Genomic DNA, 56,887 nt, shown 5'->3' with positions numbered 1-56,887 from the left:
GTCAGGTTAAACGTTTCTTGGAATTTTGCTTTGATCTTTTGAATATCTTGCCGTGACAAGGACTTGTCCACACGGAAGATGACAATCTCATTTTTCGTGCCACCTATACGGATGTTGGGATTATTGTAGCCCATATCCTCCAGCGCCTCGCGCGCTTTCTCGATCTTTGCATTGGGTGCCAGTGAAATATCCAGGCGGGTTCCGCTTTTAAAGTCGATTCCAAGGTTCAGCCCTTGCCATACAAGGGACACAACACACACCGCCATCACGGCTAGGGCGATGAGCAGATACGTTTTGCGGTGCTTGATGATATCGAACTTATAGGTCACTGATCTCATCCTCCCTTACGCCAAACAATCCTGGCCGCTTAAGCAAATTGGACCGAACCAAGAGCGTCATCATGATCCGCGACAGCGCCACAGCAGTGAGGAAGCTGACGATAATCCCCACAATCAGCGAAACCGAAAAGCCCTTGACTGCGGAGGTACCGAAGATGAACAGCACAACCGCGGCAATAACGGTCGTGATGTTGGCGTCGAAGATGGTCAGGAACGAACGCTTGGAACCCGCTTTGACCGCACCAGCGATGCTTCGTCCGATCCGGAGTTCGTCGCGAATCCGTTCGTTCATGATGATGTTGGCGTCGACCGCCATCCCGATCCCTAGGATAAACGCGGCGATTCCTGGCAACGTCAGGGTCACATCAAGCAACATGAATGTCAACAGCACGAGGTAAGAGTAAGCGATAAGCGTGATCACGGCGATAAAGCCGGGCAAGCGGTACACACCGATGACGAAAATAAAGATGGCGATAAGCGCGTACAATCCAGCAATCAAACTGTCGCGCAACGAATCAGCGCCAAGCGACGCGTCAACGGAGTAGCTTTGCACTTCTTTCAACTTCAGTGGAATGGCCCCAGCATTGAGCAAGTCGGCCAATTCCTGTGCCTCTTTCACATCTTTTTGCCCCGAGATCTGTGCCTCCCCACCCGCAATGACCGTTTGCACTTGCGGCGCGCTGAGCAGATTGTCATCCAAATAGATCGGAAGTTGTTGTCCTAGGTAGGTGCGCGTAATGTTTTCAAATTTCTTCGGGTCTTTCAACTTTAGCGTCACCACGGGACGGTTTAATTGGTCATAACCCACACCAGCCCCGTTTTCCTTGAGGTCTTTCCCTTCCATCAATATCTTTTTACCGGTAGGGTCACGAAAGGTCAGCTTCGCTTGTTTTCCAAGCATTTCACGCGCTTTGTTCTGGTCTTTGACCCCAGCCAGTTGCACGCGAATACGGTTGCCCCCTTCAACGGTGATCTCCGGTTCGCTCACCCCCAACACGTTGATCCGGTTGTTCAACGCAGCAGCGGTGTCCTTCAGGGCATCTAGGCTAACATTTTTTTGTTCCGTTTCATACAGCACTTCAAACCCGCCCTGGAGGTCAAGGCCTTTGGTTATGTTATTCCATACGTCGAGTGTGGTTGTGGCGACAGTGCCCAGTATCACCACCACCATCAGGCAAAAAGCCACCAGTTTGCCCTTGCGAATCTTCATGGTTGCTCCTCCTTTTATGTATCACACCAACATACTCATTATCCGGCGCATCTGAAGGAATGTCAATTTTCAAGGAGCTCACGATTAATGACAAATGGGTAAAGTTATTATTTATTTTCCTAATACTCTGTCTAACGTACGCCTAGTCTGATTGTAATGAATGCGTCCAACCCTGTCAAAAAAACGGGGCGAACATTCCCAACTCGATAGAAAATGTTCGCCCGTTTTTTATTTTTGCTCATCATCATCTTTATATACCGACAGCATCAGCCAGTTCATAAACCGATTCGCTTTTAGCGACATGATATCATTAACCAGGCGGTTTAACCGGGGCCAGCCGCGCCGGTAATTTTCGGAGACGCAGGCCCAAATCTGTTCACCCGTCACATTTTCATAACCATACATACGAAATTCGGCCGCTTTGCTGTTGCAGAGATCCTCGATGCATGTCATCAATTCCTGCTCGCTCATGAATTCGCGCTGTGATTGCTTCTGCCGACTGACTGACTTTAACGATCCTTGTCTTGCCATGGTGTTCCTCCTCGCTCTGCGTATCAAAAACCTGCCTTTTGTTCATATCCTCTTTCGGTTTTTAGAATACAAAATCCTACCCGTACATTCCACAATTTTTTTGGCATGAGTCGCACGGACAAGTCATACGTTTTAGTAAACTTTTGCGAAAGAGAGGCCGAACTATGAAAAGCAAGGGATTTTTATACGGGACGCTGATTTTAGTCGGCGCAGGCCTTATCACTAAAATCCTTGGTTTTGTTTATCGGATCGCTCTTTCCCGCATCATCGGGGACGAAGGCATGGGGCTGTTTCAAATGGCGTTTCCCATCCTGGTTTTCACCATTGTGGTCACCACCGCTGGATTGCCGGTGGCCATCTCCAAATTGGTCTCCGAAGCTGAGGCAAAAAACGAAACGGAACGGATTCGCTCCATTCTCATTGTATCGATCTTCATCGTCGTTATCACTAGTGTGTTGATTACCAGTTTTGTCCTGCTCTTCGCTCCATGGATTGCCAAAACGCTACTCACGGACCAACGGGCAGTTTATGCGTTGCTCGGCATCGCACCAATCATTCCTATCATTGCCATCTCTTCGATCTTCCGCGGATATTTTCAGGGGCGGCAAAACATGAGCCCTTACGCCATGTCCACCATCATTGAGCAAACCGTGCGCATTTTTACGGTGTTAATATTAGCCACCATCCTGCTCCCTTACGGTGTTGAATACGCGGCGGCGGGCGCCATGATCGGCATGGTAATCGGCGAATTTGCCGGGCTTTTGTATCTGCTTTATTCATTTAAACGAGATGCTGGGCGCCCCAAATTGCGTAAGCTCTCATTTGCCAAGAAACAACATTCGCAACAATGGCGCGAAAGTCTGCGCGATCTGTTGCGCTTGGCCATTCCTGTCACCACCAGCCGTTTGGTTGGTTCGTTTTCTTATGCGATCGAACCGATTGTCGTTTCGCAAAGTTTGGCTCTCGCCGGCATCGCCACGGCCGCGGCAACTGGGTTGTACGGCCAATTGGAAGGCATGGCGATCCCGCTCGTTTTTTTTCCTTCATTCATCACTTACGCGCTGTCCGTTTCGCTCGTACCGGCGATCAGTGAAGCGGCAGCGCAAAACAATACCCGCTTGGTTTCTCACCGCCTACAACAGGCTGTCCGCTTAAACCTGATTGTGGCATTGCCAAGCGCCTTGCTCATGTATATGCTGGCGGAACCGCTATCCATCCTGCTCTACCGCCAAACCGATGTAGCGCGGCTAATCCAAATCATGGCTCCCTTCACTGTGTTGCATGCCATGCAAGGCCCCTTCGCATCGGTATTGCAAGGATTGGATAACGCGAAAGCCCCCATGCGCAATTCCATCATCGGAGCGGTAGTTAAGACCATCTTGATTTTTGCCCTCGCTTCCCAGCCGGAATTGGGGATCGACGGGGTCGCCTTGGCCATCAATTGCGGCATTGTCATCGTCACGACCCTGCATTTCATCGATATATTAAAAGTCATTTCTTTCCGTCTTCCTTTGAAAGATCTGGGCAAACTGTGCGTCGCCACCGCAGCCACAGGCTTAGTCACCTATACCTGCATCCATATGGAACACTGGACCTTATTCGCCCAAACCGCGGCCGGCTTTTTCGGCAGTTTGTCCATCTACGCGCTGTGCCTAGTGTCGCTCTCACTGATCCGCAAAGATGACGTGCGGCGTATTCCCTATGTCGGCAAATGGATGGCCAAATGCCTGCCCCATTAACGCGTTGGGCGGTCCTTCCGATCAATGTACAACCGCCCTTCGTAGTTCACCGCCGCATAAAACACCTCTTTAAAATCTTTCAAACCCCGCTTTTGGATTTCCGCCTTGAGCCAAAAGCGGTTTTGCCCCAACTTTTTGAGTCCTTCTTCCTGCACCTTCCCGTCGATGATCACGGGGATAGGCATCCGAAACTGTTTGAGATCCCGTCTCACATCCTCCTTGAATGCAGGCCGTTTCTCCTCTTTAGGAAACACGCTCAGCTTCCCTGTCGTTTCCAACACCGCAAATTCCACATCGGAGACATCGGGAATGTTTTTTTCCCGCAACTGGGTGAGCAAATCATCCAGATTGTATCGCAACTTGGCCATATTCTTGTCGACGATTTTCCCATTTTCAATCAACGGAACCGGACTACCCTCCACCCAATTCCGAATCCGTTCGCTTTTAATCAAAATGAAGGATAACAAAATTTGCAAAGCAGCTAACAGGATGATCGGGGAAATCCAGGTGATCAGCGGTTCCTCTTTGTTTTCGATGGCCATGGACGAAATGTCGGCGATCATGAAAGAAACAACCAAATCAAAAATCGACAACTTACCGATCTCCCGTTTCCCCATGACACGCATGATGACTAGGAGAAACACATAAATGAATACGGTGCGCAAGAGGATAGACCCCATGTTTCGGCAACCTCCTTTCATCCAGACTTACAGGCTCCCCTGACATCGCTCCACGTGACGTAATTCACCGGTTAGTTTCCGCAGCGCGATCCATTTTTATGTCTGACCCGGACAGTGATATTTTGGACTCGCCTGTCATAACATGTACCAACTTGCCCAAAGGAGGTCAGAGGATGAAAGAAGCTTTGTTTGACACTGCAAAAAAGGGATGGCAATCCCCTTGGCTTGTGGGCCAATGTTGGATCTGGGGAATCATTTTGTTCTGCTCTTTCCTCGCCGCGTTGGGCCTCAGATATACGTCGTTGCCGTCAGACAATGTGACAGCCATTTCCTACATTGTGAACGCAGGCGCTCTCTTCGCCGGCGGACTGGCTTCCGGACGCCGCGCGGGGCGGAAAGGATGGATGATAGGCGGAATTCAAGGCGTGCTGTTCGTGTTATTGGTCTGGCTGCTGAGCTTCTTGGCGTTTGACGCGGCCCCTACCATCAACCCGTTGGCTTTTCTCTGCTTCGCCTTCGCCGTCGGTGGGTTGGGCGGCATGATCGGCGTAAACACTAAACCATGACCAAAACACAAACCGCCTTCCTCCGTCCAATTGGCGAGAGAAGGCGGTTTGTTGTGCTAGGTTACTGATCCCGTGGTGCGATACACATCTTGATACGGTTTTTTCGCCGACTGTTCATAAGCGGTGATGCGATCGGCGTGAAGTAGCGTGGCACCGATGTCATCCAAGCCTTTCAGCAGTCGCTCACGCCGGTAAGGGTCGACTTGGAATCTCCATGTCGTGCCTTCATCGTCCCGCACCACTTGCGCTTCCAAATCCACTTCCAAGCGGTACTGCCCCCGCCCCGCTTGTTGGAAAAGGTGCTCCACATCCTTTTCTGGCAACACGATGGGCAACATGCCATTCTTAAAACAGTTGTTGTGAAAAATGTCGGCAAACGAGGGGGCGATGATCACTTTAAAACCATAATCGGCCAGCGCCCAAGGTGCGTGCTCGCGCGATGATCCGCAACCGAAATTGTTGCGGGCGAGGAGGATGCTCGCTCCAGCATAACGTGGCTGATTCAGCACGAAAGACGGGTCAGGTTCCCCATTGGGCAAATAGCGCCAATCATAGAAGAGAAATTGTCCAAACCCAGATCGCTCCACCCGCTTCAAAAACTGTTTAGGAATGATTGCGTCCGTATCCACATTAGGCCGATCCAACGGTGCAACAATGCCTTGGTGACGAACAAATACCTCCATCAGTTAACCTCCTCCAGCTTCTGTAATTGCCCCGGCTCCACAAATCGACCAGCGATCGCCGCGGCGGCAGCTGTGACCGGAGACACGAGATGGGTGCGCGCTCCCCGCCCTTGCCTTCCTTCAAAGTTCCGATTTGAAGTGGAAGCACACCGTTCCCCCGCCGGTACCACATCGGGGTTCATCGCCAAACACATACTACAACCCGGCTCACGCCATTCAAAACCCGCTGTGATGAAAATCTCATGCAATCCTTCCTGTTCCGCTTGCCGTTTAACTTGTTTTGAACCGGGAACCACGATGGCCCGGACTTTTGGTGATACCTTATGTCCTCGTACCACTTGTGCTGCAAGACGCAGGTCTTCTATCCGCGAGTTGGTACAAGAGCCGATAAATACGTGCTGGATCGGGATGTCCGAAATCTTGGTGCCGGGTTCAAGCCCCATGTAAGCCAACGCTTGCCTTGCCGCAAGCCGTTCCATTTCTGTGGGGAAGGTATCAGGATCAGGTACGATACCATTGATACTAGTGCCCATGCCGGGATGGGTTCCCCATGTGACCTGGGGTTCCAAAGCAGAAACATCAAACTGGATCACCCGGTCGAAGACCGCATCGGGATCTGTAACCAATTCCCGCCACAACTTCACACAGGCGTCGAAATCCTCCCCCTTCGGCGCATAGGGACGGCCTTTTAAATAAGCAAACGTCGTCTCATCCGGTTCGATCAGACCTGCCCGGGCCCCGGCTTCAATCGACATGTTGCAGATGGTCATCCGTTCTTCCATCGACATGGCTCGAACTGCTTCACCTGCAAATTGGATCACATGGCCTGTGCCGAAATCAACCCCATATTGAGCGATCAAACCGAGGATCACATCTTTGGCGGTCACACCTGGGCGTGGTCGACCAGTTAATTCAACCAACAGCGTTCGAGGCTTTGTTTGCCACAAGCATTGAGTCGCCAGCACATGCTCCAGTTCACTAGTACCAATGCCGAACGCCAGTGCACCAAACGCGCCATGCGTCGATGTGTGGCTATCTCCGCATACAATCGTCTTGCCTGGTAGCGTCAACCCTAATTCCGGGCCGATGACGTGGACAATCCCTTGTTCTTCGCTATGCAAATCGGCCAAAGAAATCCCAAACGCCTCACAGTTCATTTGCAAGGTTTCAATCTGCTTGCCCGCTATCGGATCTGTCACTGTAAATGGATTGTCGGTCGGCACATTGTGATCCATGGTCGCGAACGTAAGTTCAGGCCGTCGCACTTTCCTACCAGCCATGCGCAACCCTTCAAACGCTTGCGGCGAGGTGACCTCATGCACTAAATGCAAATCAATGTACAGTAGATGCGGCTTGCCTTCTTCCGCGACAACCACATGTTGCTCCCAAATCTTATCAAACATTGTTTTACCCGCCACATCTGATCCCTCCCCTTTTTGCATATTGTGCCAATGCTTCGCGCACCTTGGCTCCCATCTCCGACGTGGTTAAGCGAGCCGTTCCCGGCTCACCCAAATCTTCCGTTCGCCATCCTTCAGCCAGTACCGACTCAATCGCGGATTGGATGGCATCCGCCTCTCTAGCCCAACCCGCCGTTTGGCGCAACATCATGGCGACGGACAAAAACATGGCCAATGGATTGGCTTTGTTTTGACCCGCGATATCAGGCGCAGAGCCATGAATCGGTTCATACAGCCCCGGACCCGTCTCACTGAGGCTGGCGGAAGGCAACATACCAATCGAACCAGTGATCATCGCGGCTTCGTCACTCAATATGTCCCCAAACATGTTTTCCGTCACGATCACATCAAAACGGCTTGGACATTTGATCAATTGCATCGCCGCATTATCCACCAACAAGTGGTTCAAAGTCACATCGGGATATTCAAGTGCCAACCGTTCCGCCGTTTCCCGCCATAACCGGCTAGTTTCTAGTACGTTAGCTTTATCCACCGATGTCAGGAGGCGGCGACGCTGGCGGGCCATCTCAAATCCGAGCCGCAAGATTCGCTCGATTTCCGCTTCTGTGTAGTGCAAGGTGTCAACTGCTTCCCATTCCTGCCCGCTCCGACGACGTTCCTTCGGGGTACCAAAATATAAGCCACCGGTCAACTCCCGCACGATCACCATGTCTACATCCTGCAACAGCTCCCCCTTCAACGGGGATGCTCCCTCCAAGCCAGCAAAGACGGTAATCGGACGCAGATTGGCGTAAAGCCCAAGTTCTTTGCGCAAAGCGAGTAAGCCCGCTTCTGGGCGCAAATGACCTGGTTGGCCATCCCACTTGGGGCCGCCAACCGCCCCTAACAAAACGGCATCGCTGGTGCGGCATAATTGAAGCGTCGCTTTTGGCAACGGCGTCCCCTCTTCATCAATGGCTGCCCCACCGATTTGCCCGTACTGAATTTCAATGTTCCGTTGAAAGAGGCGAACGATTTCTTCCAGCAAATTCACCGCCTCTCTCGTGATCTCGGGACCGATTCCGTCACCCGGTAACACGGCAACGCGCATACTTCCCACATCCTTTCTGTTAATGATGGTTCGTCGCTAATACAGCTCCTGCCCGCACTTTTACCATGATGCGGTTGATCGCATCCAACAACGCTTTGGCCGAAGCGCCAAGCACGTCATTGTCGATGCCACGCCCTGTTCCGACATGGCCTTGGTGCTTCACTTTGACATAGACTTCTGCCAGCGAATCGATGCCAGACGTAGTCGATTGGATGCGATAGTCCATCAGCTCGATCGGCTCGGGAAGCAAGCGCTGGATCGTCTGATAAATCGCTTCGACACTGCCGTTTCCTGTAGCCGCTTCTTGGACGAACTCCCCTTCTGGCGTCTTGATTCCAATCGTGGCCGTGGATACGCCTTGCGCGCCATAATGCACTTGCAGAAAAACGAGTTCGTACGCATCGGCCCCTTTCTCTTTGCCAGTCAAATCAGCTGCCAGGGCCATGATATCCTCATCTGTAACCTCTTTGCGCTTTTCCGTCAATTCTTTGAAGTGTTTGAACAGAAGATGGAACCGTTCATCGTCCAATTGAATCCCCAATTCTTCACACTTGTTTCGGAACGCGTGACGGCCTGAATGCTTACCGAGCACGATGGCATTGGAAGAAAGGCCGATCATTTCTGGGCGGATGATCTCATAGGTCAGCTTGTTTTTTAGTACTCCGTCTTGATGAATGCCCGATTCATGCGCAAACGCATTGGCTCCGACCACCGCTTTGTTGGGAGGGACAGCTAAGCCGGTGTACTTACTAACCAAACGGCTAGTACGTACTATTTGGTTTAGTTCCAGCCCTGTTTCGGCTTGGTACACTTGTTTGCGAATGGCCAGCGCAATGGCGATTTCTTCGAGTGAAGCGTTGCCGGCCCGCTCACCAATGCCATTAATTGTGCACTCGATCTGCTCCGCCCCTCCCTCGATTGATGCCAAGGAGTTGGCCACTGCCAAGCCCAGATCATCATGACAGTGGGCCGAAAGCTTGGCGCGGTGGATGTTGGGCACTCGCTCCCGCAAATAGCGGAACATCCCAGCATATTCTTGCGGCGTGGCGTAACCGACTGTATCGGGTAGATTGACCACTGTCGCACCCGCATCGATCACTTTCGTCACAATCTCGACGAGAAAATCCCAATCGCTTCGCGTCGCGTCTTCAGCCGACCATTCCACATTGCTAGTGAAGTTCGCGGCATATCGGACTGACTCGACCGCCTTTTGCACTACTTGTTCTGGCGTCATCCGCAACTTATGCTCCATATGGATCGGCGATGTTGCGATAAATACATGGATGCGGGGGTTACCCCCCTCTTTGATCGCCTCCCAGGCCGCATCGATGTCATTTTTCGTGGAGCGTGCCAAGGCGGCGACAGAACATTTTCGAATCGTACGGGCGATTCTTTGTACTGATAGGAAATCACCTCGTGAGGACGCCGGGAAGCCCGCCTCCATCACATCCACACCCAATCGCTCCAATTGGCAAGCGATCTCCAACTTTTCATCTGCGTGCAGATTGACTCCGGCTGATTGCTCCCCATCCCGCAACGTGGTATCAAAAATCTCGATTTTTCCCATTTTTCGCTCTCCTTTGCATCCTTAAATCTTGAAAGCTCCACCCTCGCCATCGCCAACTTTTCTAATCATGCTTCCCGCAGGTTCACACGCTTGTCGAAAACATCCCTGGCACTTTTGTGCCCCGCTGAACCGTAAGTTGGCGGAAAGCCTCTGTCAACTTCGCCGTAATGGGCCCCGGCTTCCCACTGCCGATGATGCGACCGTCCACATTCACGACCGGAATCATTTCTGCCGCTGTGCCCGTCAGGAAAACTTCATCGGCCACATAGACATCGTGCCGTGTAAACGGAACCTCCGCACAAGGAATTTGAAACGTCTCGCACAACTCCATCACCACATTGCGCGTAATCCCTTCCAGCGCGCCAACATAGGTCGGCGGTGTGCAGATTTTACCGTTTTTCACAATAAAGATATTATCGCCAGAACCTTCGCACACATATCCATCTTGATTGAGGGTCAACGCTTCATGCACTCCTGCCCGTGCTGCCTCTAGGCGCACCAGGACGTTGTTGAGGTAATTCAATGATTTGATTTTGGGGTTGAGCGCATCCGGGACATTGCGACGAGTCGGAACAGTGACAATTTCCAATCCCTCATCGTAATACCGCTGCGGAAACAAACTTAATTTTTCCGCAATGACAATCACGCTCGCCTGTTTACAATTGCGTGGGTCCAACCCCAGGTCACCCACACCGCGAGATACAACCAATCGAATATAAGCATCGGGCAGGCCATTCTTTTCAAGCGTTTCAACGACGACCGCTTCCATTTCCTCCGGTGTGAGCGGAATGTCGAGCATGATCGACTTGGCCGACTCATATAGCCGGACAATGTGTTCTTTCAGGCAAAAAACGTTGCCAGAATAACAGCGAATCCCCTCAAAGATCCCATCCCCGTATAAAAAGCCATGGTCAAACACGGAAACCACTGCCTCCGACTTGGGAACAAATTCACCATTCAAGTAAACCCATTTTTCCCGCATGTTAAGCTCCCCCTTGTGTTTTATTAATAAGGAAATGAAAAAACCCCCGACTCAACAATCAAATGGCGCGCATTCCTGTCAGGTGCGGCCGGTTTCGATTGCTGAGGCGAGGGTTTCGCGGTACCACTCAGCTTCTCCGCTTTCTCGCGAAAACGGACTCGGCGAGTCCAAACGACTCATGCCCGGTAACGGGGGCAACCGTCGCTTTTTACTTGGGGGCTGAGCCCTTTTCAAAAGCGCAACTCCAAGGTGAGATTCGAAGTGGGAGGGTGACCGTCTTTTCAGCCTAGAGACAGCTCTCTGTACACACTCTGCACTTCTACTAGTCCTCTTCATCGCTTTTTGGTCTGAGGTAATACCCACTATGTTATTTTTTAAGCAGGAACATTGCTACTTTTCTATCAATTTATTATGTGCATTATAAAACTTCACTTATCCTTTGTCAACAACCCCATCCGTATGGACAATACCAAGCGATTTAAGATTAAAAATCAAACAAATCGTGTTGAAAAATAGGATTTGTCAGATGATATGTTTTGTTAAATGGGATTGCCGCTTACTTATTAAAAACGATTATAAGAAGTCTTCTCTACCTTGTCAACAAGAATTTTTTAATCCGTATTCTCCGTTTTTTATGCCTGATGGCACAGGGCTGAAGCGACCTCCCCCGTATTTAAATAGGGGGATATTCATGATCAGGTCCCCTTTTACTAACATTTAACATTAACAATAGTTTGATGAAAACAATTTAAATCCAATCAGTTTTGTATGGATTGGTCATAAGAAAAAGCCCTTGGCCCGTTACCAAGGGTTTCCCGGATCATTATTCCGCTGATTTGGTAGCAGCCGCATCATCAGCGGTAGCCACACTGTTGATAGCCGAGCGTTCAAACACCAAGCGGGTGTTTTCGTTCACTTTCAGCGTAACTTTCTCTTCACTCAAATCCACAATGGTGCCGTGCAACCCACCAATGGTGACAACCTTGTCCCCTTTTTTCAGATTGCTCAGCATCTGGTTGCGCTCTTTCTGCCGTTTTTGTTGTGGACGGATCAAAAAGAAATAAAAAGCGACAAACACCAATAGCATAGGGAGTATTCCCATTAATTGTTGACCCATGATTTACCCTCCTGTTCAATTAAAAAGCAGCATTCGGACTTAACGATCCATAATACTTCATCATGAACTCATCGCGGAAATCAAGCAGGCGATCTTCGCGAATCGCTTGCCGCACTTGCTCCATCAGCTTAAGCAGGAAATACAGGTTGTGATAGGTCGTTAAGCGCAACCCGAACGTTTCATCCGCCTTGATCAGATGGCGCAAGTACGCACGTGTGTAATTGCGGCAGGTGTAACAATCACATGCCGGATCAAGTGGGGTGTAATCCCGCGCGAATTTGGCGTTGCGCACTACCAATCGGCCTTGGCTAGTCATGGTGGTTCCGTTGCGCGCAATACGCGTCGGCAATACGCAGTCAAACATGTCAATCCCCAAAATCGCCCCTTGGATGAGGGCATCCGGCGAGCCTACACCCATCAAGTAGCGTGGTTTGTGCACAGGCAGATGTGGTGTGGTATAAGATAACACTTCATACATGACCTCTTTGGGCTCGCCTACGCTCAAACCACCAACCGCATACCCCGGCAAGTCCAACTCCACCAATTGCTTGGCACTCTCTTCGCGCAGGTCTTGATGCATGCCTCCTTGCACAATCCCAAACAGCGCCTGGTCATGCGGTCGTGCGTGCGCTTTGATGCAACGCTTCAACCAGCGGTATGTACGTTCGGTGGAAGCTTTAACATACGCTTTTTCAGCCGGGTGTGGCGGACATTCATCAAAGGCCATGATGATATCCGCTCCGAGCGCGTTTTGGATTTCCATCGCCTTTTCCGGGCTGATGAACAGCTTTTCCCCGCTTAAATGCGAACGGAATGTTACCCCTTCTTCTGTGATGTTGCGCAGCTGGCTCAGGCTGAACACCTGAAATCCACCGCTATCGGTCAGGATGGGCCGATCCCAATTCATGAAGGAATGAAGGCCACCCGCTTCTTTGACAATGTCATGCCCCGGACGCAAAAAGAGATGATAAGTGTTGGACAAGATAATTTGCGCGTTCATCTCTTTCAATTCTTCCGGGCTCATTGTCTTAACGGTGGCTTGCGTTCCCACAGGCATGAAGATCGGCGTTTCGATCGTCCCGTGCGGTGTATGTAAACGGCCCAAGCGGGCACCAGACTGCTTGCATGTTTTAATCAGTTCATACCGAACAGCCAAGATGTTTCCTCCTACCAAATTTGCGTCGCTAATAACCATTATAGAGATGATCACATCAAATAATCAACATCGCATCTCCAAAACTGAAGAATCGGTACCGCTGTTTCACCGCTTCTTCGTAAGCCTTCATGATCAATTCCCTTGTCGCGAAAGCGCTCACCAGCATAAGCAGGGTAGACTGCGGCAGGTGGAAATTGGTGACCAAGCCGTCAACTACCTGATAAACATAACCGGGATAGATGAAGATATCCGTCCAGCCGCTATCGGCCCGCACCTCTCCGCCGTGGCGGGAGGCCACCGTTTCTAGTGTGCGCACAGAAGTGGTTCCGACCGCAATTACCCGCTTCCCTTGCCGCTTGGCCTCATTGATGAGGGCAGCTGTTTCTTGGTTCAGCTCATAATACTCAGCATGCATGTGATGATCTTCCACTCTTTCCACCGTCACCGGCCGAAATGTGCCCAAGCCGACGTGAAGGGTTACAAACGCCAGTTTCACCCCTTTTTGCTTCGCTTGCTCCAGCAACTCCGGAGTGAAATGCAATCCCGCCGTGGGCGCCGCCGCCGAGCCAATCACCCTAGAAAAAACGGTTTGATAACGCTCCGGATCGTCCAATTGCTCATGAATGTAAGGAGGCAGAGGCATTTGGCCCAATTCTTGAAACAGCGACTCTACATCGTCTACCTCGTATTCCAAGCGAAACACACGGCCGCCCGCCACCTCAGTAGATGCCTCGGCCACTGCCCGCAAACGCCCGCCGCCAAAGCAGACCACCGTTCCTTCTTTTACTCGCTTGGCCGGTTTGACCAACGCTTCCCAACGGTCTTCTCCAAGCGGCTTAAGCAAAAGCAGTTCGATTTTGGCGCCCGTCTCCTCTTTGACTCCGATCAATCTGGCTGGCCGAACCCGACTGTCATTCAGCACCAACACGTCTCCAGCTTCCAAATAATCAAGCAAATGCGGAAACCGGGTGTGCTCCCACGTCTGGCGCTTGCGGTCAACCACCATGAGGCGGGAGCCCGTCCGGTCCTTGATCGGGGTTTGGGCGATTAATTCTTGCGGCAATTCAAAGTGATATTGTGCTACGTCCATCTTGATCCCTTCTCTCAAACAATTCAAACCTTCCACTTGTCCCGTAGCTTGTCTGTTCAAGCCCATAACGGGACAAGTCCAACCCACCCGAAAAGCGGCGGCCATCTAGGGCATCACTCACCGCTTCCGGAGAAACGAAAAGGCGGGTGGCTGTTGAAACGGTTCGCCACCCACCCCCGCTGACTGCACTCTAACGAAAAAAACGAATCAGATAACTAACCAACGACAAAATCACACTGATGAGAATGCAAGTCATGATCGGAAAATAAATCTTCACTTGCTCCTTTTCCACCACGACATCCCCGGGTAAGCGACCCAGAGGCAAATACTTGCCGCCTACTTGCCATATCAGGCCGACCACAACCAGGATGACGCCGATGATGATGAAGGTTTTCGCCACAGGATTCATTTAGGCCACTCCACTTGTAAATGTTCGCAACAGCGCATGGTGACCATCCGCCCACGCGGGGTGCGTTGCAAAAAGCCGATTTGCATCAAATACGGCTCGTACACGTCCTCAATCGTGTGCGATTCCTCACCGATCGTCGCCGCGAGCGTTTCCAGACCAACTGGGCCACCGCGAAACTTTTCGATGATCGTCATCAACAGCCGATGATCCACATGATCTAACCCCATTTTATCCACTTGGATGCGATCCAATGCGTCACGGGCTCCCGCTTCGGTGATGATTCCCTCTCCACGTACCTGCACGAAATCGCGCACCCGTTTCAGCAAACGGTTGGCAATCCGCGGCGTTCCCCTTGCTCTGGACGCGATTTCAACCGCTCCTGCTTCCTGGATCGGCACCTGCAACAAATCGGCCGCCCGAGAAACGATCAAGGTCAATTCTTCCACCGTATAATACTCCAAGCGGCTCATCACGCCAAACCGATCCCTGAGCGGCGAAGATAGCGACCCGGCCCGCGTCGTCGCCCCCACCAGTGTAAACGGGGGCAAATCCAACCGGACAGAGCGCGCGCTCGGCCCCTTCCCGATCACAATGTCGAGCGCGAAATCTTCCATCGCCGGATAAAGCACTTCCTCCACTGACCGATTCAAACGGTGGATTTCGTCGATAAACAACAGGTCATGCGGTTGCAAATTGGTCAAAATGGCTGCAAGGTCACCCGGTCGCTCAATCGCCGGCCCCGAAGTGGTGCGTATGCTAACCCCCAATTCGTTGGCGATGATATTGGAGAGCGTCGTCTTCCCCAATCCAGGCGGCCCGTACAACAGCACATGATCCAACGCCTCGCCCCGCATTTTGGCCGCTTCGATATAAACTTTAAGATTCTCTTTGACCCGCGACTGCCCGATATATTCACTGAAAAAACGGGGGCGCAGACTAAATTCGGCCATTTCTTCGTCTTCGTTGGTCAATTTGGCCGAGATGATGCGGTCATCCATCGTCCGTCCCCCCTCATCGCTTCATCATCGCCTGCAACGCTTTCTTGATCCACTCTTCCGTGGACACAGACGCGTCAATCCTTTGTCCGCTTTCGCGCACCGCCCACTCCGCCTCTTCCTCATTATAGCCAAGGGCCAACAGCGCATCAATCACGTCGCGCTCCGCGTTTGGCACCACTGGTGGCAACGATGCGGTTTCGGCAGCCAGATCCAGGCTTGGCTCCCAACCCAGTTTGGCCAGCTTGTCCTTCAGGTCAAGCACCAACCGTTGCGCCGTTTTCTTGCCGACCCCAGGGAGCTTGGTCAAGGTTTTGACGTCTTCAATATGTATCGCTCGAACCAAAGCTTCTGGCGACATATGCGTTAACATAGCCAAGGCCGCTTTCGGCCCGACGCCGGACACTTCCAACAGCAGGCGGAACAGGTTGCGCTCCCGCTTGGTTTTAAAGCCATAAAGCAACTGCGCGTCTTCCCGCACCACAAAATGGGTGTACAGCATCACCTCTTCCCCGTCAGTAAACGCAAACGGATTGGGGACGAACACTTGATGGCCGAGCCCGCGCACATCAACCGCCAGATAGTCGGCTTCGTGGTACACGACTTCCCCTTTGACGAATTCAATCATGATTTCATTCCCCACTTGCTTAACTTATGTATCGATTGCGATGAATGCGCTTCGCAGATGGCGATGGCCAACGCGTCGGCAACATCATCCGGCTTAGGCGCGCGCGGCAGATTCAGAAGCATTTTCACCATCTCCTGCACCTGCTTTTTTTCAGCCTGCCCATACCCGACCACCGCCATTTTCACTTGCAACGGCGTGTACTCCGTGATCGGCACGCCGGCTTCCTCTGCGGCCAGCATCATCACTCCGCGCGCTTGCCCTACCGTGAACGCCGTGGTCACATTGCGGTTGAAAAACAACTTTTCAATCGCGACCACGTCGGGTTGAAAAACGCGAAACAGCTTGGTGCACGCGTCATAAATCTGTTTCAATCTGGTTGCGGTCGGCAAGTCGGCTTCCGTTTGGATGCTGCCGTATTCAACCGCCTTCAAATGGTTTCCCCTCCGGTCCAACACACCAAACCCGACGATGGCGATCCCCGGATCAATTCCCATGATTCGCATGGTTTGAAGCCCCTCTCCATAAAGCGAACATTCATTCTCAGCAAATTATACCATACCCGGACAAAAAAAAGAGCCCTGCACGAAAGAACGCGCACAGCTTGTCTTAGGACGGGTTCGGGCAAATGAAGTTAAAGTAGGTGAGGGGGTGAAAAAGATCTTTGCAATAGCGAATAGGAACGTCCTTAGTGAATATCTTTCTTTTTAAACCGGCCGCCGCGCACATCATGGACATGCCCGATGGCCAAAAAGGCTTCGTGGTCGATCTCTTCAACGATTTCTTTGAGCTTGGCTTCTTCTAGACGGGTCACCACGCAGAAGATCACTTCCTTATCCTCTCCCGTGTAAGCGCCTTCAGCATTAAAATAAGTAACCCCTCGCCCCAATCTGCTCAATAGGGCGTCTCCGATGGCCCTGGATTTCTCGCTAATAATCCAAACCGACCGTGTTTCATTAAATCCTTCGATGGTGATGTCAATCATTTTGAACGCGATATAATAAGCGATCAGCGAGTACATGGCCCGATCCCAACCAAACACAAAGCCAGCGCTACCCAGAATGAACAAGTTGAAAAACATCACAATCTGGCCCACCGAAAACGGGGACTGCTTGGTGAGCAAGATGGCCATCACTTCCGTGCCGTCTAACGATCCACCGTACCGAATGACAATCCCGACGCCAATCCCTACGATGATCCCGCCGAATACGGCAGCCAACAGCGGATCATTCGTCACCTTGTCCACATGATGAAACAAGGAAGTGCTGACCGCCATAGTCAACACACCCAACAATGTGGACAAAGCGAACGTTTTCCCGATCTGCTTATATCCGAATAAAAAGAAAGGCAGGTTGAGAACGAGCAAGAACAGTCCCAGATTCAACCCTGTCAGATAAGATAAAATGATAGATATCCCCACGATGCCGCCGTCGATGACGTTGTTGGGCACCATGAACAGTTCCAAACCGATGGCAACCAAAACGGCGCCAATCATAATCAAAATGATGTGCCTGAACAGATACCAAGACCTGCTTTTCTTCTTCTCCATGATCCTCAGTGTCCTCCATTTACAAACCCATTTCACGATTTGCTACATAAACGGCATAAGTTGCAGAACCGACTCCTGTATGCTCACGGATTACCTGTTTCGGAATATGCTTGGATATCGTACAATTGGTCGATGGTGACAAATTCATATCCGTTATCTCTCAAGTAAGCGATAATCCGGGGCAACGCTTTAACCGTGTTTTCGATTTGCGGTCCACCGAAGGAGTGCTGCAAAACGATGCCGCCCGCTTCAATATCCTTTTTCACTTTATTGACGATATCATCGGAAGAGTTTCCTTCCTGCCAATCCAGTGTGTCCACATTCCATGGGATCATTTTGTAACCCTTTTTGGTTAGATGGGCAGTGATTTTCTCATCAATCACCCCAAATGGCGGACGGAAGAAGAGGGGTTTTTTGTGGATGGCGCGGTAGATCAAAGCGTCAGTAAGTTTGATCTCAGCATCCAGCTGGGCCATGGTGAGCTTGGTAAGTTCTCGGTGAGAGTAAGAATGATTTCCCACCACATGCCCTTCCCGCACCATCCGCCGCACCACTTTCGGGTACTTTTGAACCATCTTTCCCACCACAAAAAACGTGGCTGGAACCCGTTCTTTCTTTAGGACAGATAACACTTGGGGGGTGTATTGCAAATCAGGGCCATCGTCAAACGTCAATGCTACTCGTTTGCGCAAACGCGGGTGTGCTGGTATAGCTGTCTTCTTTGCATCAGCTGCCATCGGCGGTTTGCCCAACATCACATCCTTGGCCCCGCTCAAACGATGCTGTTCAACCGGCTGGCGCGGTAGCTGCCCGTTTCCAGAGGATGTCTTCTGTTCCTGCCGGGCTTTTTGCACATATTTTGTCGCCGCGAGGAGCGCCTCATCATTTTGCATGCAGCCGATCAGGCAGACCGCACACAATCCCAATATCCCCCATTTCATTTTCCGTTGATCTGGCATTCCATTCACTCCTACTGTACGCAGAAATCTCCAAATCAATCGATGTTAGCGCAAAGGGATGGGTTCTGTACGGAATAACTACTTTTACTGTCTGCACTCTCGGTTCGGCAAGTATAAACGAATGCTGGGGGCAGATTCATCGGTACGAACTCCAAGGACATCTCTGCAAACCACTCGGAAAACTGGCGCTTCATCTGCAACGAATATTGGAAAGCGACAAACATCCCCCCTGGTTTCAACGCGCCCGTCACTTGCTCCAGCAACGCGTCTCTCAAACCCTGCGAAAAACAGGCGAACGGAAGACCCGAGACGATCACGTCAACCTGATTTCTTCCCAACTTGTTCTGTTCAAGCACCCGGAGCAACTCCAATGCGTCCGATTCGATCTGGAACTGCGGAAAACGCGTTTGCAGTGACTTTCGCAACGGTTCATCTTGCTCAAAAATCATCACATGTGAACCTGGTTGCGCCAATTGAGCTAGCGCCTTGGTAAACACTCCTGTGCCCGCTCCCAATTCCACGATGGTCGATGCAGAAGAAAACGGAATCTTGCTCATCATCGCCTTGGTCAAGTAGCGGGAGCTGGGAGCCACGCTTCCCACCAGATGTGGGGTTTTAATAAACGTATGAAAAAAACGTAACCGTTCTACCCATGGTTGAGACAAAATGGTCATACTCCCCATCCCTTTCCTAATGCCGATTAATCCAATTGGATTTATAATATTATTCTATCCCGTTGCTGTTTCTTCTACAAGCGTCCCCTTGACCCACCTTTTGTATAACTGAGAAATTTGGGCAATGGCGCCAGCCGCCCGCGCCCTAAGCGACCGGAAAGTGATCACTTCCACACGCAAAAAATGGTAGGATAAAAGGCAAACGCTATCTAGCAAGAAGAAAAGAGGGTTGGTCATGAAGAGTCGTGTGTCCACCGACTTCATATTGTTGTTCATTGCCTTCGTCTGGGGCGCCACTTTCGTCATCGTGCAGGACACCATTCACACCTTGCCGCCATTTTGGTATCTCACCTTCCGCTTCTCGCTGGCAGCCGCCGTGTTGCTCATCTTCGCCTTCCGGCCAGATCACACGAAATTTTCGATAAATTGGCAACACCATTTGCTGGCTGGTTCGATATTGGGCTTCTTTTTGTTTGCCGGCTACGCGCTACAAACGCTCAGTCTGTTTTATACCACTTCGGGCAAGTCTGGGTTCCTCACCGGCATTTCCGTCGCCTTGGTTCCCTTTTTGGCCAAACCGATCTTAAAAACCGCGATTACGCCGAATGGGCTCATCGGTGTGACCATGGCCGTCATCGGACTATACTTGCTCGCTTTCACGGATTTCCATTCCATCAACACCGGCGATCTACTCGCTTTTCTCTGCGCCATCTTTTTCGCTTTGCAAATCGTCTACACCGGCAAATACTCTCCCCACGCTAACCCCCTTCTCTTGGTTGCGATTCAGTTGAGCGCGGTTTCCTTATTAAGCTTCTTCTCTGCGCTCCAGTTCGAACCCTGGAAAGAGGTGTGGCGCGCGGACATTCTCTTTAAACCCCTTGTCTTGGTGACATTGTTGATCACTTCCTTGTTGGCGACCACCTTGGCATTCATCGCGCAAACCCATGTGCAGAAAGTGGCCCACCCCACCCGCGTCGCCCTCATATTCGCCATGGAACCCGTTTTCGCTGCGCTCGCTGATTATGTTTGGTTTGGCACCGAACTAAGCTGGCGCGCGATGCTGGGCTGCTTATGCATCTTGGCTGGCATGATCGTGGCCGAATTACCGCGGTCTCTACTTCATCGCCACAAGCGAACCCAATCACACTCACCCTAACTCCATGATGAACACCCTGCCCCTTTGTGCACGATAAAAGTGCATCAGGGTGCAGGGTGGTTGCTTTTGAAGGGCAAACTCTTTTTTGAGCAACAACTTATTCATTGACAATATAGAAAGACTTTAACTAGAATATAATTAATCCGAGTTTTGCACTAAACCAACTTATATGCATTCGTGCATAATCTATGCATATGGACAAAGATTGATGAAAACATTGGAAATCGTTCTCGGGAGGAGACCATTATGAACCGGATTCGCGCGAGTTTGATTGTTCTCTTTATTTTGCCGTTATTGTTCATAAGCGCTTGCCAACCGGCAAATAAAAAAAAGACGCACTATCCTCTCCGCGTAACCACGACCACCGGTATGATCGCCGACATCGTGAAAAACGTGGGAGGCAAGCACGTCCAAGTCACAAGCCTCATGGGTCCCGGAGTAGATCCACATTTGTTTAAAGCATCCCAAGGCGATCTTCAGAAACTGGATGACGCGGATCTGATTTTTTATAACGGACTCCATTTGGAAGGGAAAATGGGAGAAATACTAAGGAAAATCGGAAAAACAAAATCCGTGGTGGCTGTTTCCGACCATCTTCCCAAAAGCAAACTGCTCACTGCTGAAAAAGATCAATTAGACCCCCACATCTGGTTTGATGTCCAACTGTGGATGGAAGCAACCAACCGGGTCAAACAGACGTTGAGCCAAATCGATCCCCAGCACCGACAAGATTACGAGCGCCAAACTCAGCAGTATTTGGCAAAGCTGGAACAATTGGATGAATACGCTCGCCAGCAAATCGGCTCCATCCCCAAAAGACAACGCGTGCTGGTTACTGCGCATGACGCATTTGGCTATTTTGGCCGCGCCTACGACATGGAAGTGGTGGGCTTGCAAGGAATCAACACCACGGCTGAATATGGCATTGCCGATGTTTCCGGCTTGGTAGACTTGCTCACTTCGCGCAAAATCAAAGCGGTATTCGTGGAATCAAGCGTGCCGAAGCGCTCTATCGAAGCAGTCGTGCAAGGTGCCCGGCAACGGGGGCATCACGTGCGCATCGGGGGACAGCTGTTTTCGGATGCGATGGGCGAAACCGGAACGCCAGCTGGAACCTATATCGGCATGGTGCGGCACAATGTTGATGTCATTACGGAAGCATTAAAATAAATGTAAATGGGGTGAACGACAATGAAACAAAAAAATGCGGCACCCGTGTCTGTGGAGCGTTTATCCGTCGCATACCATAAAAAACCGGTGTTAAGAGAGATCACTTATGCTTCGCCTGAAGGGGAGCTGATTGGGATCATCGGTCCTAACGGCGCAGGAAAATCCACCTTCATAAAAGCCGTATTGGGCTTATTACCTCTCACCGGCGGCTCAGTCCACATCTACGGGCAGCCCTATCGAGCCACTCAGCAACTGATCGGCTATGTTCCCCAACGCGAATCCGTCGACTGGGATTTCCCGACCGACGTTCTCGATGTGGTGATGATGGGAAGATACGGGAAATTGGGATGGTTTAAGCGCCCTGGAAAATCAGACCGCGACATCGCCATGGCTTGCCTTGATAAAGTGGGGATGGCCGACTTTGCCAAACGGCAAATTAGCCAGCTGTCGGGCGGACAGCAACAACGGGTGTTTCTGGCGCGGGCGCTCGCCCAAGACGCGACCATCTACTTTATGGATGAACCATTCGCAGGCGTGGATGCTGCTACAGAAAAAGCGATCATCCAAGTGTTGCAAGAGCTGAGAGCCCACAACAAAACGGTGTTTGTCGTACATCATGACTTGCAGACGGTCACCGATTATTTTGATTCAGTCATTCTTCTTAACATGCGGCTGATCGCGGCAGGTCCCACCAAAGAGACTTTCACCGTGGAAAACCTGCAAAAAACTTACGGCGGACGACTCGCTATATTGCCTAGACAGTTTGATTTGACAATGATGGGGTGAAATCATGATCGAACCTAATGCATTATGGGTTGTCGCGGGCACCAGCGTGTTAGGCCTGACCAGCGGCATCATCGGCAGTTTCGCCTTTTTGCAAAAACGGGGTTTGATGGGGGATGTTCTTTCTCACGCCGCGTTGCCGGGCATCTGTTTGGCATTTATGGTCACAGGCACGAAAAACATGTTTGCATTTTTAATCGGTGCGCTACTTACTGGTCTGGTCGCATCATTTGCGATCAACTTCATCACGACACGCTCGCGCATCAAAGAAGATACCGCCTTGGGACTCACTTTGTCTGTTTTCTTCGGGTTGGGCATTGTGTTACTCACGCAGATCCAACACAGCCCTAACGGAAACCAAAGCGGTCTGGACAAATTTTTATTCGGGCAAGCCGCGGCGATCATCCAGTCGGACTTGTTGTGGTTGGGCATCATTTCACTTTTATTAATCACTCTTTGCGCGCTGTTTTTCAAGGAACTGAAACTTCTTTCGTTCGATCCGGCCTTTGCCAAAAGCATCGGTTTTCCTTTGCGCCCTTTGGAATTCCTGTTCATGTTACTGTTAGTCACCACGGTGGTCATCGGCTTGCAAGCGGCGGGCGTGATCTTGATGGCCGCGCTCCTAATCACCCCGGCCGCCGCCGCCCGTTATTGGACGGAAAGGCTTGGGCAGATGGTTGTCATCGCCGCATGTTTTGGCGGACTCTCAGGTTTGCTCGGCTCTTGGGTCAGCACGTTTGGCACGCAATTGTCCACTGGTCCGATCATTGTGCTGTCGTCCACTGCGCTGTTTTTCCTGTCGATGTTATGCGCACCCCAGCGTGGTCTGATCGCTAAAGGCTGGCGTGCAGCCCGCCTGAAAACGAAGTTGGCCGAAGAAGCGGCTTTGACCGCCTTATACGCCTGGATGGAGCGAAATCAACAACCCGCGATTCCCGAGTCGGAGTTACCAACCATCTTGCTTGAAGCCAAGTTGTCCCCCAAACAGCTGGACAACTTGGTGCGCAAAGGCTGGCTATGCAGGCAGGATGGGGCGCTTACATTTAGCGAAACCGGTTGGAAAGAAGCTTACAACACCACGTTGTTCCAACGGTTGATGGAAGTGTGGGCCATGTACGAGACCTCCATCGACAGCCCGGTTCCCTTGCAAGAGGTCGGGCGCAAAGAAGAGTTCCCCGCGCAATTGCGGCGCACTTTGCTCGGATTGTTGCATAGGCACCAGCATGCGCCTCGATACCTGCCAGATCATCTCGCTCCATCTGAACAGGGGGGATTCTTATGAACGAGCTATGGATCATCCTCACCGGTATGTTGGTAGCCTCCAGTTGCGCTCTGCTTGGATGCTTCCTGATTTTGCGGAAAATGGCGATGGTCGGGGACGCCATCAGCCACGCGGTTCTGCCGGGGATCGTCGTCGCGTTTCTCGTCACCGGCGACCGCCATTCGTTTCCTATGCTTTTGGGGGCGGCCGCATTCGGATTGGTTACAACCTTGCTGATCGAGTCGTTGCGCAAATCGGGAGTGCAAGCCGACGCAGCCATTAGCGTCACTTTCACCTCCCTGTTCTCGGTCGGAATCATTTTGGTTTCATTGTTCGCAAGACAAGTCGACTTGGATTTAGATTGCGTTTTGTATGGCGAGATCATCTATGTCCCTTGGGACACCATCATCTGGAACGGTTTGGACTGGGGGCCCAAAGCGGTATGGATTGTAGGAACAACCCTCGTGCTAAATGCACTGACCATCCTGCTTTTTTATAAACAACTGAAGCTAAGCGCCTTTGACCCCGCTATGGCGGCGGCCCTCGGCATTCCCGTCGCATTTTTCCACTACCTGCTGATGGGATTGGTATCGGTGACCACCGTCGCTTCGTTTGAAAGCGTAGGGGCCATTCTGGTCGTCGCTATGCTGATTGTTCCAGCAGCCACTGCCTATCTCCTGACCGACCGATTAAGTCGGATGTTGCTATACAGCGTTCTGACTGGTTGTCTCAGTGCGGTCACCGGCTACTTCTTGGCCGGCGCCTTGGACGCTTCGGTTGCTGGGGCCATGACAGTGATGGCAGGTGTCTTTTTCATCCTCGCATTGTTCCTGTCTCCACGCCACGGTCTAGTCACACGCTGGTGGCAACGAATGCGGTTGCAGCGTGATCTGGCATCTCACGGCGAATAAAGGAGACGCCTCTTTCCCTGATGAAGAGAAAGGGGCGTCTCGTTTTCTCATGCATAGCATAGGATGTTAAATCAATAAATCGTATTTACTCTGTATCCAGTTTGCCCAGCGGTCTGGCCGGATCGGTTTCTTTTTCCGCCCGCTTCAACATTTCTTCCAGATACGCCTGGGATTGTCCGCGCGGAATCGACAAACTCTGCCAGCGATCTCGTTTGAGCCATTTTCCGATGTAAACCATCTGTCCGATATGGCCAGAATAATGAACCACTTGCCTCTGTATGGCTTGTATCACCGTATGTTTCTGCCCTCTGATCGTCACTGTCATCAACAAATCGTCGGGCGTCAAGGACTCGACCGTATCCAGAACCATCTGCCAGCCTTGTTGCCACTCTTCTTTCAATGCAGCTAGCGTCGGATAACCTCCGTCAAATTCGGCCTCTCTGTTCCGTGTAGGCTTCTCCCCGTCTGTAGTCAAAAAATCGGTCCACCGAGATCGCATGTTGCCGACCAAATGTTTGACGATGATCGCAATGCTGTTCGATTCATCGGCTGGAATCACATTGATCTCTTCATCATTCAATTGAGCCAAAACCCGCTCACCCATCCGCTTGATTTGGCGGAAATTATCCAGCGCGACAGCTAAATATGCCTGTCCTATATCCATCCGGATCACCCCATTTTGTAAAGAGAAAATATCGATTATTCAATCTATTACCTCTACACTGCATTACATATACAAATAAACCCAGGATGGCAAGCTCCTGGGCTTGTCGATGCGTTGTCATTCTGCAAAACCGGCCAATTCTTCTTCATCTACATCGATATTGGCGTACACATTTTGCACATCATCGTGTTCTTCCAGCGCATCAATCAACTGAAACACTGCTTTAGCTGCATCTCCTGCCAGATGCACTTTGTTGGATGGCACAAAGGTCACTTCTGCGGTGGTGAAAACCGCTCCGGCTTCCTCCAGTCCCTTCTTCACATCTTCAAATGCGTCGGGCGAAGTGGTGATTTCAAACGTTTTGTCCGTGGCTTCCACATCATCGGCCCCGTACTCCAACGCGATCAACATGCATTCTTCTTCATCCATCGACACAGCTTCGCGATCGATCACCAAGTAACCTTTGCGTTCAAACATCCATGACACACATCCGCTTTCCCCCATGTTTCCCCCGCGTTTGGAGAAAATGTGCCGAATGTCGGCGGCGGTGCGGTTACGGTTGTCCGTCAAGGTCTCAACCATGATCGCTGTTCCGCTTGGCCCGTATCCTTCATATGTGATGGCTTCATAATCTCGACCATCTCCGCCTCCGGCCGCTTTTTTGATCGCGCGCTCAATATTATCATTCGGCATGTTTTGCGCGCGTGCTTTGGCTATGGCCAAACGCAACTGATGATTGTTGGCCGGATCTTTGTCGCCCATACGGGCAGCCACATAAATTTCCCGTGCCAATTTGGCAAACATCTTGCCCCGCAAGGCATCTTGCCGACCCTTGCGGTGCTGGATGTTTTTCCACTTAGAGTGTCCTGCCATCAGCTTCACTCTCCCAACTTTGTTTATAGACCCCAGTCGCGCAAATACCGGAAATCGACACCCACCGTCCGGTTACCCACCTTTAAGATCACGGGCATGGTGCGCTTGTACTGGTTTTGAATGATCCGTTTGCTTACTTTAGCGATGAATTCATCCTCAAACCCCTGGGCCCGCAATTGGTCCAACGTGTAACGTTGATCCACCATATAGTGAAGCAAACAATCCACATCTAGGTAAGTAAAGCCCAACTCTCCTTCATCGGTTTGCTCTTCCCACAAGTCGGCGCTAGGTGGCTTGGCGATGATCTGCTCCGGCACTCCCAAATAGACCGCCAACTGGCGCACCTGCGTCTTGTACAAGTCCCCGATCGGGTTGACAGCGGAAGCGGCATCGCCAAATTGTGTGCCGTATCCCAACAACAATTCCGTCCGGTTGCTTGTACCGATGACCAAGGCGTTGTAATGGGCCGACAAATCATAAAGAATCGTCATCCGCTCGCGCGCCATTTTATTACCCCGGCGTAGCGGTGTCGCATCCGGCATCATGTCAAAGTACGCATCGATCTGCGGCGTGATGTCGATCGTGAGCGCCTCCACCCCGGTCGCTGCAATGGCCGCCTCAGCATCTTCCAAACTGCTCGGACTGCTTGTCTTATAAGGCATTCTGACGGCAATCACATTCTCCGGGCCAAAGGCGCGCACGCTCAAGTAGAGGGACAAGGCCGAATCGATGCCGCCGGACAAGCCCAAAACCACTTTGCTAAAACCGGCTTTGGTCACCTCTTCGCGAAGGGCGGTCGTGAGCAACTCGGTGGTTAACTCTTCATTCAAGCGCAGGAAAGGCGCTTGTTCTAACATATCGGCCACCATTTTCATAACCATGTTCCCTCCCCGCTCCGTTTGCGTTTGATACGGGTCAATTCCCGCAAGCTGATGTCTACGTCTTCATCGCGCAACATCGGCATTTGGAAACGCGCTTTCCGCACTTTGTCCAAATCGAGGTCAGCGATGAGCAGCTCCTCTTCAAACAGGGAAGCGCTCTTTTCCACTTTCCCGAACGGGTCCACGACAGCAGAACCCCCAAAGAAGGTCACCCCGTCTTCCGTTCCCACACGGTTAGCGAACAATACGTAACATCCATGCGCCATCGCTTGGGCTTGCAAGATGGCGTGCCAAGCTTCTTGTGAACCCAAGCTCTCGCCGTGTGGTTGGCGCGCAGGCGAATTGGAAGGGACGATCAGGATTTGCGCCCCGTCTTGGGCCAACAGATAAGCGGTGGAAGGGTGCCAAGCATCTTCGCAGATTTGGATGCCCACTTGACCGAAACGGGTTGGAATGCTACGGATCATTTGACCTCGTCCGAAATAACGGGCCTCATCAAACATTCCATATGTAGGCAAATACACCTTCCGATACAGGTAATGAAGGCTTTGTTGGGTGACATATGCAGCGGAGTTGTACAAAATGTGCTCAGGGCTGTGTTCCACAAAGCCGAACACGAGATCCATCTCACCCGCTGCCTGAATCAATTGCTGAATGTCGGGGCTGAAAGGATCCCTAGCCATTTCGTAGGTCAAATCCATCAGATTGTACCCCGTCACACTCAGCTCAGGGAAGATCAAAAGATCCACCTGCTCCTCTCGGGCCCGGTGGATCATTTCCTCGTGCAATTCCAAATTAATATCCACTCGCCCCAAGCGTGGTTTGATCTGTGCAAGTCCTATTCTCATGCTTTGGCCTCCTCAGGCAAAAACAAGGCTATATAAAATCAATCTACATCATACCATAAGCTTTTCCATCTACCAATAGAATAGTTGTTTCGATTGTGATTTCCATTTGCTTCGGCATTCCGCTATTTTATGCAAGTACGGCAGGGAATATTTCAACCGGTACCCTCGTTTTTGCTCTGCCAAACCAATCGCTTCCCTCATGAATTCATTGGGGAAAGCGAGCAACACGGACAGGACTTTTTTTTCAAACGAAGACAGGAGGCGCTCTTTTTCATACTGAACTAAAAACATGCGCAACCATTCTTCCGACCATTCATTCTCCACCAAGATGCGTGAAACCATTTGCCACACATCACCAATCTGGGCATCATACGACGCCGTCTCAAAATCGATCAGCCAGACACGCCCCGCTTTATCAACCATCCAATTGTGGCTGGCCAAATCGCGATGGCTTAGGGCGTGCAAGCGGCGCTCTTTCAATGAAAAGCGGGTTAGAGGGAGTTGCCGCAATCGCTCCCAAGCCGCCAAACCATCCAGATAAAAATCCCGGCCGTGCGCCAATAGAAGCTCGCGCAGGGGCGCTTCCAATTGCTCCACCTTTTGGAGCACGCGGTAAAATTGATTTAAGCGATCGGCAATCCGTTCGGACAAGAGAAAGGCCGCCTCATCTATCGGCGGCGTCATCAATCTCCGACCCAAACGATGGAAAATCGCCAATGTCTCAACCATTTTCTCGACATCTTCTCTAATGGAGTACCGGCCCGTCTTTCCTTCAATAAACGGCATGAACAACCATTCTCCGCCATCTGAGCGGATGGGTTGCATCGAAGTGAACCCCCTCAGGCGCAACTCGTAATCTACTTGAACCCACCACCTGAGCCAAGTCGGATGCACATGTTTGGCGATCCACTTCTGATGATCCGTTTCGATACACCAATTTTTGCGGTAAGGCTTCATCTGGTGTACGTTGCTATGTAGGACGGTTTCCACAAGGGATCGGTGGGGTTGTTTCATCGCTCCTTTCCTTTCTCTTCAAGCTAGTGTAGAAGAACTTTCTTTCAATTTGGCCGGATGCACTTGCGCCGCCTGCGGTTGATACCAAGCTTGGTAGGCCGGTTTGCCCAGTTCGGGATCATGGGAAAGCGGCGAATTCGTCGAGGATGGGTCGTAAGCAGCATCGCTCCCCACGCTTCCGCCTCCACCCACTTCCGTTTCCTCTTGAATCATCGGGTAAGCGGCCGAAGCAAGCGGCGCCTCTACGGTCATGTGTGCCTCATGTGCCGGTGGATAAAAGACCGGATATGCCGGTTGATACATTGAAGGATAAGCTGCCGGGTAGGGCGAAGGATATGCTGTCGGATAGTAGGGGGCAGGCGGAAACGCAGGCCAGTGCCCATAGACAAAAGCGGGATAAGGCGGCATCGGCGGGGGATAATATCCCGGCGGCCCTTCTTCCCATTCCCCTTCGAAAAACGAGGAATCCCAGGGCGATGAAGACCCCCATTGAAACACTTCCGGCTGCTGTATGTCGGGCACTTGGGGGGGTGTCGGCAGAGCGGCAAAAGGCGCACCCGTTTCTTCCCGCTCCTGTTCAACAACCGTCTCTCCCTCCTCCAAGCTGGGGGACGCGGCTTCTTCCCATGTTTTGCTTTGTTGCGTCGAGACCACCGGCACTTTGCCTGTGGGAATGCGTATTTTTTCGCCCGCTTTCAGTTCATCCGTATCCGCTAACGCCGGATTGGCTTCACGTATCCGTTCGATTGGGATGTTATACTTTTGGGCTAGTTGCCATAACGTATCGCCCGCGCGGGCAATATGGATTTTCATGAAACAACCCCCTTATCTATGGTTTGTTAATTTTAACCTATGCGCCAATCGACGCGATCTTGCTTAACAACCATTGAAACATTCGGTTTCCTGCCATTTTTTTTGACTCTGATTCAATTTAAAATAAAAAGCAAAACCGTGGTGGAAGAGAGGCACACCTATGCGCAATAGAAAAAAATTCTATCAACTCTTTCTATATGCCCTGGCCGTGTGTTCTTTTGTCTTGCTCGGCGCCGGATTCACGATGGCAGTGGATGCTTTGATTCGCCCCAGCAAGAGCAATATAACCGGCCAACTAGCGGTACAAACAGACGCTCCGCCAGCCACTGACAGCATGTTGCTAGGATTGGGCGACTCGCTGACTAGGGGCATCGGGGACAGCAACGGACAAGGCTATTTCGGCTTAGTCAAACAAAAACTGCATGCAAAACATAATCGACTCAGCGCCATCAACTTAAGCGTCAGCGGCCAGACTTCAACCCAATTGGCCGAGCAAGTGAAAAAGACCCGCACCAAGCGGTTGATCCAACAAGCCCGATGGGTGGTTATGACAATTGGTGGAAACGATCTATTTCGAAGCACCGACCGTCTGCAACAACTTAACCCAAAGCAAATCGAGCAGGCCCGAATTCGTTACGAGCGGAATCTGCGAGCCATCCTGAGCGACGTGAAGGATGCTAATCCGCATACGACTGTTTTTTTATTCGGATTGTACAACCCTTTTGGCGACGTAAACATCCAAGGCGCCAACGAGCATGTGCTCAAGTGGAACGAGTCCATCACCCAGATCGCCCAATCTTTCAATGGCGTTGTCGTCATTCCAACATTTGATTTGTTCCAACTGTCACCTGGACAGTATTTGTACAGGGACCACTTCCATCCAAACGGAGATGGATACCAGAGGATGGCAGACCGCCTGCTACAGATCATATCCGATCAGCCAGGAGAGGGGAAAAACAGCCAATGAAAACGAATCATAACATCGTACTCTCTGTTGAAGACTTGGGCAAAAAAATCGGCAAACGCGACATTGTCCACCACATTTCCTTTGACGTCAAAGAAGGGGAGATCTTCGGTTTCCTCGGCCCGAACGGTGCGGGTAAAACCACGACAATCCGCATGCTCGTCGGTTTGATCAAACCGACTTCAGGCACGGTTCGCATCTGCGGACACTCGCTCAGCGCGGACTTTATGAACGCCATACGCCATGTTGGTTGCATCGTGGAAAATCCTGAACTTTATCCCTACCTTTCCGGGCGGGAAAATCTGGAGCAATTCGCTCGCATGCTTCCTGACATCCCTTCTGAGCGCATTGATGAAGTCGTAGACTTGGTTGAATTGACCCCCCGCATCGATGATCTGGTCAAAACCTATTCCTTGGGCATGAGACAGCGTTTGGGCATTGCACAAGCGCTGTTGGGCAACCCAAAGTTGCTCATTTTGGACGAGCCAACCAATGGGCTTGATCCAGCGGGCATTCGCGAATTGCGTAACTTCATCCGCCGCCTCGCCAAGGAAAAAGGCATCAGCGTGTTCATCTCCAGCCATATCCTGCATGAAGTCCAACTGATGTGTGACCGGGTGGCTATCATCAATCAAGGCACGATCGTCCAGACGGCAGCCGTCCAAGACTTGATGCAACAAGAAACCCTAGTGGAATGGGATCTGAAACCGGCGACAGACGGCCGGGATCGGTTGGGACAACTCCCTTATGTCTCTCGGGTTGAACTGCGTGAGCCATCCAAAGTCATCGCGCAAATGCCGCGGGACAAGATCGCCGAAGCTAACGCCCATCTCGCCGGCGGGGATATCCAAGTCTCAGGAATACGCGCACACCACCCGACACTCGAAGACATTTTCCTTGAGCTGACAGGAGGTCCCGCCCATGACGAAACTCATTTATAACGAAATGGTTAAAATGATCCGCAAGAAACGGCTGTGGGTTATCGCCCTTATCTTATTGGTATTGATCCCCATCTTCACTTATGCGCAATATCGAACTACCGAAAACGCAATCAAACAATTGGGCACTTCCAATTGGCGCGCTATCTTGCAACAGCAAATCGTCGATCAACAAAACCGATTAGCCTCGGCACGCGTTCCAGAAGAATGGAAAAGCTACATCAAGCTCAGCATCCAACAAAACCAATATTATCTTGATCACGACATCAATCCCGCCGCACCGGGGGCTCCCACTTTTGTCCGCAAGTTCGCTGAAGACGCCGTCTCATTGTTTTTCCCTTTGCTGGTCGTGATTCTGGCAGCGGATATCGTCTCCTCGGAGCATGCTGGCGGCACGATCAAGCTCCTGCTCACCCGTCCGGTGGCGCGCTGGAAGATTTTGCTCAGCAAATACATCACCTTGCTCTTCAGCGTGTCATTCATGCTGATCTTGACAATTGTGTTTGGTTATCTGCTCTCCGGCATCATCTTCGGTTATGACGGCTGGTCGCTCCAAGTCATGATCGGCTTCAACCAACAAGGGGAGCACCTCAATGTGGATCATGTGCAACTGATCCCGCAATGGAAATATATTTTGATGGCTTATGGCTTGGCTTGGTTTTCCTGCATCACGGTGGCCACCATCTCATTTATGGTGTCCGTACTGGTGAAAAACACCGCCTCCAGCATGGGGATCATGTTGGCGGCGGTCATCTCTGGCAGTATTTTGTCACAGTTTGCCCCCAACTGGAGCGCACTGAAGTATTTGGCATTCACGCATCTCAGTTTGACCGAATATCTGGAAGGGCAACCGCTCATGTTGGACAATGTCACACTTCCGTTTTCATTGGCCGTCTTAACTGCGTGGTCGGTTGTTTCCCTCATCATCGCCTTCGTGACGTTTTCCAAGCGGGATGTACTGGCATAATGTTGTCTCTCTCTAACTAAATGCGCGGCTAACGGCAACTTCGGCAATAAAAAAGCACCTGCCCCCAGGTGCAGAAGGCTACTGGCAATCAATCTGTGCCAGTAGCCTTTTTAATTGGTGAAGCGATTCTCCACCGCTGGATGGGTGTGCCGTACATGGAACATACCAGCTTCCGCGGGGCGCTTAATTTCGCAGGGCCGTTTGGCGTTCTCGATAGTAATGATAAGGAAACGACCCCAACACCCGCACTTTGCAACCGAGGGCGGTAACTTCCTCAATCGCTCCCTGCAACAACACATGCCGGATCGGCAACTCCGCTTCGATTAGAAAAAAATAATTCCCCAACCCCGTCTTGGTTGGACGCGATTCAATGCGGCATAAGTTGATCTTGCGCCAAGAAAAGGCGGCCAAAACTTGGTATAACGCCCCGGGATAATCCGCCGGCAAAGTGACCTGCAAACAGGTTTTGTGTTTGCCGTCCGCATCCTCAGTCGCAAACGCGGGCCGCCCCACCGCCCAGAACCGGGTGAAATTGTTGGGCTGATCCTGCACATCTGCTTGACGAACTTGCAGTTGATGGCATTCCGCTGCTTGTGTCGTACCAATCGCCAACCATTTTTCATCAGCTTGCTCTCCAACTTTGGCCGCGGCCAAGGCGGTACTGTCAGTATGAACAAATGTCACGCCAGGGATCAACTTGCGCACCGTGTGATAGCATTGGGCAATCGCTTGAGGATGAGACAAAACATGCGTAAATTCAGACAGTTTCGTCGCGGCTTGATTTGGGTGCGCCAACAAACAGTGGGAAATAGGGTAGATCAGCTCTCGCCATATCGGCAAATCGACTTGATGCACAAGATGATCCAACGTCATGTGGACGGAGCCTTCTAACGCGTTTTCGATCGGCACCACGGCCACGTCCGCTTTTTTTTCCGCCACAGCCTGCAAGGTGTCGACAATCGTGGGATACGGTTCCAACTGCACCGGGTGCCCTTCGAAGAGCGAGCTGGCGGCGGCATGCGTAAACGTACCGACCGGACCCAAATAAGCCACTTTGTTATTCATCACACTTTCATCCCTTCGTCTTTTTCCCCCGTGCCGACTACGAGCGCCCGTCGCACACCGCTTAATTCACGCAACCCCGCAAGCACTTCTTCAAAGGCTTCCACTTGCGAAGTGTCAATGGACATCGACACATTGGCTTCCCCTTGCAGAGGAATGGTTTGATGAATCGTCAGGATATTGGCGCGAGCCTGCGCTAAAAAAACAAGCACGCTTGATAAAACCCCTGCCATATCGGCCAAAGTGAGCGACAACGTGATGATTTTTTCTTTCACCATGGCGTTGAAGGGGAATACATGATCCTTGTATTTATAAAATGAACTGCGGCTCAACCCTACTCGTTTGACCGCTTCCTGCACATTGCCTACTTCGCCCGCCGACAGCATTCGCTTCACTTCTAATGTCTTCTGCATCGCTTCCGGCAATGTGTCTAAACGCACCAACACAAATGGTTCACTACCCATCCCGTCACGTTCCTCCATCAATCCAACCTAATTGTAATATTGCGCACATTTTACCCTTTGAAAGCGCTGTCAATCAAGTTTTTTTTGATTTTTACTCCATGCAAACGTCAAAAATGGGCTCTAGTATTAAAAAGACAGCCCCCATTTTCAAACGGAGGCTGTCAACGCTTATTCCTTTGTCACCAGTTTTAAGGGCACTGGTATTTTTGCGGCCGTTTTCTTTTTCTGCAAGGCGTCCGCCGCTGCTTTCACGCCTGCTTTGCCAATCGCTTCCGGTTGCTGTGCCACGGTAGCGGCAAGCTTACCCGCTTTCACAGCGTTAAGGGCATCCTCATTGCCATCAAACCCGACCACCAAAATCTCTTTTCCAGCGCTTTCGATCGCTTCGATCGCCCCCAACGCCATTTCATCATTATGGGCGAACACCGCTTGGATGTCGGGATTTCCTTGCAGGATGTTTTCCATGACCGTCAATCCTTTAGTGCGATCAAAGTTTGCGGATTGCTTAGCCACCACATTGAGCGAGGCATCGGCAACCTGATGAAACCCGCTTCCGCGCTCCCGTGTCGCCGAAGCTCCCGGCACCCCTTCCAATTCGGCCACTTTCGCGCCCTTACCCAACTGCTGGACAATATATTCGGCAGCCATTTTTCCACCTTTGACATTGTCAGAAGCGACAAAAGTGGCCACCGTTCCTTTTTCCGCAGAACGGTCAAGCGTCACCACCGGCACCCCAAGATTGTTGGCCGATTGCACCGCTGTCGAGATCGCCGACGAGTCCGTCGGGTTGACGAGCAACGCGTCGATTCCCTGTTGTAACAAGTCTTCCACATCGTTGATTTGTTTGGATGTGTCATTCTGGGCATCAACCACAATCACTTCCATTCCCTTCGCACGGGCCTCGTGTTGGACTCCGTTTTTGAGGGACACAAAAAATGGGTTGTTTAGCGTGGACACGGACAATCCGATTTTAACATCGGACAAGTTCTTTTTTTCCGCCGGCTTGGCCCAGTCCGGAGGCGTCAATGAACATGCTTGCAATAACAGAAAAGAGAAGGCGATGATGGACAGAGTCGCTTTTTTCAATGTGAACCCTCCTATGCCGTTTTTTTGCGGTCAAGCCAAACAGCAATCAGAATAACGATCCCCTTAATAACCATTTGATAAAAGGAAGATACCCCCAACAAATTGAGACCATTGTTCAATGTGCCGATAATCAATGCACCGATTAGCGTGCCGACGATGCGCCCACGGCCACCTGACAAGCTGGTGCCCCCCAGAACGACAGCCGCGATCGCATCCAACTCATAAGAGGTACCTCCGGTCGGTTGCGCCGAATTCAGGCGGGAAGTCAGAATCGCCCCCGCCAGAGCGGATAACGTACCGGCCAAGGCGTAAATGATCACTTTCACGCGTGACACGTGAATACCTGAGATGATTGCCGCTTTTTCATTCCCACCGATAGCATAAGTTTGGCGGCCAAACGGCGTGCGGTGGAGAAGCAGCCACAATACCGCGAAGGAGATGAGCATGGTGATCGCGGGAACAGGAATGCCCAAGAAGTATCCGCGCCCAAACAATTGAAACCAAATATTATCCCCAAGCCCCGTGATGGGGTTGCCATCGGTGTAAACGAAGGTCAAGCCGCGGTAAATCGTCATCGTGGCCAAGGTCGCGATGAAGGGGGCCATTTTCCCCTTGGTCACCAGTAAACCGTTGACCATACCCAGTACCGCCCCGATCAGGCAGCTGAGCAAAATAGCAAGAATCGGGTCCACGCCAGACACAATCATGCCAGACATGAGCACACTGGATAATGCCAAAATGGAGCCCACGGACAAGTCAATGCCCCCCGTCAAAATGACAAAGGTCATACCAAATGCGATCAAGGCATTGATGGCCACTTGTCGCAACAGATTTAAAATGTTCAATGGAGCCAAAAAGCCGGGGTTTAATACAGATACGATAATGACCAAGAAGGAAAGTCCCAACAACGGCCCCAATTTTTTGGCCACATGCCCAGCTCGATCCATGTAATTGCCGCTAGCCTGTTCTCTCATCGTTTGCATGTCACTGCCCTCCCGTTGCCAATGCCATGATTTTTTCTTGTGTGGCTTCCTGACCGCTCAACTCACCGCTAATCCTTCCCTCGCGCACCACCAGAATTCGATCGCTCATTCCCAAGATCTCTGGCAGTTCGGAGGAGACCATGATGATGGCCACACCGCGGTCCGTCAGCTCATTCATGAGCTGGTAGATCTCCCTTTTCGCTCCTATGTCAATTCCCCGCGTCGGTTCATCTAGGATGAGTACACGCGGTCCGATGCCGATCCATTTAGCGATGACTACTTTCTGTTGATTGCCTCCAGAAAGGTGACCAGCCTTTGTTTCCGGTGATTCAGTTTTGATCATCAAGCGTTTGATAAGCATATCTACAAAAGCCAGCTCGCTATGTTGATCGATGAACCCCTTTGGTGCAAAACTACGCAGGCTGGGCAAGGATACGTTTTCCCGAATGGTAAAGTCCAAGGCTAGCCCCTCGCCTTTGCGGTCTTCGGTGATGAATCCAATCCCCAGGTTGACGGCTTGGCGCGGCGTTTGGATCGCTGTTTTCTGCCCATTGACCCATATTTCTCCGCTGTCCAACGGGAGCAAACCGAAAATGCCACGCATGATTTCCGTTCGTCCAGCACCCAACAAGCCTGCCACACCCAAAATTTCACCTGAACGGACGGAAAAGCTGACATCTTCAAACACACCGGCACGTGTGATTTCTTTCACTTCCAACACCGTTTCTCCCGGATGGGCATGGCGCTGCGGGAAACGCTCTGTCAATTCGCGTCCGACCATCTTCCGCACCACTTCATCCATACTGGTTTCCGGGATCGGCTTGCAATCAATGGTTTGGCCGTCTCTCATCACGGTGATCCGGTCGCAAATCTGAAAAATTTCTTCCATGCGGTGAGAGATATAAACAATGGAGACACCTTCCTGTTTCAGCCGGCCGATCACATCAAACAAACTTTCTATCTCCCGCTCTGTCAAGGCCGCTGTCGGCTCGTCCATGATGATGACCTCGGCTTGGATCATCAGGGCTTTGGCAATTTCAATCATCTGTTGTTGCCCCACCGAGCAAAGCCCCGCTTCCTGATCCAAAGGAATCAATACATTTAGCTTTTCAAACTGCCGCTCGGCTAACGATCTCATTTTTTTCACATCCAACAAGCCCAAAGCCGTGCGCGGTTCTTTTCCCACAAATAGATTTTCTAGCACCGTCATATCGGGCCAGATATTCAATTCTTGATGGATGAAAGCGATTCCATTTCGCTCAGCATCTTTAGGATTGGAGAACGTCGTCTTTCGCCCGTCGACCTCAATCGTCCCCCGGTCACAACGGTGCAGACCGGTCAAAATATTCATCAGGGTTGATTTGCCGGCACCGTTTTCCCCCATCAGCGCATGCACTTCCCCAGCCTTCAGTTCAAAGTCGACTCCCGTCAACACCTGATTTTTGCCAAACGCTTTATGAATGCCAGACATCTTGATGTGCATGAACCGCCACCCCTTTCTAGAAGATCGTGCCCGCATGGGCGTCAGGCACCCATGCAGCATGTTTTGGGAATCGGCTTCCCTGAAGTCACAGACTCTCCTCTACTTCCTGTCTTGTCGGCATACCGCCTTGGGCGCCAAATTTCATCACCGATAGAGAAGCGGCCCGATTGGCAAAACGCAAGCTCGCGGCGATGCTTTTCCCCTCGGCTAGGGCTACCGCAAAAGCGGCATTAAATGTGTCCCCCGCCCCCGTCGTGTCGACTGCCTCCACTGGATATGCGGGAACAGTCACTTCACGCGTTCCGTCATGATAACGGACACCTTGTTTGCCCACAGTGATGAACAATTTGTTTGGATACTGTTTTAACGCCTCTTCCGCCGTCAACCCCGGAAACAGAATCTCCGTCTCATGTTCATTGGGTGTAAGATACGACGCCCGTGCAATCACCTCCGGGCTCACCGTTCGCGCCGGTGCCGGGTTTAATAGCAACGGGACGCCACTGGCGTGACATACTTGACTTACGTATTCCACGGTTTCTTCCGGGATTTCTTGTTGGATCAACACCATATCCGCTTCATGGATGGGGCGAAGCGCTTGTTGCACATAGGATGGGGTGACCAAATCATTCGCCCCTTTTACAACAACAATACTGTTATCTCCTTCTGCCAGCACAATGTGGGCGGTACCGCTCTCTGTATGTGTAACCGGTTTCATAAACGATGTGCAAACACCATTTTCCTCTAAATTACGGATAATGATTTCTCCATAATGATCGTCTCCCACGCAACCGATCATGGTTACTTCCGCTCCCAACCGAGCTGCCGCCACCGCTTGATTGGCCCCCTTGCCGCCGGGAACCGTTTTAAACGATTCTCCAAGCACCGTTTCACCAGCGCCCGGCCTTTTGTTCGAGGTGACGACCAAATCCATCGAAGCGCTTCCAACCACAACAATCTTAACCACGCGCATCCACCTTTCTTGTCGTGAGTCTCTCCACAAATGTCACCGGCATTTGCACATTTCTTTGATCGATCTTCTCTTTCTTTATGAGTTTGAGCAACAACCGGGCAGCTTCTTTCCCCATATCGTATGCGGGTTGCCTGATCGTGGACAACGGCGGGAACAACAAGCCGCTCTGTGGAATGTCATCAAATCCGATGATTTGAAGTTCATCCGGTATGCGTTTCCCCAGCCGTAACGCTTCATGCAAGATCGCGGTAGCCACGACGTCATTGCTGGCGATGATCCCATCTGTGTCGGCGTATTTGGCAAACAGCTCGGCCGCCCATTGCGTGGCATCTTGAAAGGAAAACGAATGGGTGTTCATCACGTAAAAATCGACATGGGAGTTGCTCAATTCTTCAAGCGCACCCCGAAAACGGTCTTGCGCTGGCCGGATATGTTCCGGACCTTTCAGCAATGTCACCCGTTTGCTGCCTCGCCTGATGATTTCGCGCGCCGCAATTCTTCCCCCTTCCACCCCATCAGCATAGACGGAAGGGTTCCCGTCTGGTGTGCGATCAAGAAACACCATCGGGATAGGAAAACCTCGATAATCTGCCTTCCCCGATTGGTTTGCTGCCATAATGATGCCCATCACATGATTTTGCGTAAACGTGTTGATATAATGAAGCTCTTTCTCAGCATTTTCGTCACTGTTTCCAAATATCAAGTGGAAGCCGTGCTTCTGTAACTCATCTTCCACCCCGCGAGCCAACTGCGGAAAGAAGGGGTTGGTGATGTCCGGCAACAGTAGCCCAATCCATCTCGATTCGCCTTTGAACAAGGATCTGGCCACTTCGTTGGGGCTATAATCCAATTGTTCTATCGCCTCAAGCACACGTTTTCTCGTGTTTTCATGGACATAGCCTGTTTCGTTCAATACGCGGGACACGGTGGCAACGGATACACCCGCTACTTTTGCCACATCCCTTATGGTAGCCAATGCTTTCCCCCCTTTTCGGTTTCGTGTAACCGGTTACATAAAAAATAACACAATCACTTTCTTATGACAACTGTTTTCCATCCGTTGGTCCCCACTCACAACAGTCGTTTATGTTAAGATAGCATTGCTATATTAACATAAAGGAGGCTCCACCATGCAAATTTCCGTACTTTTCGTCTGTTTAGGTAACATCTGCCGTTCTCCCACGGCGGAGGCCGTATTTCGTCACTTGGTGAGACAAGAAGGCTTGGAAGACAAAATCCTCATCGATTCCGCCGGAACAGGGGACTGGCATGTTGGTGAACCGCCCCATCACGGAACGCGTAAAAAGCTGGACGAGATGAGCATCTCCTACGAAGGCTTGCGCGCTCGCCAATTCAAAGCGGAAGACGTTGAGCGATTTACCTATATCATCGGGATGGATGACAACAATATCGCTGATATGAAGTCTATCTACAACCGCCATGCCGCCGGGATAGAGCGCTCCACCCGCAACCTGGACACATGCTTGCGTCGGTTTGTCGACTTCATCCCCGGCACTACTTACACCAAAGTGCCTGACCCGTGGTATACCGGCGATTTTGATGAAACCTACCGCTTGATCTCCAGCGGTTGCCGTCATTTGCTCACCCTTATCAAACAGGAACACGGCCTGTAAACATCAATAACCCCACGCATCCTCGCGTGGGGCTAATTTATATTGCCTTTAGCTATACGGTTATAAATCGAGTTCATCATTAAACTCAAATTCCATTCCACCGATGATGACGGTGTCCCCGTTTTCTGCGCCGCGTTTACGCAGGGCGTCCTCCACTCCCAATGTCCGCAAAGTACTGGCAAAACGCAACACGCTGTCTTGGTATTGGAAGTTGGTTTTCTGCACGAGGCGGTCAATCCGTTCCCCTTCAACCACATACAGCTCATTTTCCCGACGGATGGTGAAATCAGGCGCACCCGCCTCCGCTTTGTACACTTTCCGCTCCGTAGCAAACTGGTGCTCCACCACCGGTGCGGGCGGCGTTTCCCGTTCTACTTTGTCCAACAAGTCAGCCGCTGCATACATCAATTCCTTCAGCCCTTGCCGCGTCGCCGCTGAGATCGGGTAAATCGGAATGTCCGCGTCGAGCTGCTCCTTAAATAATTCCAATTGCTCTTCCGCCTCCGGCAAGTCCATCTTGTTGGCGGCGATGATTTGTGGCCGGTGTGCCAAATCTTGCCGATACAACTTCAGCTCTTCGTTGATCTGCAAATAGTCTTCATAGGGGTCCCGCCCCTCCGATCCGGCCATGTCAATGACATGGATGATCACTTTGGTCCGCTCGATATGCCGCAAAAACTGATGCCCCAAGCCGACACCTTCGTGTGCACCTTCAATCAAGCCGGGCAAATCGGCGATCACAAAGCTACGTCCATCGTCAATGCGAACGACACCCAAGTTGGGCACCAAGGTGGTGAAATGATAGGCCGCAATTTTCGGTTTGGCGGCGGAGACAACCGAAAGCAAGGTGGATTTTCCCACACTGGGATAGCCGACCAAGCCGATGTCCGCCAACACTTTTAATTCCAGTTCCACCCATCGTTCTTCACCCAAATCCCCGTTTTCGGCAATTTCCGGAGCGGGGTTAACCGGCGTGGCGAAACGAATATTCCCCCGACCCCCTTTTCCACCACGGGCCACGACCGCGCGCTGGCCGTGCTCAACCAGATCCGCCAACAATTCACCTGTCTCCGCATCGCGCACCACGGTGCCCGGCGGTACTTTCACGACAAGATCGTCCGCTCCAGCCCCATGCTGTGATTTGGACCGGCCATTCTCACCGCGCTTGGCTTTAAAATGGCGTTGGTAACGGAAATCCATCAAGGTGCGCAACCCTTCTTCGACAACGAAGACCACATCGCCCCCTTTGCCTCCATCCCCACCAGCGGGGCCGCCATACGGAACGTATTTTTCACGGCGAAACGCCACCATTCCGTTACCACCATCGCCGCCTTTCACATAAACCTTGACCTTATCTACAAACATGGTTCTGCCACCTTCCTGCACCTGTCTATTTCTTCTGCTGATCCGTCTTCAATTCCAGCTTCAATCCTTTGCCATGCGACATGAGATTGCATGAGCCTCTCCAGCGGCAAACGGTTCGCTGTAATTCTCTCCAATCCTCTGCCGAACCAAACAAAGTAACCATATCCTCCCCGTCCGCAGTCACTTCAACCTCCAAAACGACGTTGTCCATTTCCTGCATCAACGACAGGGTCACGCTTAAATAGCTTTTCTCATGTGCCAATTTCTTTTCCATCCATGCCAACACCACATTCATCGCCGACAAAAGCCGCTTCTCATCTGCCTGGCTTATCGCCTTCATCTCTTCACTCATGCTCACATGCAGATCCCAGTGTTTAAAACGGTGTTTCAGCGTCAATAAGGCCACCGCCAACGGCGCGTATTGAAACTCGGACAGCATCCGCTCTTGTTTGGCTCGTTCTACCCACTGTTCCAAGTATGCCTTGATCCGGTCTGTTTTGTTCAACATGATGTAGCCCATCATCACTTGAATGTGATTTAAGGCGTCATGCCGCTCGTGGCTCAACAATCGTTTGATCCGTTCCGCTTCTTCTTCGCATGCTTGTTTTTTAGCGTGTATGTATGAGAAATAGCCACTTCCCAATAGCGAAATCAGGGTGGCCAAAAAGAAAATGAGCTCCCCCGCCTTTCCAAATGGTTGCATGAACCAACCGCCCATGAGCAGGATGGTCAGCCAATGGGTTTTAAGCATTTGAAACAGGGTCCGCCCCAATGAAAATCTCTCCCATCTCGCTAGTTATCATTTAATTTCTTATTTTACATTACTTTGTGGGAAAATAAAAACCCCGGCAAGTTGCCAGGGCTTGTGGTTTCGCTTAAATATCCGATTAAGCTTGTGCTGCAGCTGCTTCTTTATCAGCCACAGGAATGATGCTCACACGCTTTTTGTCGCGACCAAAACGCTCAAAGCGTACTACACCATCCGCTTTTGCAAACAAGGTGTCGTCTCCACCGCGGCCTACGTTCACACCTGGGTAGATTTTGGTTCCGCGTTGGCGAACGAGGATGTTACCAGCCAATACGAATTGACCATCTCCACGTTTCACGCCCAGACGTTTGGAAATGCTGTCACGACCGTTCTTTGTGGAACCTACACCTTTTTTAGATGCAAAACATTGCAGGTTAAGTTTTAACATGTTGTCCACCTCTTTTCATTTTCTTTTGCGTTCTTGTATTGTAACATATTTAGGAAACTCATCAGCCACATTTTTCAGTGAAACGGCCATAGCTTCCAGCAACAAGTGAATCTTCCCCCGCGTCTCGGGGTCGCGCACTTCACGCGGCAGATGGCAATCTACTTTGCCATCCCCATCGTCGGCGCTGTGAACTTGCACATCAAACATCGTTTCGATGGCGTTCACCATCCCAATGGTAATCCCTGAAACCGCGGCGCAAACCAGGTCTTTTCCATGTTCAGCGAAATTCGCATGTCCTTTGACCATGACTCGTTCCACTTGCCCAGCCGTGTTCCGCTCCACCAAAATCCGTATCATTAGCCCTCGATGCTTTCGATCACAACTTGGGTAAATGGCTGACGATGACCTTTTTTACGTTTGTAGTTTTTCTTTGGTTTATATTTAAACACGGTCACTTTTTTGCCTTTGCCGTGCTTAACTACTTTACCAACTACTTTGGCACCCTCAACAACAGGAGAGCCAACTTTGATTTCACCGTCTTTGTTCACGAGCAATACTTTGTCAAAAGTTACAGTTTCGCCTTCATTTGCATTCAGTTTCTCGATGTACAAGACACTGTTTTGCTCCACGCGGTATTGTTTACCACCGGTTTCGATTAAAGCGTACATCTACAATCCTCCTCTTGATAGAGACTCGCCACGATCAGGAAAGGCTCAAGCCTTTTTGAGATCCTGTCATGTGCGGTAATGACAACAGAACTTATGTTAGCACACCTGCATGTTCTTGTCAAAAACTTTTCCGGTGGTAAGTATGCCCAATCTTCCTTGGCGTGTGAATGGGCCGTCCCCAATCGCTCTTCGGCAACAACTCTTTCACTTTCAGATGGTGCAATCCTTTGTTTACGCACGCGTCCAACAGCAGTTGCTCCGACACGCTACCCAGCACCCGGCCATGGCGATCACGCACTTCCCATTCGTGGACAGTTTCTTTGTACAGCTGTTTGACAGCCCCCTTCAAGGTGAGATCCCCCTGCACACTCCGTTTCCGTCTCCGACCGGCTTTTGTCGTACGGTTGCCTGCGCGGCTCAACAAGAAGCGAATGTATTGGAAGTTTTTCTGCCGCCAAGCCATGATATTGGAGAACAGCAGAAATAAGGCAATTCCGGCGAGGTGAATCCAAACCCCTGATTCTGGAAGGATAAAAGCACATGCCAACAAACATGCGGACAGCCCCATTCCCAACAGCAGGGTGAAAGTGATGCACAGCCGGTAAGGGAAAAAATAACTCATGGTTGCCTGCAACACCTTGCCGCCGTCCAGCGGATAAATCGGCAACAAATTAAAACCGGCGATCATACAATTGGCCTGGATGAAATAACCCGTCCAATGCTCGCTCCAAAAACCGGCGCGATAAAAGAGCAGGCTGAATAAAATCATGAACAAATGCTGAAAGGGGCCGGCCAGCGCAACCACAACTTCATCCCGCGCTGGCGCCGTCCCCCATTCATCCACTCGCAACACGCCGCCGAAGGGAAGCAACTCCAGCGAACCAATCCGCCATCCCACCGCCCGAGCAGCAGCGAGATGGCCCAGTTCGTGGACTAACACAACGACGAAGAGCGTCAATAATTCAATGAAGTAGCCTGTCCACACCCCTGAGCCAATCACCAGCCAAAACAGCGGATGGATCTGGAAGCGAACCCATTTGCCTCCCGCCCTATTCAAACGGTATCACATCCGCAGGATCGACGAATTGTTGCTTCTTTTTCAGCGCAAAGTAAAAATAAGCCTGTTCTTTCAGTTCCGGAACGGTTCCCAACGCTTGTCCCCGCTCGACCTGGTCTTTTGGCTTCACTTTGATTTCCTGCAACCAGCCGTACCATGTCTCATGCCCATCGGCATGTTCCACGATGACCAACCGCCCCATCCCTTTTTTCTCACCCGCAAACGTCACTTGCCCATCTCGGGCCGCTTTGACGGAAGCGCGGGGGGCAGTACGGAGGATCAGCCCTTTGCGTTTTTCATCAAACGGAAGCACCAATTCTCCCCGCACGGGAACGAGCCATGGCTCTTCCTGGGGCTGCGATGTGGATTTTTTGGGCATAAACGCCGGCAAAATCGCTGGAGAGCCACCCACATACCGCTGATACCACTCCGAAATGCTGGCGAACGACGTTTCCTTGGTCAATGATTTGGTCAGCCAAGTTTGCACCGGATGCATTGCTGGAGACTGGGATCGAAACACCAGGAAAGTTAGCACAAACAGCATCATGGCCAAAATCAACTGTGTCTGGAGCTTCTTAGACCCTTTGTTAGAAACCCGCTGTTTCCAAGCGGGCTGATTCCACGGTGCAAGATCCGGGTTCGGCTGTTCTTTGTAAAAATCAAACTCGCTTCCCCAGACGCGTTCAGCCGGCAACCCTTTTTTCAACAACCGCATCTGTTCTTTTCGCCGCTTTTTATGCTGGAACGACCAATCATTGCGCATAGTCATCACCTGTTTGCCCGATATTTACAAGCACCTGCCGTCGCGCGAGCCAATGCCTGTCGCTCACGCTTGTCCCCCATCGTTGTACTCAAACGCGCGCTGTCCAGATTGATGGTGCCTGTAACAGGATATGAACGGTCAGGCGATGATATGCAAAAAGCAAAAAAGGAATGGCTCCACCTATGGGAACCATTCCTGCACTGTCACGCGAATCCTAACCAGCGTTTCATCCGCATGACCACACTCTGTTCCTTGTCCAGTGCCATCAGCGGCACCATCTCGCCCTGGATGCGGCGAGCGATATTGCGGTAAGCTTTGGCGGCAAGGTTTTTGTTGTCAAAGCTGATCGGCTCGCCTAAATTACCGGAACGGATCACTTGTTCATCATCTGGCACGACGCCCAGCAGATCGATGGCCAGCACCGCCACCACCTCATCCACATCCATCATGCCTCCGTCCCGTACCATCTGCTTGCGCATGCGATTAATAACTAGCTTGGGCGGGGCGATCTCTTCTTTCTCAAGCAACCCGATCACCCGGTCAGCATCGCGAATCGCGGCGTTTTCCGGGATGGTCACGACGATCGCTTGGTCCGCACCAGCCACGGCATTCTTAAATCCATTTTCAATGCCCGCCGGGCAGTCGATGATGACGTAGTCAAACTGCTCTTTCAACTCCGCCACCAACCAGCGCAACTGATTACTTGACACGGCTGTCTTGTCTTTCGTTTGCGCAGCTGGAAGCAAATACAGCTCCTCACAACGCTTATCCCTGATCAACGCTTGCTCTATGCGGCACGTTTTTTCAATCACATCAACCAAATCATAAATGATGCGATTCTCCAAACCCATCAACACGTCGAGATTGCGAAGACCGATATCCGTATCGACCAAACATACCTTTTTGCCGGTCAAAGCGAGCGCGGTCCCAATGTTGACTGAAGTGGTGGACTTGCCCACGCCCCCTTTTCCGGACGTTACAACGATACTTTCCCCCATCCATAACCTCCGTCTAATCCTACACTCTCATGAACCACATCGGTATATTTCACCAAGCAATGACTGTAAGATGGTTATAAATTTAATCGCCTGCGATTCTCATTCCACTCGAGTTCAGGACGCAATTGTCCAAGTTGAGAAATTTTTTCAACGATAATCTGGTTGTCCGCCAGATAAGCAAACCGCATCCCTACTTCTGAGTCATCCCATTTGTCCGGCGGGCGGGAAATGACATCAGCGATGCGAAGTTGAGTTGGACGCAGTGTGGAGGCGACGATCACCGCATTCTGATCACCATGGCTACCTGCGTGAGCCAATCCGCGTAGCGATCCCAACACGTAGATGCTGCCGGTGCATTGGATCGTTCCTCCCGGGTTGACATCACCCAAAAACAATAAATTTCCGCTATGTACTAACACCTGTCCAGAACGCACCGTCCCGGCCTTCGTCGCCAGATCTGTCTCCGCTCCGCGCAAATACGGCATGCCATCCGCCTCAAACCGATGAATGATTAAATTCTGGCGGATAGAAAACAACTCCCGCACCGCCAATTCTTCTGTGCGGGTAATCTGCCGTTGGCCCAATTTGATGGTGACTTTCATATCCGGGCCATCCCAAATCTGGGCCGCCTGCGTATTTTCCAACTTATGCTTCAATTCCTCCAAAACATAAGAAAAGGGTCGCGAATCATCGAGAATAAACAGCAGGCCTTCTTTGTTGCCCTTAATTGTAACGCCCGGTTTCATCACTTTCCCCATACTCATGTCACCCCGCCTCACTAATGATTTCGCTCCTCCCCTTTATTTTCCTTCCTTTTCCATTATAAGCCGCATCAGCGAATAATCGTATCAAACACGACCTGCCGGTTCCGCTTTTTCATGTAAACATAATGTATGAACCGGAAAATGGGATAGGCGCTGATGGCGTTAAAGACCAACGTCGGCACGATATGTGTCATGAAAGAAAAAAGGAAAGGCATGTTCGTGAACCCAAACAAACGATACCAACCATACACCAAGAGTGTATAACAGCATTGCCCCAATACGATCGCCACACCGACAATCCACACAAAAGGCGGAAAATGATTGGCCAACAAATACGTGCCGTAGGCTACTGCCGCCAATGTGAAGGCAGTGACCCCCCACGCCGGGCCGTAGACGATGTCATGCAACAATCCGAAGGAGAAGGCGAACATCAGCACATAACGTTTGGGCAAATACAAAGAAATGACAATGATCCCACTAACCACCAATTGGGGGATAACGACAAAAGTGCTCCCCCACGCCTGAGGGAGCAACAACTGGAAGACAGACCCTTCTAACAAGAAGAGGATCAAGAGGAAAGCGACGAAACCCTTTTTCACCGTTTGTCCCCTCCCGTCTTCGATTGAAGCTCGTTCTTGTGTTGTTGCAACTGCAACTTTTCCGGGTCTCTCACGACCATTACATAGTCCAGCCGTTCAAAAGTAGCAGACGGTTTCACATACGCGATTTGTTCAACCCCGCTTTCGCCGGGTTTAATTTCAGCAACCGTCCCAATCAGAATACCACCTGGATAAATATCTGACAATCTCGATGTTACCACCGTTTCACCTGGCTTAATTTTGGCGGTCACCGCTACTTTTTTCATGATCAACCGTTTCTTCACCGCATCATATCCTTCGATGATGCCCAAAACCTCTTCATTCTCCCCTTGGATCATCGCGGCGATGCCAGGGCCGCCACCCGTGTCAGTCAATAGTTGCACATCCGCCATATGGCTGGTCACTGACTGCACTCGGCCGATCAGCCCTTGCGAAGTGACGATGGGCATTTTTGGCTCCACGCCATCTGCCTTGCCCCGGTTAATGACCACCTTATTATGCCAACGGTCGGTGTTTCGGAATACTACGCGTGCCGCAATGTATTCGATGGGGTTTTCTTTTGCGTATCCCCATTGTTTTTTTAATTCTTCATTCTCCCGCTTCAATTCTTTCAACTCCGCTTCCATGCGAGCCAACTCCGTCTTCGGGGAGGCAGCTTCCGTGGAAGAGGAAAGGGCCAGCGCCGAATGCACGGGCGTGTAAAAAATGCCTTCTACCACCGCCGCTACATTCTTTACCCAACTTTCCGGACCGATGAGAAGCCCGCGCTCACCGCGCGTCATCCCCACCGAAATAAACAGCAGCAGCGACAAGCAAACAAAAATGAGAATGTGACGAGCGTCATTGCGTCGCATGGCTTCACTCCTTCGGGGCGATTTTCATTTCTCTTCCGGCTAGCCCGCGAAAAAGGGGCGCCGATCCGCCCCCTTCCGAGCCAACCGACGACTGCTAGAAAAAGCGCTTGCGCCGAAAACGGTCAATCGCCGAAGTGGGTTTAAACAGCCCGATCTGCTCCAGGGCCGAACCGGTACCGACGGCCACGCAATCCAACGCGTTTTCCGCCACATGGCATTCCATGTGGGTCTCTTCACTCAAGCGGACATTCAAATTGCGCAACAAAGCTCCGCCACCCGTCAACATGATACCCCGGTCCAAGATGTCCGCCGACAATTCCGGTGGCGTTTGTTCCAATGTCTGCTTGACGGAGTCGATAATCGCCATGACGGTTTCGTTTAAGGCCTCGGCAATTTCACTCGTCGTAATCTCAATCATGCGCGGCAAGCCCGTAATCAAGTCCCGGCCTTTGATCTCCCGCGAGTCACCGCCCTGATCATCAGGGATAGCTGAGCCGATTTCCAGCTTCAGCGTTTCCGCCGTGCGCTCTCCAATCAGCAAATTGTGTTTGCGACGAATGTATTGGATGATGGCATCATCCATTTTGTCACCAGCCACCCGCAGCGAATGACAAGTCACGATCCCCCCCAAGGAGATCACCGCTACCTCCGTCGTCCCGCCACCAATGTCAACCACCATGCTTCCCGTCGCATCCCACACGGGCAAACCGGCGCCGATCGCAGCCGCCAACGGCTCTTCAATGGTGTAAGCATCCTTGGCCCCAGCTCTAACAGTCGCCTGCTCCACCGCCCGCTTTTCGACCGCGGTGACTCCTGACGGCACGCACACCATCACATTGGGTTTGCGTGGCAAAATGATGTGCTGGTCAGAAGCCTGCTTCAAAAAGTATTCAATCATCGCCGCTGTTGTATTGTAATCGGCGATCACGCCATCTTTCATCGGGCGGATAGCCACGATATTACCAGGTGTTCGCCCGATCATCGCTTTCGCTTGGTTCCCAACCGCCTTGATTTCTTCCGTTCCCACTTCCATCGCCACCACAGACGGTTCACGAACCACAATCCCTTGCCCTTTTACATAAACGAGGGTATTGGCCGTTCCCAAATCCAATCCCATATCTTTCACAAATCCGCCAAACACGGCAAGCCCCCCCTTTCATTCATTCAAAATCAAAATATTATCAAACAGAAAGCCTCTCCACATAAGCTCCTGGTATAAACCGCCCTCCACACCCGAGCAAATTCGGACAATTTCGTCAATAGGAAAACAGCACTAAGAAAACGGCTGTTAGTCAGGCGATGGCATGCGCATGATCAAAGGGATTAAAACCTACTCGGCAATCAGCCCTTTCTCTTTCATGCTGAAATACGTTTGATCCCCGATAATTAAATGGTCCACAACGTCTATGCCCAACAATTTACCGACTTCCACCAACCGCTCTGTAACCAAGAGATCCTCCGTGCTGGGCGTGGGGTCGCCGCTGGGGTGATTATGTACGCAAATGATTGCGGCGGCGCTACAGCGGATCGCTTCGTGGAAAATTTCGCGCGGATGCACAACCGAGGTGTTAAGGCTTCCTTTGAAAATGCATTTTTTGTCAATCACACGATATTTTGTGTTTAAGTATAGGCAGATGAAGTGTTCCTGTTGCAGGAAGCGGAGTTCATCCATTACGTAACAAGCTGCATCATCCGGCGACCGAATCGCATGGCGGTCTTCCGGCATCATACGTGAAATCCGCTGTCCCAACTCAATGCCAGCCATCAACTGAATGGCTTTGGCCGGCCCGATTCCGTGAATGCCCATTAACTCTTGCAACGAAAGTCGGGTCAGGCCTTTGAGCCCGCCCCCCTTGTTCAACACCCGCTGGGCCAACGTCATCACGGATTCACCCGTGCTGCCCGTGCGCAACAACAAGGCAATCAACTCCGCATTAGAGACATAATTCGGTCCTAACCGAATCATGCGTTCACGCGGCCGCTCCTCTTCTGGCACATCGCGCAGCAACATGTAATTGCGACCGGTTTCATCCATCATCTATTCCTCCTCTGCCTCTCTCCACTTCCATTTAGGAATTTGATCCCCACGGGTGTGCTCGGCAGAGTTGTTACGTTTGCATTTATCTTCTATGGTACCAACGAATAGCCCATGTCTTGGAACATTTGATCCAATTCGACCAATGAAAGTCCGACAACATTGAAATAACAGCCGTCGATCTTGTCGATCAGACATGCGCCCAAGCCTTGGATTCCATATGCGCCCGCCTTGTCGAGCGGTTCTTTCGAATTCACGTACCACGAGATTTTTTCATCTGAGAGCGACCTCATCCACACATGGGTCATGCGATGGCTGACACGTTCACGCACCACTTGGCCATCAGCCACTTCAACCAAGGCAATGCCCGTGTATACTTGATGCGCGCGGCCTTGGAGCCTGGAAAGCATCTGAACCGCTTCCCGCTCATCCCGCGGTTTGCCCAAAATCTCACCGTCACAGACCACTATCGTATCCGCGCCGATGACAAGAGCGGCATCCAACTGCCGGGCCACATCCTTGGCTTTGCGGTGCGCCAATTCCTCAGCCACTGCGCTCGGAGGGCACGAAGGGTCAAACGTTTCATCGACCTGGCTCGTTTTCACCTCAAACGGAACGCCTAAGCCCGCAAGTAACTCTCGTCTCCGTGGAGAACCGGATGCCAAAACAATTTTCGGCCGCATATCGCGTACACACCTTTCAGTGATAAGTAAAAAGTAAAAAAGAAGGATGTTCCTTTAAGGAGTGCATCCCGTCCACGGAAAAAAGCACCTCTGCGATTAAGGTGCCTTCCAACCTTGGAACAATTTAAGTTTAGCAGATGAAGAACCGCCCAACAAGCGATGGTCAACGCTTTGTCAAAATTTGTTTTCCCCTCCTTCTGCCGCCGCTTTGGCCACCCGTTCATAAGCCAATGCATATCGAACCAACCCTTCTTGAATCTGCCACAGCAACGCTTGATTAGGATGTTTGTCTGCCGTTTCCCCGCTTTGAATCGCCAAATCCAAAGCGCTGAGGCATTGGTTGAGCGACGACCGTAACGCTGGCGGCAACCCCTTTTCCATCGCGTGAAAGTCGGAGAGCATCTGTTCATATTCTTTTTTCCAAGAGGATTGAAATGCGAATGCCGGCGTCTCCGTTTGGGGATTGCCCTGTATATTGACGATGGCGGCGTTCCCCAGCTGTTGGATCAGTTGGTTTCCACGCACAAGCAAGCGGGCCAGCTGTTCCCGCTGGTTCCATTTCTCAGGCAATGTTCCGGTCATCTGCCATTCCTTTAAATACACTTCCACTTCTTTTTTTTGATAAATAGCAGAAAGTTTCAACGCTTCATCCCTTGTCCAACCCATTCCCAGGAAGATGCGGTAAGGGGGATGATCAGACATCACCGCGGCTAGCCCTTGCGTGCGATATTCCTGCACTTTCTTTTGGGCATGCTGCTTGTTTTGAAAATTCCCCGCTTGCAACATCACGACCTTTAGCGCTGGAAGGGGGCTTTCCACTTCCTTGTCCTTAGCTTTGTTCCCTTTGGCGTCCGTGAGCGGCATCTCAGCCACCATATTGCTCTTGGGCAAGTGATCATCGATCGACCGGGCCGAATGAGAGGCGTTTTCCAAAAAGAAAATCCGCAATATGGAAAAGCCCATAATCAGTCCCACCACGATCGCGGCAGCGATCGACAGCAGGAGTTGTCCCAATTTCACGTTTGACGGGCGCATTTTCAACTGTCTTTGCACAAAGGGATTGTTGGGAGAGCTCCACTCGATTACTTGTTGCTTTTTATCGGCGCGCCCCAAGGTAAAAGAAGGCGTTTGTCGAATCGGCCCGGCGATTGCTTCCTGCGACGCCTGCCACCCCTCCTTCTCTTGCGGATAAGCGGTGGTGGAGACGGGCGCCGTTCTCACTTTTTCCCATGTCACTTGTATACCTCGGGCATTGGCTTTTTCCTGCCGCTTCGAAATGGTGATCGCTTGCCCTGTTGGTTTATCCGCTTTGACAGAAGACGTTTGGGATGGATGGGGTTGGATGGTCACTTTCATGCCAGACTGCTGGGAAGAAATTCTTGGTTTTGTGTTCTCCATCGCAATGATCCGCTCCTTCAAAAATCTATTACTAGAGTTTATGAATTCATAGAGAAGATAGAACCTGAATTTCCGGCCAATCAGCAAACCAGCTAAAACCAGCGCACCATCCATTCAACCAATGACTGGCCGCGCCATCGAACAGCAGAGCAGTGATCATCCCTGCCGCCAAATGAGGAGCGTACGGCAACGGGGAACGGCCCGTCCACTGGCCGCAGGCGAGCGAGCGTCCGACCACCGTCAAAAAGGCACTCCAACTCGACAGCCACAAGGCGAAGAACAAATCCAATCCCAACAGCCAGACCGCCATCGCCAGCAACTTCACATCTCCCATACCGATCCCTTTGGTCTTCCGCCATACGAGATAGCCGACACCGTAAATACCCAGTGCCGCCAAGCTGAGCCATCCAAACGAATCTGGACGCTCAAACCAACTATGAATAGCAAAGAAGAGGCTCCCCCCCAAAGTGAGGGAATTGGGTATCAGCCAAGCCATCAAATCGGTCAGAACCACGGTGAACAAAATGGACAAAAATATGACCATGGCAAACTTGTCAGACAAAGAACGCGGCTGTTGCACCACCCACCAGACTAGACCTGCGTAAAACGCCATGATCCCCACCCGGGCATAGGCGAAAAACAATCGCTCCGCCGTCGGTCGCATCCGACGGTAAAACGCGCGCACCAGTGTATCCTCCCTCCTGCGTCGCAAAAAGCGCTCCGCACATTCCGGCAACCAATATGCTCCCATTCCCGCCGCTAACACCGCCAATCCTTCCCACTCAACCATGGGACAACAACCACTCTTCTTTCACCGCTGCACGTTCCACTTCCTTGCTTTTCATCAGAGCCTGCACGGCCATGTCCATCGTTTGCATCCCCACTTGTTGACCCGCTTGCATAATAGAATCAATTTGATGAATTTGTTCAGCCCGAATCAAGTGTTGCACCGCCCGGGTGTTTACGAGCACTTCAAACGCGGCGATCTGGTTGTTGTATCCATTGCCAGGAAATAAGCGCTGGGCGGCGATACCTAGCAAACTCATAGACAATTGCGTACGGATCAGGGTTTGCTCTTCGGCCGGAAACTGATGGATGATGCGTTGGATGGCTTGCGCAGCCCGAGCAGCGTGCATGGTGGCCATGACCAAACGCCCCGCTTCCGCCGCATACAGCGCCGCCCGAACCGCCTCTGGCTCCCTTAACTCCCCGATCATCAGCACATCGGGATCTTGCCGTAATGCCGCCTGAACACCCGATTGATAACTGTCCGTGTCCAGGCCAATCTGCCGCTGGATCACCAAGGATTGTTGGGAGCGGTGCGTATACTCAATCGGATCTTCCAACGTGATGATCAAGGAGGAGCTTGTCTGATTTTTCAGCTCCAACAGCGCGGCCAACGTCGTCGACTTGCCGCTACCCGTAGGGCCGGTGACCAGTAAAATCCCTTGCTTCTTTTGGCTTAAGCTGAGGAGCGCTTCCGGAAGGCGCAATTCCTCGGGGCTGGGAATGTCGCGCGGAAACAAACGAATGGCCAACCCTACCCCCGTCTGAAGCCGATATGCGTGGACACGCAACCGAATTTCGTCAAACTGAAAGGCAAAATCCAATTCCCGGTCACGGATCACCTTTTTATGCGCGGCCAAGAATGACCAAATCATTTTTCCTTCCACTTGTTCCTCTGCCAACAACTCCATCTTGCCCTGTATGCGCACCCGTGGAGGCTGTCCTTCCACCAAGTGAAGATCAGAAGCTTCATTTACGATGGCCAAGGATATCCAATCAGTGATTTGCATGTCTAGCTCCTCCCATGTTCCATTTATAACCAATTTCCATTGTAAGGAAAAAACAGCCAAAGAAACGTGTCTATATCAAGAAAATTTGGGCAACATCGATGTTCCCCTTGCCGGACGCGGCGTAATCGAGTAGATTAACATAAGAATCCATCCAGCTAAAGGAGCGGACTTATGCTAACTGTTCATGAATTGACTGGCGGCTATTCGCGGGTGCAACCCGTCATCCATGACTTGTCTTTTGATGTGAAACCGGGTGAAATGGTCGGCTTGATCGGTTTAAACGGAGCCGGTAAAAGCACGACGATCAAACATATCCTCGGCCTGATGACCCCAGTTGCCGGGAAAGTCACCCTCCATGGGAAAACATTGCAGGATGATCCCATTGCATTCCGCTCACAAATCGCCTACATACCGGAAACCCCACAATTTTATGAAGAACTTACCTTATGGGAGCATCTGGAGTTGACGATCCGCGCATATCGATTGGACGAAGCTGAAGCTAGCCGGCGTGCCCACGACTTGTTGGAACAATTCCGTATGGGTAAAGCCAAGCATTGGTTCCCTCACACGTTCTCCAAAGGCATGCAACAAAAAATCATGATCTTATGCGCTTTTCTCGCACAACCTGCCCTGCTGATCGTCGATGAACCTTTCGTCGGCCTCGACCCACTGGCCATCCAGACGTTACTCGATCTGTTGCAGGAAGGTAAACAGCAGGGGATGGGCATCCTGATATCGACTCATATCTTGGACATGGCAGAAAAATACTGCAACCGCTTCATCCTTCTGCATGATGGGCGCATTCGGCTAAAAGGGGATTTGCCAGCGATGCAACATACGCTCAACAAGCCCGGAGCCAGCTTGGAACAGCTGTTCATTCAGGTCGTGAAAGGGTGAATCGCTTGGAAACCTCCACTCTATTTTGGAGCCGCATGCGCAGTTCTTGGACAAAGGCATTGCGGCTGATCCGCATCATCGCAGGCGGGGGAGGCACCCCGATCATCTTGGGAATCACCATCATCGCTTTCTCATTCGGATATAACCAATTGCTGGCTTGGTTGCCTGAATCGTTTCCGTTGGCACCCGTTTTGGCCGTCATGATCGGTCTTTTCCTGACCCACCACCGCATCCGAACCTGGATTAAGCCGACTGACGCGGTGTTTCTGTTGCCCTTGGAACCTCATATGGGAAGATATTTCCGGGCGAGCTTGCTCTACACCGGCGCGGTGAAGCTCCTCCATTTGGGAGTGATCATGAGCATTTTGTATCCGTTATACCGCGCCAACCTAGGCACACTGGGAACCTATGTCGTCACTTGCTTTCTCTTGGCGGGAGTCCTTCTTCTCAATCTTGTGCAGGAATGGCAGGCGACGAGACTGACCGTCAACTCTGACGCCGGCGACTTGCGCTTATGGAAAATTTGCCGCTTTGGTTTGAACCTTCTGTTGGCCTACGACGCACTGGCATCCGAATGGTGGTTTGTGCTCTTGCCTCTCACCGCGCTGGCCATCTGGTGCTGGCAAGGGTTTCACCTGATCCCACAAGCCCCCTATCCCTGGCAGCGTTTAAGTCGACTGGAGCAAGAAACCTTGGCCCGATATTACGCCATCGCCAATTGGTTCGTGGATATGCCCCGCTACAAACGCCCATTTCGCCAACGCAAATGGTTGATCCGCCTCGTCAACCGCTTGATCCGCGACGATGCAGTTTACCCTTACCTCTATTGGCGCACATTGGTGAGGCAGAGCGATCTGTTGGCGATGTTTGCCCGCCTCTTGGCATGGGTAATCCTGCTCTCTTTCTGCGTGCCCCATCCGTGGGTCATCACCCTGCTCACTCTCTTGGGCAACTGGATGTTTACTGTACAATTGCGGAACATTGAACATGCAGCGCATTACCCGGTCTTGTTTAAGCTCATGCCCCGACCAGCATCTGAGCGGTCACAAGCACTTCAGCAAATCGCACGGCTGTTATCAACCGCGTTTGCGTCGCTCATCGCACTGGTCGGCCTTTTGGTCGGTTGGCTGGACGGTAAGGGATTGGTCATCTATCTGATAATCAACGGCGCGGCGATTCTCTTCTTTAGCCGCACCAAAAGATAAAAGACGGGAGCGGCTACTGGCCAATCCCGTCTTTCTCATATCAAACGATGAAAAACGACTCCGCAACAACGGAGTCGTGAGAATGTTGACAAACCCTGCGAATCAACTTTGTTGATCGCAGGGTTTTTGTATATAAAAGGGATATAAACAATTAATGGATGAATATCAACCCATATAAACTTAAAACCACCTCCCTTACCTGCTCTCGAAAGCAGCATAGCCAACTTTTTTATGTTTTGAGCCACAGCAGTTAGGAGGCATTGCTCTTGAATTTTTGCAAGCCCCCTGTAGCGTGCGTATCGA

Annotated in this window: 62 protein-coding genes, 1 pseudogene and 1 other annotated feature (1 of these 64 cut by a window edge); of the genes and pseudogenes, 13 read left to right on the top strand and 50 right to left on the bottom strand. The window is 51.3% G+C overall.

The window, feature by feature from the left end:
* From secF to QQZ12_RS12540, 3 genes are all read right to left on the bottom strand, one after another.
* Window positions 1–329, bottom strand: the 5' portion of a protein-coding gene (gene secF / locus QQZ12_RS12550) for a protein translocase subunit SecF (protein ID WP_223248063.1). 580 nt of this gene lie to the left of the window's left edge; 329 of the gene's 909 nt are visible here — the first part of the coding sequence; it begins with the start codon at window positions 327–329; its stop codon lies beyond the left edge, outside the window.
* Window positions 319–1,548 carry a protein translocase subunit SecD gene (gene secD / locus QQZ12_RS12545; protein WP_284724502.1) on the bottom strand — a complete coding sequence of 410 codons (1,230 nt, stop codon included), beginning with the start codon at window positions 1,546–1,548 and terminating at the stop codon, window positions 319–321. The genes secF and secD overlap by 11 nt, the downstream gene beginning before the upstream one ends.
* A gap of 228 nt (window positions 1,549–1,776) precedes the next feature.
* A complete protein-coding gene (locus QQZ12_RS12540; RefSeq protein ID WP_321195640.1) occupies window positions 1,777–2,079 on the bottom strand; it encodes a post-transcriptional regulator in 303 nt (100 codons plus the stop codon).
* Between the two features lie 164 nt (window positions 2,080–2,243).
* Here QQZ12_RS12540 and spoVB point away from each other — a divergent pair, with 164 nt between their 5' ends.
* Window positions 2,244–3,818: a stage V sporulation protein B gene (gene spoVB / locus QQZ12_RS12535; protein ID WP_106341906.1), complete on the top strand. Its 1,575-nt coding sequence runs from the start codon at window positions 2,244–2,246 to the stop codon at window positions 3,816–3,818.
* Here the strand turns inward: spoVB and QQZ12_RS12530 are convergent.
* A complete protein-coding gene (locus tag QQZ12_RS12530) occupies window positions 3,815–4,498 on the bottom strand; it encodes a DUF421 domain-containing protein (protein WP_106341907.1) in 684 nt (227 codons plus the stop codon). The two genes, spoVB and QQZ12_RS12530, sit on opposite strands and share 4 nt — an antisense overlap.
* A gap of 173 nt (window positions 4,499–4,671) precedes the next feature.
* On the opposite strand from QQZ12_RS12530, the gene QQZ12_RS12525 reads away from it, so the two are divergent.
* On the top strand, window positions 4,672–5,064 hold the full coding sequence (locus tag QQZ12_RS12525; protein ID WP_022736096.1) for a TIGR04086 family membrane protein: 393 nt from the start codon (window positions 4,672–4,674) through the stop codon (window positions 5,062–5,064).
* Window positions 5,065–5,120: 56 nt separating this feature from the next.
* Here QQZ12_RS12525 and leuD read toward each other — a convergent pair whose 3' ends face one another.
* The 15 genes from leuD to QQZ12_RS12450 all read right to left on the bottom strand — a co-directional run bounded on the left by leuD (window position 5,121) and on the right by QQZ12_RS12450 (window position 19,372).
* Window positions 5,121–5,747 carry a 3-isopropylmalate dehydratase small subunit gene (leuD, locus tag QQZ12_RS12520; RefSeq protein ID WP_284724501.1) on the bottom strand — a complete coding sequence of 209 codons (627 nt, stop codon included), beginning with the start codon at window positions 5,745–5,747 and terminating at the stop codon, window positions 5,121–5,123.
* Window positions 5,747–7,150: a 3-isopropylmalate dehydratase large subunit gene (gene leuC / locus QQZ12_RS12515; RefSeq protein WP_425436564.1), complete on the bottom strand. Its 1,404-nt coding sequence runs from the start codon at window positions 7,148–7,150 to the stop codon at window positions 5,747–5,749. Before leuC ends, leuD begins: the two co-directional genes overlap by 1 nt.
* A 4-nt stretch (window positions 7,151–7,154) precedes the next feature.
* On the bottom strand, window positions 7,155–8,258 hold the full coding sequence (gene leuB / locus QQZ12_RS12510) for a 3-isopropylmalate dehydrogenase (protein ID WP_284724500.1): 1,104 nt from the start codon (window positions 8,256–8,258) through the stop codon (window positions 7,155–7,157).
* A gap of 19 nt (window positions 8,259–8,277) precedes the next feature.
* Window positions 8,278–9,825 (bottom strand): 2-isopropylmalate synthase, encoded by a 1,548-nt coding sequence (locus tag QQZ12_RS12505; protein WP_102992083.1) that lies wholly within the window; start codon window positions 9,823–9,825, stop codon window positions 8,278–8,280.
* A gap of 82 nt (window positions 9,826–9,907) precedes the next feature.
* Window positions 9,908–10,807, bottom strand: coding sequence for a branched-chain-amino-acid transaminase (gene ilvE / locus QQZ12_RS12500; RefSeq protein ID WP_106341911.1), 900 nt, complete (start codon window positions 10,805–10,807; stop codon window positions 9,908–9,910).
* Window positions 10,808–10,906: 99 nt separating this feature from the next.
* Window positions 10,907–11,152 (bottom strand) — a binding site (T-box leader).
* A gap of 478 nt (window positions 11,153–11,630) precedes the next feature.
* Window positions 11,631–11,924, bottom strand: coding sequence for a preprotein translocase subunit YajC (gene yajC / locus QQZ12_RS12495; protein ID WP_102992081.1), 294 nt, complete (start codon window positions 11,922–11,924; stop codon window positions 11,631–11,633).
* 19 nt (window positions 11,925–11,943) lie between these two features.
* Window positions 11,944–13,119, bottom strand: a complete 1,176-nt coding sequence (gene tgt / locus QQZ12_RS12490) for a tRNA guanosine(34) transglycosylase Tgt (protein ID WP_102992080.1) — start codon at window positions 13,117–13,119, stop codon at window positions 11,944–11,946.
* A gap of 16 nt (window positions 13,120–13,135) precedes the next feature.
* Window positions 13,136–14,170: a tRNA preQ1(34) S-adenosylmethionine ribosyltransferase-isomerase QueA gene (queA, locus tag QQZ12_RS12485; protein WP_102993803.1), complete on the bottom strand. Its 1,035-nt coding sequence runs from the start codon at window positions 14,168–14,170 to the stop codon at window positions 13,136–13,138.
* A 190-nt stretch (window positions 14,171–14,360) separates the two neighbouring features.
* Window positions 14,361–14,579: a DUF2905 domain-containing protein gene (locus QQZ12_RS12480; RefSeq protein WP_102992079.1), complete on the bottom strand. Its 219-nt coding sequence runs from the start codon at window positions 14,577–14,579 to the stop codon at window positions 14,361–14,363.
* Entirely contained in the window at window positions 14,576–15,577 is a 1,002-nt protein-coding gene (gene ruvB / locus QQZ12_RS12475; protein WP_102992078.1) for a Holliday junction branch migration DNA helicase RuvB, read from the bottom strand. The genes QQZ12_RS12480 and ruvB overlap by 4 nt, the downstream gene beginning before the upstream one ends.
* Before the next feature lie 13 nt (window positions 15,578–15,590).
* On the bottom strand, window positions 15,591–16,202 hold the full coding sequence (ruvA, locus tag QQZ12_RS12470) for a Holliday junction branch migration protein RuvA (RefSeq protein WP_102992077.1): 612 nt from the start codon (window positions 16,200–16,202) through the stop codon (window positions 15,591–15,593).
* Window positions 16,199–16,705: a crossover junction endodeoxyribonuclease RuvC gene (gene ruvC, locus QQZ12_RS12465; protein WP_102992076.1), complete on the bottom strand. Its 507-nt coding sequence runs from the start codon at window positions 16,703–16,705 to the stop codon at window positions 16,199–16,201. Before ruvC ends, ruvA begins: the two co-directional genes overlap by 4 nt.
* A 182-nt stretch (window positions 16,706–16,887) precedes the next feature.
* Entirely contained in the window at window positions 16,888–17,748 is an 861-nt protein-coding gene (locus tag QQZ12_RS12460) for a YitT family protein (RefSeq protein ID WP_102992075.1), read from the bottom strand.
* An 83-nt stretch (window positions 17,749–17,831) separates the two neighbouring features.
* Entirely contained in the window at window positions 17,832–18,707 is an 876-nt protein-coding gene (locus QQZ12_RS12455) for a polysaccharide deacetylase family protein (protein WP_102992074.1), read from the bottom strand.
* Between the two features lie 35 nt (window positions 18,708–18,742).
* Window positions 18,743–19,372 carry a class I SAM-dependent methyltransferase gene (locus QQZ12_RS12450; protein ID WP_431606310.1) on the bottom strand — a complete coding sequence of 210 codons (630 nt, stop codon included), beginning with the start codon at window positions 19,370–19,372 and terminating at the stop codon, window positions 18,743–18,745.
* Window positions 19,373–19,616: 244 nt separating this feature from the next.
* On the opposite strand from QQZ12_RS12450, the gene QQZ12_RS12445 reads away from it, so the two are divergent.
* From QQZ12_RS12445 to QQZ12_RS12425, 5 genes are all read left to right on the top strand, one after another.
* Window positions 19,617–20,537, top strand: a complete 921-nt coding sequence (locus QQZ12_RS12445) for a DMT family transporter (protein ID WP_102992072.1) — start codon at window positions 19,617–19,619, stop codon at window positions 20,535–20,537.
* Window positions 20,538–20,783: 246 nt separating this feature from the next.
* On the top strand, window positions 20,784–21,707 hold the full coding sequence (locus QQZ12_RS12440; RefSeq protein WP_284724499.1) for a metal ABC transporter solute-binding protein, Zn/Mn family: 924 nt from the start codon (window positions 20,784–20,786) through the stop codon (window positions 21,705–21,707).
* Window positions 21,708–21,728: 21 nt separating this feature from the next.
* Window positions 21,729–22,493: a metal ABC transporter ATP-binding protein gene (locus QQZ12_RS12435; protein ID WP_102992070.1), complete on the top strand. Its 765-nt coding sequence runs from the start codon at window positions 21,729–21,731 to the stop codon at window positions 22,491–22,493.
* Between the two features lie 4 nt (window positions 22,494–22,497).
* Window positions 22,498–23,772, top strand: coding sequence for a metal ABC transporter permease (locus QQZ12_RS12430; protein ID WP_284724498.1), 1,275 nt, complete (start codon window positions 22,498–22,500; stop codon window positions 23,770–23,772).
* A complete protein-coding gene (locus tag QQZ12_RS12425) occupies window positions 23,769–24,662 on the top strand; it encodes a metal ABC transporter permease (RefSeq protein ID WP_102992068.1) in 894 nt (297 codons plus the stop codon). Before QQZ12_RS12430 ends, QQZ12_RS12425 begins: the two co-directional genes overlap by 4 nt.
* Before the next feature lie 85 nt (window positions 24,663–24,747).
* Here QQZ12_RS12425 and QQZ12_RS12420 read toward each other — a convergent pair whose 3' ends face one another.
* The 6 genes from QQZ12_RS12420 to QQZ12_RS12395 all read right to left on the bottom strand — a co-directional run bounded on the left by QQZ12_RS12420 (window position 24,748) and on the right by QQZ12_RS12395 (window position 29,755).
* Window positions 24,748–25,326 carry a DUF1572 family protein gene (locus tag QQZ12_RS12420; protein ID WP_102992067.1) on the bottom strand — a complete coding sequence of 193 codons (579 nt, stop codon included), beginning with the start codon at window positions 25,324–25,326 and terminating at the stop codon, window positions 24,748–24,750.
* A 117-nt stretch (window positions 25,327–25,443) separates the two neighbouring features.
* Complete coding sequence (locus tag QQZ12_RS12415; RefSeq protein WP_102992066.1) at window positions 25,444–26,199, bottom strand: YebC/PmpR family DNA-binding transcriptional regulator; 756 nt, start codon at window positions 26,197–26,199, stop codon at window positions 25,444–25,446.
* A gap of 23 nt (window positions 26,200–26,222) precedes the next feature.
* Entirely contained in the window at window positions 26,223–27,080 is an 858-nt protein-coding gene (locus QQZ12_RS12410; RefSeq protein ID WP_223248060.1) for an NAD+ synthase, read from the bottom strand.
* Window positions 27,071–27,928: a nitrilase-related carbon-nitrogen hydrolase gene (locus QQZ12_RS12405; protein WP_022736072.1), complete on the bottom strand. Its 858-nt coding sequence runs from the start codon at window positions 27,926–27,928 to the stop codon at window positions 27,071–27,073. Before QQZ12_RS12405 ends, QQZ12_RS12410 begins: the two co-directional genes overlap by 10 nt.
* A gap of 69 nt (window positions 27,929–27,997) precedes the next feature.
* On the bottom strand, window positions 27,998–28,942 hold the full coding sequence (locus QQZ12_RS12400; RefSeq protein ID WP_102992065.1) for a phosphotransferase: 945 nt from the start codon (window positions 28,940–28,942) through the stop codon (window positions 27,998–28,000).
* Window positions 28,943–28,960: 18 nt separating this feature from the next.
* Window positions 28,961–29,755, bottom strand: coding sequence for a LysM peptidoglycan-binding domain-containing protein (locus tag QQZ12_RS12395; RefSeq protein WP_102992064.1), 795 nt, complete (start codon window positions 29,753–29,755; stop codon window positions 28,961–28,963).
* Window positions 29,756–29,915: 160 nt separating this feature from the next.
* Here QQZ12_RS12395 and QQZ12_RS12390 point away from each other — a divergent pair, with 160 nt between their 5' ends.
* The 3 genes from QQZ12_RS12390 to QQZ12_RS12380 are packed head-to-tail and all read left to right on the top strand — an operon-like array spanning window position 29,916 to window position 32,624.
* Window positions 29,916–30,722: a GDSL-type esterase/lipase family protein gene (locus tag QQZ12_RS12390; RefSeq protein ID WP_284724497.1), complete on the top strand. Its 807-nt coding sequence runs from the start codon at window positions 29,916–29,918 to the stop codon at window positions 30,720–30,722.
* A complete protein-coding gene (locus QQZ12_RS12385) occupies window positions 30,719–31,660 on the top strand; it encodes an ABC transporter ATP-binding protein (protein ID WP_284724496.1) in 942 nt (313 codons plus the stop codon). The genes QQZ12_RS12390 and QQZ12_RS12385 overlap by 4 nt, the downstream gene beginning before the upstream one ends.
* Window positions 31,641–32,624: an ABC transporter permease gene (locus QQZ12_RS12380; RefSeq protein WP_106341926.1), complete on the top strand. Its 984-nt coding sequence runs from the start codon at window positions 31,641–31,643 to the stop codon at window positions 32,622–32,624. Before QQZ12_RS12385 ends, QQZ12_RS12380 begins: the two co-directional genes overlap by 20 nt.
* A gap of 183 nt (window positions 32,625–32,807) precedes the next feature.
* On the opposite strand, the gene pheA is transcribed toward QQZ12_RS12380, so the two are convergent.
* From pheA to QQZ12_RS12345, 7 genes are all read right to left on the bottom strand, one after another.
* Window positions 32,808–33,689 (bottom strand): prephenate dehydratase, encoded by an 882-nt coding sequence (gene pheA / locus QQZ12_RS12375; RefSeq protein ID WP_102992060.1) that lies wholly within the window; start codon window positions 33,687–33,689, stop codon window positions 32,808–32,810.
* Window positions 33,689–34,150, bottom strand: coding sequence for an ACT domain-containing protein (locus tag QQZ12_RS12370; protein WP_102992059.1), 462 nt, complete (start codon window positions 34,148–34,150; stop codon window positions 33,689–33,691). Before QQZ12_RS12370 ends, pheA begins: the two co-directional genes overlap by 1 nt.
* Before the next feature lie 168 nt (window positions 34,151–34,318).
* A complete protein-coding gene (gene rbsB, locus QQZ12_RS12365; protein ID WP_284724495.1) occupies window positions 34,319–35,236 on the bottom strand; it encodes a ribose ABC transporter substrate-binding protein RbsB in 918 nt (305 codons plus the stop codon).
* An 11-nt stretch (window positions 35,237–35,247) separates the two neighbouring features.
* On the bottom strand, window positions 35,248–36,210 hold the full coding sequence (gene rbsC, locus QQZ12_RS12360; protein WP_425436565.1) for a ribose ABC transporter permease RbsC: 963 nt from the start codon (window positions 36,208–36,210) through the stop codon (window positions 35,248–35,250).
* Between the two features lie 10 nt (window positions 36,211–36,220).
* Window positions 36,221–37,702 (bottom strand): sugar ABC transporter ATP-binding protein, encoded by a 1,482-nt coding sequence (locus QQZ12_RS12355; protein ID WP_284724494.1) that lies wholly within the window; start codon window positions 37,700–37,702, stop codon window positions 36,221–36,223.
* A gap of 85 nt (window positions 37,703–37,787) precedes the next feature.
* A complete protein-coding gene (gene rbsK / locus QQZ12_RS12350) occupies window positions 37,788–38,666 on the bottom strand; it encodes a ribokinase (RefSeq protein WP_284724493.1) in 879 nt (292 codons plus the stop codon).
* On the bottom strand, window positions 38,659–39,648 hold the full coding sequence (locus QQZ12_RS12345) for a LacI family DNA-binding transcriptional regulator (RefSeq protein ID WP_284724492.1): 990 nt from the start codon (window positions 39,646–39,648) through the stop codon (window positions 38,659–38,661). Before QQZ12_RS12345 ends, rbsK begins: the two co-directional genes overlap by 8 nt.
* Before the next feature lie 154 nt (window positions 39,649–39,802).
* On the opposite strand from QQZ12_RS12345, the gene QQZ12_RS12340 reads away from it, so the two are divergent.
* Window positions 39,803–40,306 carry a low molecular weight protein-tyrosine-phosphatase gene (locus tag QQZ12_RS12340; RefSeq protein ID WP_284724491.1) on the top strand — a complete coding sequence of 168 codons (504 nt, stop codon included), beginning with the start codon at window positions 39,803–39,805 and terminating at the stop codon, window positions 40,304–40,306.
* 60 nt (window positions 40,307–40,366) lie between these two features.
* Here the strand turns inward: QQZ12_RS12340 and obgE are convergent, their stop codons facing one another.
* From obgE to QQZ12_RS12255, 17 genes are all read right to left on the bottom strand, one after another.
* Window positions 40,367–41,671, bottom strand: coding sequence for a GTPase ObgE (obgE, locus tag QQZ12_RS12335; protein WP_284724490.1), 1,305 nt, complete (start codon window positions 41,669–41,671; stop codon window positions 40,367–40,369).
* Between the two features lie 25 nt (window positions 41,672–41,696).
* Entirely contained in the window at window positions 41,697–42,443 is a 747-nt protein-coding gene (locus tag QQZ12_RS12330) for a Spo0B domain-containing protein (protein WP_284724489.1), read from the bottom strand.
* A gap of 115 nt (window positions 42,444–42,558) precedes the next feature.
* Complete coding sequence (gene rpmA / locus QQZ12_RS12325) at window positions 42,559–42,867, bottom strand: 50S ribosomal protein L27 (RefSeq protein WP_102992050.1); 309 nt, start codon at window positions 42,865–42,867, stop codon at window positions 42,559–42,561.
* A gap of 15 nt (window positions 42,868–42,882) precedes the next feature.
* Window positions 42,883–43,224 (bottom strand): ribosomal-processing cysteine protease Prp, encoded by a 342-nt coding sequence (locus QQZ12_RS12320; RefSeq protein ID WP_154986112.1) that lies wholly within the window; start codon window positions 43,222–43,224, stop codon window positions 42,883–42,885.
* Entirely contained in the window at window positions 43,224–43,535 is a 312-nt protein-coding gene (gene rplU / locus QQZ12_RS12315; RefSeq protein WP_022736054.1) for a 50S ribosomal protein L21, read from the bottom strand. The genes QQZ12_RS12320 and rplU overlap by 1 nt, the downstream gene beginning before the upstream one ends.
* A 118-nt stretch (window positions 43,536–43,653) precedes the next feature.
* Window positions 43,654–44,592 carry a M50 family metallopeptidase gene (locus QQZ12_RS12310; protein WP_102992048.1) on the bottom strand — a complete coding sequence of 313 codons (939 nt, stop codon included), beginning with the start codon at window positions 44,590–44,592 and terminating at the stop codon, window positions 43,654–43,656.
* The gene (locus QQZ12_RS12305) at window positions 44,585–45,355 is read right to left on the bottom strand and encodes a M23 family metallopeptidase (RefSeq protein WP_284724488.1); all 771 of its coding nucleotides are present in this window, start codon (window positions 45,353–45,355) and stop codon (window positions 44,585–44,587) included. Before QQZ12_RS12305 ends, QQZ12_RS12310 begins: the two co-directional genes overlap by 8 nt.
* A 203-nt stretch (window positions 45,356–45,558) precedes the next feature.
* Window positions 45,559–46,353, bottom strand: a complete 795-nt coding sequence (gene minD / locus QQZ12_RS12300; protein ID WP_022736051.1) for a septum site-determining protein MinD — start codon at window positions 46,351–46,353, stop codon at window positions 45,559–45,561.
* 74 nt (window positions 46,354–46,427) lie between these two features.
* A complete protein-coding gene (locus QQZ12_RS12295; protein WP_223248059.1) occupies window positions 46,428–47,117 on the bottom strand; it encodes a septum site-determining protein MinC in 690 nt (229 codons plus the stop codon).
* A gap of 68 nt (window positions 47,118–47,185) precedes the next feature.
* Window positions 47,186–47,716: a rod shape-determining protein MreD gene (gene mreD, locus QQZ12_RS12290; protein WP_181352832.1), complete on the bottom strand. Its 531-nt coding sequence runs from the start codon at window positions 47,714–47,716 to the stop codon at window positions 47,186–47,188.
* Entirely contained in the window at window positions 47,713–48,570 is an 858-nt protein-coding gene (gene mreC, locus QQZ12_RS12285; protein WP_102992045.1) for a rod shape-determining protein MreC, read from the bottom strand. Before mreC ends, mreD begins: the two co-directional genes overlap by 4 nt.
* Window positions 48,571–48,664: 94 nt before the next feature.
* Complete coding sequence (locus QQZ12_RS12280; RefSeq protein WP_102992044.1) at window positions 48,665–49,711, bottom strand: rod shape-determining protein; 1,047 nt, start codon at window positions 49,709–49,711, stop codon at window positions 48,665–48,667.
* Between the two features lie 189 nt (window positions 49,712–49,900).
* A complete protein-coding gene (gene radC, locus QQZ12_RS12275) occupies window positions 49,901–50,605 on the bottom strand; it encodes a RadC family protein (RefSeq protein ID WP_223248102.1) in 705 nt (234 codons plus the stop codon).
* A 92-nt stretch (window positions 50,606–50,697) separates the two neighbouring features.
* Window positions 50,698–51,288 carry a Maf family protein gene (locus tag QQZ12_RS12270; RefSeq protein ID WP_102992043.1) on the bottom strand — a complete coding sequence of 197 codons (591 nt, stop codon included), beginning with the start codon at window positions 51,286–51,288 and terminating at the stop codon, window positions 50,698–50,700.
* Between the two features lie 174 nt (window positions 51,289–51,462).
* Complete coding sequence (locus tag QQZ12_RS12265; RefSeq protein WP_102992042.1) at window positions 51,463–52,686, bottom strand: hypothetical protein; 1,224 nt, start codon at window positions 52,684–52,686, stop codon at window positions 51,463–51,465.
* A 46-nt stretch (window positions 52,687–52,732) separates the two neighbouring features.
* Complete coding sequence (locus QQZ12_RS12260; protein ID WP_102992041.1) at window positions 52,733–53,476, bottom strand: prepilin peptidase; 744 nt, start codon at window positions 53,474–53,476, stop codon at window positions 52,733–52,735.
* On the bottom strand, window positions 53,469–54,482 hold the full coding sequence (locus QQZ12_RS12255) for a type IV pilus twitching motility protein PilT (protein ID WP_102992040.1): 1,014 nt from the start codon (window positions 54,480–54,482) through the stop codon (window positions 53,469–53,471). The genes QQZ12_RS12260 and QQZ12_RS12255 overlap by 8 nt, the downstream gene beginning before the upstream one ends.
* Window positions 54,483–54,653: 171 nt before the next feature.
* Between QQZ12_RS12255 and QQZ12_RS12250 the strand changes: the two genes are divergently transcribed.
* Together QQZ12_RS12250 and QQZ12_RS12245 are read left to right on the top strand one after the other, a co-directional pair.
* Window positions 54,654–55,379 (top strand): ABC transporter ATP-binding protein, encoded by a 726-nt coding sequence (locus tag QQZ12_RS12250; protein ID WP_102992039.1) that lies wholly within the window; start codon window positions 54,654–54,656, stop codon window positions 55,377–55,379.
* Window positions 55,376–56,584 carry an ABC transporter permease gene (locus tag QQZ12_RS12245; RefSeq protein WP_123827423.1) on the top strand — a complete coding sequence of 403 codons (1,209 nt, stop codon included), beginning with the start codon at window positions 55,376–55,378 and terminating at the stop codon, window positions 56,582–56,584. Before QQZ12_RS12250 ends, QQZ12_RS12245 begins: the two co-directional genes overlap by 4 nt.
* A 203-nt stretch (window positions 56,585–56,787) precedes the next feature.
* Here QQZ12_RS12245 and QQZ12_RS17120 read toward each other — a convergent pair.
* Window positions 56,788–56,887: pseudogene (locus tag QQZ12_RS17120) on the bottom strand (transposase); the annotation flags it as partial.

This window comes from Laceyella tengchongensis (genome assembly GCF_900182735.1).
Lineage (GTDB): Bacteria > Bacillota > Bacilli > Thermoactinomycetales > Thermoactinomycetaceae > Laceyella > Laceyella tengchongensis.
The sequence above is the reverse complement of the archived record's forward strand: the minus strand, read 5'-3'. Positions and strand labels throughout refer to the sequence as shown.

Coding starts and splice junctions, on each gene's coding strand:
- secD (WP_284724502.1), bottom strand. CDS start 1,548: ATGAAGATTCGCAAGGGCAAACTGGTGGCTTTTTGCCTGATGGTGGTG.
- QQZ12_RS12540 (WP_321195640.1), bottom strand. CDS start 2,079: ATGGCAAGACAAGGATCGTTAAAGTCAGTCAGTCGGCAGAAGCAATCA.
- spoVB (WP_106341906.1), top strand. CDS start 2,244: ATGAAAAGCAAGGGATTTTTATACGGGACGCTGATTTTAGTCGGCGCA.
- QQZ12_RS12530 (WP_106341907.1), bottom strand. CDS start 4,498: ATGGGGTCTATCCTCTTGCGCACCGTATTCATTTATGTGTTTCTCCTA.
- QQZ12_RS12525 (WP_022736096.1), top strand. CDS start 4,672: ATGAAAGAAGCTTTGTTTGACACTGCAAAAAAGGGATGGCAATCCCCT.
- leuD (WP_284724501.1), bottom strand. CDS start 5,747: ATGGAGGTATTTGTTCGTCACCAAGGCATTGTTGCACCGTTGGATCGG.
- leuC (WP_425436564.1), bottom strand. CDS start 7,150: ATGTTTGATAAGATTTGGGAGCAACATGTGGTTGTCGCGGAAGAAGGC.
- leuB (WP_284724500.1), bottom strand. CDS start 8,258: ATGCGCGTTGCCGTGTTACCGGGTGACGGAATCGGTCCCGAGATCACG.
- QQZ12_RS12505 (WP_102992083.1), bottom strand. CDS start 9,825: ATGGGAAAAATCGAGATTTTTGATACCACGTTGCGGGATGGGGAGCAA.
- ilvE (WP_106341911.1), bottom strand. CDS start 10,807: ATGCGGGAAAAATGGGTTTACTTGAATGGTGAATTTGTTCCCAAGTCG.
- yajC (WP_102992081.1), bottom strand. CDS start 11,924: ATGGGTCAACAATTAATGGGAATACTCCCTATGCTATTGGTGTTTGTC.
- tgt (WP_102992080.1), bottom strand. CDS start 13,119: ATGGTTATTAGCGACGCAAATTTGGTAGGAGGAAACATCTTGGCTGTT.
- queA (WP_102993803.1), bottom strand. CDS start 14,170: ATGGACGTAGCACAATATCACTTTGAATTGCCGCAAGAATTAATCGCC.
- QQZ12_RS12480 (WP_102992079.1), bottom strand. CDS start 14,579: ATGAATCCTGTGGCGAAAACCTTCATCATCATCGGCGTCATCCTGGTT.
- ruvB (WP_102992078.1), bottom strand. CDS start 15,577: ATGGATGACCGCATCATCTCGGCCAAATTGACCAACGAAGACGAAGAA.
- ruvA (WP_102992077.1), bottom strand. CDS start 16,202: ATGATTGAATTCGTCAAAGGGGAAGTCGTGTACCACGAAGCCGACTAT.
- ruvC (WP_102992076.1), bottom strand. CDS start 16,705: ATGCGAATCATGGGAATTGATCCGGGGATCGCCATCGTCGGGTTTGGT.
- QQZ12_RS12460 (WP_102992075.1), bottom strand. CDS start 17,748: ATGGAGAAGAAGAAAAGCAGGTCTTGGTATCTGTTCAGGCACATCATT.
- QQZ12_RS12455 (WP_102992074.1), bottom strand. CDS start 18,707: ATGCCAGATCAACGGAAAATGAAATGGGGGATATTGGGATTGTGTGCG.
- QQZ12_RS12445 (WP_102992072.1), top strand. CDS start 19,617: ATGAAGAGTCGTGTGTCCACCGACTTCATATTGTTGTTCATTGCCTTC.
- QQZ12_RS12440 (WP_284724499.1), top strand. CDS start 20,784: ATGAACCGGATTCGCGCGAGTTTGATTGTTCTCTTTATTTTGCCGTTA.
- QQZ12_RS12435 (WP_102992070.1), top strand. CDS start 21,729: ATGAAACAAAAAAATGCGGCACCCGTGTCTGTGGAGCGTTTATCCGTC.
- QQZ12_RS12430 (WP_284724498.1), top strand. CDS start 22,498: ATGATCGAACCTAATGCATTATGGGTTGTCGCGGGCACCAGCGTGTTA.
- QQZ12_RS12425 (WP_102992068.1), top strand. CDS start 23,769: ATGAACGAGCTATGGATCATCCTCACCGGTATGTTGGTAGCCTCCAGT.
- QQZ12_RS12420 (WP_102992067.1), bottom strand. CDS start 25,326: ATGGATATAGGACAGGCATATTTAGCTGTCGCGCTGGATAATTTCCGC.
- QQZ12_RS12415 (WP_102992066.1), bottom strand. CDS start 26,199: ATGGCAGGACACTCTAAGTGGAAAAACATCCAGCACCGCAAGGGTCGG.
- QQZ12_RS12410 (WP_223248060.1), bottom strand. CDS start 27,080: ATGGTTATGAAAATGGTGGCCGATATGTTAGAACAAGCGCCTTTCCTG.
- QQZ12_RS12405 (WP_022736072.1), bottom strand. CDS start 27,928: ATGAGAATAGGACTTGCACAGATCAAACCACGCTTGGGGCGAGTGGAT.
- QQZ12_RS12400 (WP_102992065.1), bottom strand. CDS start 28,942: ATGAAACAACCCCACCGATCCCTTGTGGAAACCGTCCTACATAGCAAC.
- QQZ12_RS12395 (WP_102992064.1), bottom strand. CDS start 29,755: ATGAAAATCCATATTGCCCGCGCGGGCGATACGTTATGGCAACTAGCC.
- QQZ12_RS12390 (WP_284724497.1), top strand. CDS start 29,916: ATGCGCAATAGAAAAAAATTCTATCAACTCTTTCTATATGCCCTGGCC.
- QQZ12_RS12385 (WP_284724496.1), top strand. CDS start 30,719: ATGAAAACGAATCATAACATCGTACTCTCTGTTGAAGACTTGGGCAAA.
- QQZ12_RS12380 (WP_106341926.1), top strand. CDS start 31,641: ATGACGAAACTCATTTATAACGAAATGGTTAAAATGATCCGCAAGAAA.
- pheA (WP_102992060.1), bottom strand. CDS start 33,689: ATGAATAACAAAGTGGCTTATTTGGGTCCGGTCGGTACGTTTACGCAT.
- QQZ12_RS12370 (WP_102992059.1), bottom strand. CDS start 34,150: ATGGGTAGTGAACCATTTGTGTTGGTGCGTTTAGACACATTGCCGGAA.
- rbsC (WP_425436565.1), bottom strand. CDS start 36,210: ATGAGAGAACAGGCTAGCGGCAATTACATGGATCGAGCTGGGCATGTG.
- QQZ12_RS12355 (WP_284724494.1), bottom strand. CDS start 37,702: ATGCACATCAAGATGTCTGGCATTCATAAAGCGTTTGGCAAAAATCAG.
- QQZ12_RS12340 (WP_284724491.1), top strand. CDS start 39,803: ATGCAAATTTCCGTACTTTTCGTCTGTTTAGGTAACATCTGCCGTTCT.
- obgE (WP_284724490.1), bottom strand. CDS start 41,671: ATGTTTGTAGATAAGGTCAAGGTTTATGTGAAAGGCGGCGATGGTGGT.
- rpmA (WP_102992050.1), bottom strand. CDS start 42,867: ATGTTAAAACTTAACCTGCAATGTTTTGCATCTAAAAAAGGTGTAGGT.
- QQZ12_RS12320 (WP_154986112.1), bottom strand. CDS start 43,224: ATGATACGGATTTTGGTGGAGCGGAACACGGCTGGGCAAGTGGAACGA.
- rplU (WP_022736054.1), bottom strand. CDS start 43,535: ATGTACGCTTTAATCGAAACCGGTGGTAAACAATACCGCGTGGAGCAA.
- QQZ12_RS12305 (WP_284724488.1), bottom strand. CDS start 45,355: ATGCGCAATGATTGGTCGTTCCAGCATAAAAAGCGGCGAAAAGAACAG.
- minD (WP_022736051.1), bottom strand. CDS start 46,353: ATGGGGGAAAGTATCGTTGTAACGTCCGGAAAAGGGGGCGTGGGCAAG.
- QQZ12_RS12295 (WP_223248059.1), bottom strand. CDS start 47,117: ATGAGTATGGGGAAAGTGATGAAACCGGGCGTTACAATTAAGGGCAAC.
- mreC (WP_102992045.1), bottom strand. CDS start 48,570: ATGCGACGCAATGACGCTCGTCACATTCTCATTTTTGTTTGCTTGTCG.
- radC (WP_223248102.1), bottom strand. CDS start 50,605: ATGGATGAAACCGGTCGCAATTACATGTTGCTGCGCGATGTGCCAGAA.
- QQZ12_RS12270 (WP_102992043.1), bottom strand. CDS start 51,288: ATGCGGCCGAAAATTGTTTTGGCATCCGGTTCTCCACGGAGACGAGAG.
- QQZ12_RS12265 (WP_102992042.1), bottom strand. CDS start 52,686: ATGGAGAACACAAAACCAAGAATTTCTTCCCAGCAGTCTGGCATGAAA.
- QQZ12_RS12260 (WP_102992041.1), bottom strand. CDS start 53,476: ATGGTTGAGTGGGAAGGATTGGCGGTGTTAGCGGCGGGAATGGGAGCA.
- QQZ12_RS12255 (WP_102992040.1), bottom strand. CDS start 54,482: ATGCAAATCACTGATTGGATATCCTTGGCCATCGTAAATGAAGCTTCT.
- QQZ12_RS12250 (WP_102992039.1), top strand. CDS start 54,654: ATGCTAACTGTTCATGAATTGACTGGCGGCTATTCGCGGGTGCAACCC.